This window comes from Citrobacter sp. EC_71, from assembly GCF_019584005.1.
GTDB lineage: Bacteria > Pseudomonadota > Gammaproteobacteria > Enterobacterales > Enterobacteriaceae > Citrobacter > Citrobacter werkmanii.
In genome coordinates this window covers 230,687-284,788 of sequence record NZ_VDAY01000006.1, presented here as the reverse complement: position 1 = coordinate 284,788, position 54,102 = coordinate 230,687, and the positions used below count along the sequence as shown (strand labels likewise).

Here is a 54,102-nt window from a genome sequence, read left to right as displayed (position 1 = left end):
TCGCGGGCAACACCGCGGACTCGGCGACCCTGAGCTTTACCGTCGACACCACGCTCTCAGTGCCGACGCTGGACCTGGCAGACGCCAGCGACAGCGGCAGCAGCGCGATGGACAATATCACGAATGACACCACCCCGGCGTTCACCATCGGTAATGTGGATGCGGACGCCGTCAGCGTGCAGGTGCTGATCAACGGCACGTCCTACCCGGTGACGCTGGCGGACGGCACCTGGACCTTCACCGCCCCGCAACTGGCAGACGGGGAGTACACCTTCACCGTGCAGGTGACGGATGATGCGGGAAACGTGCAGACCTCAGCGGCGCTGGCGGTCATTGTGGACACCACCGTGGCGGCCCCGGTCATTACGCTGAGCGATGACACCGGCACCACCGGGGATAACCAGACCCGCGACACCACGCCGGGCTTTGCCATCAGCACCGACCCGGATGCGGTCAGCGTGATGGTCTCCATTGACGGCGGCGCCCCGGTGGCGGCGACGAAGGACGCGGACGGGCAGTGGCAGATCACCGCCGGCGAGCTGGCCGACGGCGACCACAGCATTGTGGCGACGGTCACCGACGTGGCGGGCAACACGGCCACCTCCGATCCCCTGAACTTTAATGTCGACACTACGCTGTCCATCCCGACCCTCGATCTGGCAGACGCCAGCGACAGCGGCAGCAGCGCGACCGATAACATCACGAATGACACCACGCCGGCGTTCACGCTGGGCAATATCGATGCCGACGTGACGGAGGTGCAGGTGCTGATCAACGGCACGTCCTACCCGGCGACGCTGGCGGACGGCACCTGGACCTTTACCGCCCCGCAACTGGCGGACGGTGACTATACCGTGACGGTACAGGTGACGGATGACGCGGGGAACGTGCAGACCTCGAATGAACTGGCCATCACGGTGGACACCACCGTGGCGGCCCCGGTCATTACGCTGAGCGATGACACCGGCACGGCGGGGGATAACCAGACCCGCGACACCACCCCGGGCTTTGCCATCAGCACCGACCCGGATGCGGTCAGCGTGATGGTCTCCATCGACGGCAGCATCCCGGTGGCGGCGACGAAGGACGCGGACGGGCAGTGGTATATCACGTCCGGCGAGCTGGCCGACGGCGACCACACCATCGTGGCCACCGTGACCGACGTGGCGGGCAACACGGCCACCTCCGATCCCCTGAATTTCACCGTCGACACCACGCTCTCGGTGCCGACCCTCGATCTGGCAGACGCCAGCGACAGCGGCAGCAGCGCGACGGACAACATCACGAACGACACCACGCCAACGTTCACGCTGGGCAATATCGATGCCGACGTGACGGAGGTGCAGGTGATTATCAACGGCACGTCCTACCCGGCGACGCTGGCGGACGGGAAGTGGAGCTTTACCGCGCCGGAACTGGCGGACGGCGACTACAGCATCACCGTGCAGGTCACCGACGACGCGGGGAACACCGCGAACTCCACGGAACTGACCGTGACGGTGGATACAGAGGTTCTGCCTGTCAATATTGCGCTGGATAAAGCCTCAGACACAGGGGCTAAAGCAGATGATAACTATACAGCGGATACAACCCCAACGTTTACATTTAGCAATATTCCTGCCGATGTCGCCACGGTCACACTGACGTTGAACACTGGGCAGCATTACACGATTGATCTAAGTAAAGGAACCTCATTTACCCTGCCGGATGAATTAAAAGATGGCACATATACCGCAACAGTGACGGTGACTGACGTAGCAGGCAACAGTGCCGACAGCCAGATTAGTTTTACTATCGATACTCTTGTTGATAAACCGGCAGTCGAGCTCGCTACTGTCTCTGATTCGGGCGATAGCCAGACTGATGGCTTGACTAATGAGACGAAGCCGCAATTCCAGCTTAGCGGCGTGGATATTGATGACGCCAATACGATAACGATAGCGATCGTGAGCAACGACGGCAGCTACAAAGGTAGCTGGACGCTGGATAGTGAAACCTACGGAAACGGGACCTGGATCTGTCCAGTCGAGCTGGATGATGGGCAGTATACGATTACCGTCATGGTTGAAGATATGGCGGGTAATCAGAGTACCTCTGATGCAGCAGCGTTTGAAATCGATACGGTCACTTACATAGATTCAATTGTGTTGTTGGATGACACTGGCTCAAGCTCCACCGATAACCAGACCAACGTGAATACGCCTGAGTTCGCGATCGGCGTGCCGGATGATGTCACGCATGTCAGCATTGCAATTGATGGTAAAGCGGCTGGTGACGCATCCAAACAGAGTGATGGAACGTGGCATTTTTCTACCGCAGCGCTTGCTGACGGAGCGCATACCATTACGGTTACCGTAACGGATCAAGCGGGTAATAGCAGCCATAAGGATCTCAACTTTACGGTCGACACAACCCTTTCTCAACCAACGTTGCAACTTTCAAGTGAGAGCGACAGCGGGTATAGCGATTCCGATAACATTACGTCGGATGTCCGCCCAACCTTCGTGATCGGTAATCTTGATAGTGACGTTGTCAGCGTTTCACTGACGATTAACGGTCAGACATGGCCTATTACGGTTGAAAATGGCAGCGCTATCTTTACTCTTCCAGCCGATTTGCCTGATGGGGTCTGGCAGGCTGAACTGCGGGTTGTTGATGATGCGGGTAATGAAAAGACAACGTCACTCTCCGTGACTATTGATACCACCACCAGCGTGGACGGTATCACCCTGCAAAGTGATACAGGGGTGCAAAACGACTGGATGACCAACGATTCCACCCCAACGTTTGCTATTACGGCACCCGCCGATGCGCAAACTGTCACCGTCAGCGTTGGAACGACAACGCAGGATGCTATATTCCAGGACGGTAAATGGGTGGTGACGATGCCGTCTGTGCTGGCGGATGGGGAATACACGCTGGAGGTAACCGTCACAGATAAAGCCGGAAACACCGCTAACCGTGAGCAGAGTTTCACCGTCGATACCACGCTTGAGCCGCTTACCGTCAAAATGGCAACGGCAGATGACAGTGGTATTGCGGGCGATAACGTGACTAACATCACCAAACCGACGTTTGAACTGGGCAATATTCCGCAGGATGTGTACAGCGTTGACGTCACGCTGAATGGTATTACCACTAACGTCAAGAAGCAGACAGATGGTCGATGGATCTTTACCCCTGATACCGCACTGACGGAGGGTGAGTATACTCTGGAGGTACTGGTGACGGATAATGCCGGTAATCAAAGGACCTCAGATTATAGCTTTACCATCGACACGTCGGTGGAGATTAATTCTATCATTCTGACAACGGATACCGGGGATTCCTCCTCTGACGGCATCACCAATGCCAGTCAGCCGGTATTTAGCGTGACAACCTCTGAGGATGTGATCAGCCTTAAGGCGACAATTAACGGCCTTGAGTGCAGCGTGGTGCAAAACGCCGACGGTAACTGGACGGTGACTTCTCCGGTGCTTTCGACTTCTGGCGACTATACCCTTGTTGTCACGGTAGAGGATGCGGCGGGTAATGAAACCAGCGATAGCAAAACGATTACCTTTGATAACCAGCTTTCCGTGCCTACGATCGCGTTTGAGGCGGGGGATGATACTGGTTACGATGCCATGGACAATCTGACCACCAACAATAAACCGTCGTTTATCATTAGTGGCGTTGACGGCGATGTGACGCATGTGGTCATTACGCTGGATGGTCAGCAAACTTCGCTCGTGCAGGATGGTAGCGGTAACTGGATCTTTACGCCGTCATCCGCACTCGCGGATGGAGAGCACAAGCTGACGGTTGATATCCAGGACCGGGCCGGTAACACTCAGACGCAAACACTCTCCTTTACGGTTGATACCACGCTGAGTGCACCGGTGATTGATCTGATGACGGGCTCTGATTCTGGCGATAGCACTGAAGATAACCTGACGTCTGACACGCGCCCGCAATTTGTGATTAGTAATATCGACAGTGATATCTATCAGGTTGTCGTGACGCTAAACGGCAACGATTATCCGCTAACGAAAGACGCGCAGGGTAGTTGGGTATTCCAAACGCCGGAACTGGCCGATGGCGAATACACCATAGTGGTGACGGCAACGGATAAGGCCGGGAACGTGAGTTCGTCGGATCTGGATTTTGTTATTGATACGACTGTGGTAATTGACAGCATCGTCATGTCAGAAGATACCGGTTATTCCTCCGACGACCATTTAACCAACGATACGATCCCAACGTTCCAAATTAACGTCCCGGATGATGTCTCCCATGTCTCGGTGGCGCTGGACGGCGGTACAGCTGTCGATCTTGGTGCAAGCAACGGTAAGTGGACCTATACCGTCGCGTCAGCGTTGCCCGATGGCGAGCACACTATTGTGGTGAACGTCACCGATAAGGCCGGTAACACCACACAAGAGAGCTTTACCTTCACGGTTGATACCACGCTAAATCCGGTTACCGTTGATCTGCGCCCTGAGGATGATTCTGGTAGTAGTGATACCGATAATTATACCAGCAATACCCAGCCGACCTTCGATTTTAGCTCCATTGACAGCGATGCTTATAGCCTGGTCGTAACATTCAATGGTATCTCTTATCCTATTGATCTAACAGCGCAGCCGATCAGCTTTACGCCACCTCAGCCGCTGGGTGACGGTGACTATACCTTAACGGCGACGGTCACTGATAAGGCTGGCAATACCCAGGATACGAGTCTGGTCTTTACTGTCGATACGCAAACATCCGTGAGCGTCGATTTTATTGTTGGTGACGATACCGGCTATTCGGATACCGATAATATCACTAATAATAATGCTCCAACGTTTGAGGTCAGCGTTCCTGCTGATGTCGAATCGGTCAGCGTAACCCTGAATGGCGTCGCTTCGCCGCTGGCTAAAAATGAAACGGGACAGTGGCTGTACCAGACACCGTCGCTGGCGGACGGCAGCTATACGCTATACATCAACGTGGTGGATAAAGCAGGAAACACGGCAGAAACGTCGGTCTCATTTGTCATCGATACCACGCTGAATATTCCTGCTATCGATCTGGATACTGAGAGCGACACGGGGGTCTCGGCAGATGATAATCTGACCAAAGACACCACCCCGTATTTTGTCATCAGCAATGTGGACAGCGATGTTCATAGCCTTACCGTGACTATTAGCGGTAAAACGTATAATGCCACCCAGAAGGATGGCGTCTGGGGCGTTCAGATCCCGCAGGCCGATGCGTTGGCCGATGGTGTTTACGTTGTTAAAGTGACCGCAGAAGATAATGCGGGTAACAGCAAATCTTCGTCCATTTCTATTACGGTGGATACCTTCTGTCCACCACCGGTTGTCGGAATGGATGAGGCATCCAACAGTGGAGATACTGCAGATAGCATCACCTATAACACGGCACCGATGATTACTATCGGCGGTGAGCCGGAAGATATTGCCAGCATATCAGTGAAACTCGGGGACCAAACCTGGTCTCTGGAACCCGGTACTACCCAATGGCGGGTACCTGAGAATCTTACTGATGGTAACTACAGCGTAGTGGTGACGTTTACCGACAACGCAGGGAACAGTGCATCAACGACCTATGATTTTGTTATTGATACTGTGCTCACCGATCCTGCCATTATCCTCATTGACGATACTGGCAGTGATACCAACGATAACCTGACTAACGTAAATACCCCGAGCTTTGAAATCAGCGCCGGTGAAACGCTGTCCGCCGTAACGGTTACGCTGGATGGTAAGACGACGTCGCTTGAACAGAACGCGCAGGGGCAGTGGATCTATACTGCCGAGATGCTGGCAGACGGAACCTGGACCATCAGTGTGGAAATAGTTGATGTGGCAGGTAACCACCAGACTGAAACGCTAACATTCACTGTGGATACTCAGATACCGGTACCGTCCATTGATATGGATAGCGCCAGTGATTCCGGAGCCAGCGACAGCGACAATCTGACCAACGATACACAACCTGTGTTTATCCTTTCTGGCATCCCGGATGATGTGGATACCGTATATGTCGAGATTAATGGGATAAAATATGCAGCGGTACAAAGTGACGATGGGCAGTGGAGTGTCCAGCCTTCAAAACTGGCGGATGGCGATTACACGGCCACCGTGGTTGTTACTGACCTTGCGGGAAATACTGAAAACAGCAGTATAGATTTCACCGTGGATACGCAGATCTCCCTCTCCCTCGATTTGCTTGCCACGTCGGATACCGGTACTTCACAAAGCGATAAGCTAACGCGCGATACCTCACCGACGTTTGGCGGGCAGACCGATAAAGATGCCACGCTTACTATCCTTGTCACCGATGATAAAGGTGCCATCGTCCAGACGCAGGAAATCACGCCAGCAGCGGATGGCAGCTGGTCTGTTACGTTGGACGATCTGGTTGATGGATCGTATACCATTACCGTTTCCGCTATCGATCAGGCGGGCAACACCGCCACCACCAGTGTGAACTTTGAAATTGACACCGTGGTCAATGCTCCGGTAGTAGCGCTATCGGCGTCCGATCCTGAAAACTCACACGAGGCGTTAAATCTGGCGCCGGAATTCAGCGGTACGGCTGAACCGGGTTCGAGTCTCACCATTATCATCGATGGCGTTACCGTGGCCAGCGTGACGGTTGACAGCAATGGTTCTTGGGCATGGACGCCGCCGAGCGCTATCACCTCCGGCGATCATGTCATCGGTGTGATTGCGACCGATAAGGCCGGCAACGTTTCAGAAGAGACAGATTTCACCTTCATTATCCCGTTAGTGGATGTTGATCCGCCGACGCTGCAACTGCAGGCCGGGTCAGATAGCGGCTCTATTGGTGACTTTGTGACTAACGACACGACACCATCGATCACCGGGATTTCGCTACCGGGCAATACCATCACTGTTTATGTCAATGGTGAAGTGGTGGGTACCGCGACAACGGATTCCACAGGTCGCTACAACTTCAATTTGCCGGAAATGGAGGAAGGCACATATAGCGTTGAAGTGAGCATTATCAACCCCAATAACGGCGAAGAGGTGAAGTCGGATCCGGCAAGCCTGGTGATTGACACCCATGTCGTCCCATTGGTCTGGGAAATTGCCGGGCTGAACGACGAAGGGTATCTGAATTCGAATACACCGGTAGTCAGGGGAACATCTGAAGCTGGGGCCCATATTACGGTTATCATAGATGGTCGTACCGTCGTGGAAACGGTGGCTGCCAGCGACGGCAACTGGGTGGTTTCTATTCCGGGTATTGGTGTTGACGGTGAGCACGAGATCAGTTTCTCGGTAACGGATGTGGCGGGTAATACGGAAAACTTTGGTCCACAGGATTTTATTCTCGATACCTATATCACGCCGATCACCGTTGAACTACGGGATACCGATGATAGTGGTAGTAGCGCTACTGATAATATTACCAATAAAACACTGGTGCATCTGGACGGTACCGCAGAAGCGGGGGCGGTAATAACGATTGCCAACACCAGCGGAGAAATACTGGCGACGGTTACCGCAGATGATAAGGGCGACTGGAGCAGTGAAATAGCCCTTGAGGAAGGCTCACAAACCTTTGTGGTGACTGAAACTGATTCGGCGGGGAACACAGCGACTAAAAATATTGATATTGTCTGCGATACGCAAAATAGTATCACCGATATTGTCCTCGACAAGATGTCAAACAGCGCGGCAATTACGGATGCTATCACCAATGTCAATGTACCCACATTGACGGCGGTGACCGATGCTAATGCGACGGTCGAGATTTATGTTAACGATGTCAAAGTGGCTACCGTGACGGCTGATGCAGCGGGTACGATCTCCTGGACGATGCCAGAAAGCGAGGATGGCGAATATGACATCAGAATGGTTTCAACAGATACCGCAGGAAATACGGCCACCAGTAACACCACGACGATTACTATTGATACGGTGATTGATAGCTTTAGCGTTGATTCACTTCCCGCGCTGACTAATGACAAAGCGTTGGATGTTTCCGGTGTGGGGGAAGCGGGGTCAACCATTACTGTCTATCTCAATGGTAAAGCGGTGGGTCAGGGGACAGTGGCTGAAGACGGAAGCTGGACGGTACCGCTGATCCTTAAAGAGGATGGTGATTACAGCCTGACAGTGCAGATCACGGATGTGGCCGGAAACAGTCAGACCAGCGATCCGTTAGTCTTTACTCTGGACAGCCACACCGATTATCCAACCATCAATCTTGATGATGTGTCTAACTCAGGCTCATTGGACGATAATATTACCAACGTTAATACGCCGTCCTTCCATGGTACGGGAGAGCCGGGGGCGACGGTTTCTATTCTGGTGGATGAAAAGACTGTAGCAACGGTAACGGTGGATGCCCAGGGGAACTGGACGTGGCAATACCCAACTACGTTGGCGGACGGTGAATATTCTATCCGTGTGATAGCAGAAGATGCGGCGGGCAATACCGCAGAATCTGCACGTATTCTGGTGACCGTCGATACCAGCACCTGGATTGAGCTGGATAAAATGAATCCTGATGGTGGTCTCTACTCTAACGATTTTATTACCGCCCGAACGACGCCGACGTTCCAAATCAACGGTGAAACGGGCCAACCGGTTAAGGTTTATATTGACGGTAAGTATGTTGAAACCATTACGATCAGCGGACGGAACTATCAATATACCATCCCTGAAGCGCTGAACGACGGTAGCCATACTATCCGCTTTGATATCGCCGATGCGGCAGGGAATACGGCTACCACAGGGGATCAGAAATTCACGATAGATACGGTCAACAATACTTCCATCACGCTGGACAACATTAACGGAGAGAGCGTCGCTGACCACACCATTGATGGTACGATTTACATCAATGATATTTCTGCAGGTATTAAGCTGAGCGGTATGGCTGAGGCTAACAGCTATGTCACTGTTAAGATTAATGGGATGACTGTTAGCAATGTTTGGGCAGACGGTACGGGAACGTGGAGCGTAAACGTTAATCCGATGTTGCTTAGTGATGCGACCTGGACCGTTCAGGTGAGTTCAGAAGACCGTGCGGGGAACGATAGTACCGTCTCAACCTTCACGATAGTGATTGATACCTCAATTAGCCAGTTCACCGCCAACGTGCAGGACGACAAAGACAGTTCGGCCGATAAGTGGGTGGTTAACAGCCGCACGCCAACCTTTAATGGCATGGGAGAGGCTGGGGCGACCGTTACCCTGATGGTGGCAGGGATGGTGGTTGCTACCACCACAGTTGCCGCCGACGGCACATGGAGCATCAATGCCAGCGCGTTGCCTGAAGGGACAAGCAATTTAACCTTTACCATTGAAGATACGGCCGGCAATACCCAAACCATTAACCATGACATTCTGGTCGATAGCGTTGCGCCATTGGCGCCAACGGTAGAGATCTCTTCCTGGAGCGAAGAGGGGACTCTATGGATCCTCTCAGGTAAGGCGGAAGCGGGAACAACCATTGTCATCAAGGATGAGTCCGGCAACGTTATCACCACGGTTAATGTCAATAATTCTGGCAGTTGGAGTACCGCGATTAACTATCCTGATGGCGGTAAAATCAGCATTCAGGCGGAGGATTCAGCCACTAATGTCAGTGTTCCTGTCGACCTGGATGTGATGTTCACCACGCCAGCCGTAGCGCTGGACGTGGCCTCAGACGGTGGTGCTCAGGGCGATAACTTGACCAACGACTCAACGCCGACATTGGTACTTAGCAATATCGAGAAGGATGTCGTTGCGGTGAGCGTAACGATTGATGGAACGATGGTGCCGGCAACGAAGGTCAGTGATGGAGTCTGGACCATAACATGGGGCACCCCGCTGAGTGACGGCGTGTGTGACGTTCAGGTGAGCGCCACGGACGCGGCAGGAAATACGGCGACGCAGTCCTTTAGTTTTACCATTGATACCGTGCTTAGCGCACCGACCATTACCATGGACGCTGCTAGCGACACCGGTACGGCGGGCGACAATATCACGCAAACCGTTAAACCGACGTTTGTCGTGACTAACGTTGACGCTGATGTGACGAAGGTAGAGGTGACCTTAAACGGCAATACGCAAACCCTGACCAAAGACGCTTCGGGTAACTGGATCTATACGCCAGAAACCCCGCTGGCAGACGGTAACTGGACCGTTGAGGTGAAAGTAACCGATGCGGCAGGGAATACTAAGCAGTCCAGCCTGGATTTCACCGTCGACACTAGTATCAGTACGCCGACGGTGGCTCTTGATGCCAGCAGCGATACCGGTGATGTCGGTGACAACCTGACGAATGAGACGACGCCAACCTTTACCCTGAGCAATATTGACCCGGATGTCACTTCGGTGATGGTGACACTAAACGGCGAAACACACAGCGCAACCAAAGATGAGCAGGGTAACTGGACGTATACGCCGGAAACTGCGCTGTCAGACGGTAGTTGGACCCTGAAGGTGAAAGTCACGGATGGCGCAGGTAACACTGCGGAATCTTCACTGGATTTCACCATTGACAGTACGCTAAGCACACCAACAGTAATGATGGATACGGACAGTGACACCGCAACGGCAGGGGATAATATCACCAGGGATACGACGCCAACCTTTATCCTGAGCAATATCGACCCGGACGCCACGTCGGTGATGCTGACGCTGAACGGCGAAACGCACAGCGCAACCAAAGATGAACAGGGTAACTGGACCTATACGCCGGACACCCCGCTGGCGGACGGCAGCGGAACGCTGGTGGTGACCGTGACCGATGCGGCGGGCAATAGCGCGGATGCGTCCCTGGATTACACCATCGACACTACTACCAGCACGCCGACAGTTTCCCTGGATGCGGGCAGCGATAGCGGTACGGTGGGTGATAATCTGACGAGGGATACGACGCCGACCTTTATCCTGAGCAATATCGACCCGGATGCCACGTCGGTGATGGTGACGCTGAACGGCGAAACTCATGCGGCAACCAAAGACGAGTCTGGTCACTGGAGCTACACGCCGGAAACCCCGCTCGCGGACGGCAGCGGAACGCTGGTGGTTACCGTGACCGATGCGGCGGGTAATAGCGCGGATGTGTCCCTGGATTACACCATCGACACTACTATCAGCACGCCGATAGTTTCCCTGGATGCGGGCAGCGATAGCGGTGCCTCAGGGGACAACATTACTCAGGACGTCACGCCAACGTTTATCCTGAGTAACATCGATCCTGATGCAACTACCGTAACGGTGACCATAAACGGCGAAACCCACAGCGCCACGCAGGATGAATCAGGCCACTGGACCTGGACACCTGAAGAGGCGCTGGCTGAAGGCACTTGGACGTTGGTGGTGAATGTCAGCGATGCGGCAGGTAATACTGCCAGCCAGTCGGTTGAGTTCACTGTCGATACCCATGTCGATAATTTTGATGTGACTTTTGATGGTACGAGTAGCCAGGAACAAACCTGGCAGACCGATGAGTCAACCTTATCGTTTAGCGGGCATGGCGAAGCGGGAGCCCTGGTTAGCGTCTCACTGGATAATGGCGATGTGCTGACGGCAAACGTGGACAAAGACGGTAACTGGAATCTCCAGCTTGAGGATGTGGCGCAGGGCGAGCATCAGCTTACCTTCACCATTACCGACGTAGCGGGTAACACCAGCACTGTGACGCACGATGTGAATGTTGGAACCGATGACCCGGTGTCGCTACGCAGCAGTCTGTACAGTAGCGAGCAGGACACCAATGACACCATAGAAGTGGAGTCGTCGCATCCGGTCTTTGAGTTCAACCTGGACGCCAGCATTACCCATGCCAGCATTGAACTGGACGGTGTCACTCATCCGCTGGTGCCTTCGCCGTCTGGCCCTACTCAGTTCGACGTGCCTGTGGCGCTGGAGGATGGCCCACATTCTCTGGTGTTGCGCACGCAGGACAGTGCCGGGAATAGCGAACGTCAGGATATCGCCTTTACGGTGGATACCAGTAGCCGCAGCGTCGTTGCAGGCATGGACAACGCCCGCAGCGATGAGAGTGACGCGCCGCATTCTGCAGCGGATCAATCCTCTTCGCATGAAGCAGCCAGCTTCGCGGCACAAGTGATGAGCATTAGCCAGAGCGTCGAAGATAATCAGGACGATCAGCAACATCACCATCAATAAATAACCGTTTCCCCCGTACAGGACGTGCGGGGGAATGAGTGCAAATTCTATGAATGATTTTACGCTATATGATTTAGGCTTGGCTGGCGTTATGCAATACATCGCCAAAAACCACGATTCACGTATTGAAATAGATGAGGCAAAAATACCGGTCACGCTGTCGCAATATGATAAAAACGATCCGAACCATGAAGCACAGATTAAAAACTATTTTCTGTCATTAGGTCTGATGATTCACGAGGTGAAATTCTCGCGCCCCGACGATTTGCTGAATGAAAATATGCCGCTGATTATATTAACCTCCGACATGCAATGGATGGTGTGTGTCGGGTGCCAGGAAGGGGGGCTACAGCTGGTCAAGCGTAACAACGAGTTGGGTGTCGTTGCGTGCGCCAGAGAAAACATCCAGACGATTTCGGTCTTTCTGATCCAGCCTTTAAGCGGGATGACTGAATCGATAAAAATAAGTTCAATACTAAAATCCGGGCTGCAAAATAATAAATTTTTTTACAGTAAGTATTTTTTCACTTCGCTGTTTATGGCCCTGTTTGCGCTGACGATCCCGGTTTTCAGTAATCTTTACTACGATAAGCTCGTGCCCGGATCATCGACCGCTTCTCTGTTTGGGGTGGTCGGTATCGTGCTGGTATTCATCGTTTTTGAGTTTTTACTGCGATCCTCGAAAGATATCTATCAGTCGATTGTCTCGCGTCAGGAGGATGTCAATATTGATGTTTCTTTTGTCGAGGCGCTGATCTACAACACCACCAAAAGCAGTTCTATGTCCTCAGTTTTTGTTCTCTGGACAGAATTCCAAAAAATTAAGCCGGTATTGTTAAACTCTGTTTTCCAGCGCGTGTCGGATATTCCGGTATTTATTATTTTTTGTGTGATTATTTACATTAATCTCGGCGCCCTGGTGTTAGTACCCGTGATGATGATGGTGGTGTCGCTACTGTTGGCCTGGGGATATTTCAGGTATACGGAAGTGCTGATGGATAAAATGAAGGAGAGCCAGTCAAACCGTAACGTTTTCATTACTGAATTACTCTATTCCTTACGTACCATTCATACCCTAAACAATAAAAACCTGATGCTTGATTGGGTTAATAGCAGTAACAATCAGTCATGGCTGAGCTTAAAACTGCGCAAGGCTGGAGTCTATTATCAGTCTGCGCTCAGCGCGATGTCGAGTCTGAATCAGATCCTGTTGATGGTTTTCGCTTTTTTTCTGGTCATTAAAGGAGAAATCACCACGGGGGCAATTGTCTCTTCCGTTATAGTCTCCGGACGGATGTCAGGGATCATCTCGGGATTATCATCAACGCTCTCTACTATTTTCACAACCAATAAAACCATTACGGATTTAATGAAAATGTTTATGCCGGCAGGGCAGGAACATGAGCAAAAATTGCTGCAATCGATCGTGAACGTGCGAGGTGATATCTCTCTACGCGCTCTGAGCTATCAGTACGATCCGCAATTACCAAAAGCGCTGGATACGCTGACGCTGGATATTCCTCATGGGCAGCGGGTGGCAATTATTGGCGAATGTGGTTCCGGGAAAAGCTCGCTGATTTCCCTGCTCTCTGGCTACTGTCCACCTACTGAGGGCAGTATTATGTACGATGGCTACAATACCCGACATCTGGCGCAGAACTTTTTCAGCCGCTTTATCAGTATGGTGACCAATAACGACACGCTGTTTACCGGCAGCATTGAAAGTAACTTTGCCCTTAAAGATTGCGACAACCGCAAGAAGGTGATCGAGGCGCTTAATCTGGCGAACTGTACCTTTGTGCTCCAGCATCCAATGGGGCTGCGTTACCCGGTGATGTTTATGGCGCGTAACTTATCCTCAGGGCAAAACCAGCAGCTGTTATTGGCGCGTAGTTTGAGTAGCGATGCTCAGATTTACTTATGGGATGAGCCAACCTCGAATATGGATGAAATAACCGAACAGCGTATCTTCGATCATCTCGATCACTTTATCAGCGGTAAGACACTGATCATGGTGACGCACCGTCGCTATTTGCTGAAGTATTTCGATCGTGTGCTGGTCATGAAAGGGGGCAAAATCATTCGTGACTGCACGCCGGATAAACTATTAGGGCCAGCAAACGTCGAGCAGACAAAGCAACCTGTTCGCGTAACGGTTGCGTCAGCGAACGAAAAACAACCGCGGTGACGATATTTTTTCATTGACCGGACTGATTAGTGAGCCGTTTCGCAGCACCGATTTATTATTGCTGTATCTTCTGCGTGAATGAAGCGAAGGCTTCATATTCAAAAGGAGAATATTGAAATGGGAAAACTCACGGGCAAAACAGCATTGATTACGGGCGCATCTCAGGGTATTGGCGAGGGGATCGCCAGAACGTTTGCCCGCCATGGCGCGAACTTAATCCTGCTGGATATCTCCGATGAGATTGAAAAACTGGCGGATGAGCTGGCAGGACGCGGTCACCGCTGCACTGCGGTTCACGCGGATGTTAGAGATTTTGCTTCGGTCACGGAAGCGGTGAAACGCGCGAAGAAGGTTGAAGGAAAAATCGATATTCTGGTCAACAATGCCGGCGTATGTCGCCTCGGCAACTTCCTTGAGATGAGCGATGAAGATCGCGACTTCCATATTGATATCAATATCAAAGGCGTCTGGAACGTAACGAAAGCCGTGCTGCCGGAGATGATTGATCGCAAAGACGGGCGTATCGTGATGATGTCCTCAGTGACTGGCGATATGGTGGCCGATCCGGGCGAAACGGCCTATGCAATGTCAAAAGCGGCGATTATCGGCTTAACCAAATCGCTGGCGGTGGAATATGCGCAGTCCGGTATTCGCGTGAATGCCATTTGCCCTGGCTATGTTCGCACGCCGATGGCGGAAAATATTGCGCGTCAGTCCAATCCGGACGATCCGGAATCTGTATTAACCGAAATGGCGAAAGCGATCCCGATGCGTCGTCTGGCCTGCCCGCTAGAAGTCGGTGAGCTGGCTGCGTTCCTGGCCTCGGATGAGTCCAGTTATTTAACTGGCACGCAAAACGTGATTGATGGCGGTAGTACCTTGCCTGAAAGCGTTAGCGTCGGCGTCTGATTGATGCCGGTCTCCTCCCCGCGCGATGGGGAGGAGGTACCCCTTATTCTCTTTTCAACTTTCAAATCATCAAACGGTATATAAAACCGTTACTCCTTTAGCACTGGTTATAAATATGATGACCATAAGAAAGTCATTAAATTTATAAGGGTGCGCAATGGCCGTTAACTTACTGAAAAAAAGAACCCTGACGCTGGCAGCAATGCTGTTGCTGGTGGGGCAGGCGCAGGCAACGGAACTGCTGAACAGTTCATACGATGTCTCTCGTGAGCTGTTTGCCGCCCTTAACCCGCCATTTGAACAGCAATGGGTAAAGGATAACGGCGGCGACAAACTGACGATAAAACAATCTCATGCCGGGTCATCAAAACAGGCGCTGGCGATTTTGCAAGGGTTGAAGGCCGATGTAGTGACCTATAACCAGGTGACAGACGTGCAGATCCTGCATGACAAAGGCAAGCTGATCCCCGCCGACTGGCAAAGCCGACTGCCGAATAACAGCTCGCCATTCTATTCCACCATGGCGTTTTTGGTGCGTAAGGGTAACCCGAAGAATATCCACGAATGGAACGATCTGGTTCGCCCGGACGTGAAGCTAATTTTCCCCAACCCGAAGACTTCCGGTAACGCGCGTTATACCTATCTGGCTGCGTGGGGCGCGGCAGATAAAGCTGACGGTGGTGATAAAGCCAAAACCGAACAGTTTATGACCCAGTTTCTGAAAAACGTGGAAGTGTTTGATACCGGCGGTCGCGGTGCAACAACCACCTTTGTTGAACGCGGTCTGGGTGATGTGCTGATCACCTTTGAATCGGAAGTGAACAACATCCGTAAACAGTATGAAGATCAGGGTTTCGAAGTGGTGGTGCCGAAGGTCAACATTCTGGCGGAATTCCCGGTAGCCTGGGTAGATAAAAATGTGCAGGCCAACGGTACTGAAAAAGCGGCGAAAGCGTACCTGAACTGGCTGTACAGCCCACAGGCGCAAACCATCATTACCGATTTCTACTACCGCGTGAACAACCCGCAGGTGATGGACAAGCTGAAAGATAAATTCCCGCAAACCGAACTGTTCCGCGTCGAAGACAAGTTTGGCGCGTGGCCTGAGGTGATGAAAACGCACTTTGTCAGCGGCGGCGAGCTGGACAAACTGTTGGCGGCGGGGCGTAAGTAAATGTTTGCTGTTTCCTCCCGACGCGTGCTGCCCGGCTTCACTTTAAGCCTCGGGACCAGCTTATTGTTCGTTTGCCTGATATTGCTGCTGCCGCTTAGTGCGCTGGTCATGCAACTGGCGCAAATGAGCTGGGCGCAGTATTGGGAAGTGATTACCAATCCGCAGGTGGTAGCGGCTTATAAAGTGACACTGCTGTCGGCGTTTGTGGCATCAATTTTTAACGGCGTGTTCGGTTTGCTGATGGCGTGGATCTTAACCCGCTATCGCTTTCCGGGCCGTACGCTGTTGGATGCGCTGATGGACCTGCCGTTTGCGTTGCCTACGGCGGTAGCTGGCCTGACGCTGGCGTCGCTGTTTTCGGTCAATGGCTTCTACGGCGAGTGGCTGGCGAAGCTGGACATTAAGGTGACCTACACCTGGCTTGGCATCGCGGTGGCGATGGCCTTTACCAGCATTCCGTTCGTGGTGCGCACCGTACAGCCAGTGCTGGAAGAGTTAGGCCCGGAGTATGAAGAAGCGGCGGAAACGCTCGGTGCCACGCGCTGGCAGAGCTTTCGTAAAGTGGTGCTGCCAGAGCTGTCTCCCGCGCTGGTGGCGGGCGTAGCGCTTTCGTTTACCCGCAGTCTCGGTGAGTTTGGCGCGGTTATTTTTATCGCCGGGAACATCGCATGGAAAACCGAAGTGACCTCGCTGATGATTTTTGTTCGCTTGCAGGAGTTTGACTACCCGGCCGCCAGCGCGATTGCTTCTGTGATCCTCGGGGCGTCGTTGTTGCTGCTGTTTTCAATTAACACCCTGCAAAGTCGCTTCGGTCGACGCGTGGTAGGTCACTGATGGCAGACATTACTCAATTGAAACGCTATGACGCACCCCGTATTAACTGGGGTAAATGGTTTCTGATCGGCACGGGCATGCTGGTATCGACCTTTATTTTACTGGTACCGATGATTTATATCTTCGTGCAGGCGTTCAGCAAGGGATTAATGCCGGTACTACAGAACCTGGCTGACCCGGATATGCTGCATGCCATTTGGCTCACGGTGCTAATTGCGCTGATTGCGGTGCCGGTGAATCTGGTGTTTGGCGTATTGCTGGCCTGGCTGGTGACTCGCTTCAACTTCCCCGGACGCCAACTGCTGCTGACGCTGCTGGATATTCCGTTTGCCGTCTCGCCGGTGGTCGCAGGTCTGATCTATCTGTTGTTTTACGGTTCTAACGGCCCGCTGGGTGATTGGCTGGATGAACACAACCTGCAAATTATGTTCTCCTGGCCGGGGATGGTGCTGGTGACAGTGTTTGTGACCTGTCCGTTTGTGGTGCGCGAACTGGTGCCGGTAATGTTAAGTCAGGGCAGCAATGAAGACGAAGCGGCGATTTTGCTTGGTGCCTCCGGCTGGCAGATGTTCCGCCGCGTCACGCTGCCAAATATCCGTTGGGCGTTGCTGTATGGCGTGGTGCTGACCAATGCCCGTGCGATAGGCGAATTCGGCGCGGTGTCGGTGGTTTCCGGCTCGATTCGCGGCGAAACCTTGTCTCTACCACTACAGATTGAATTACTGGAGCAGGACTATAACGCCGTCGGCTCCTTTACCGCCGCCGCGCTGTTGACGCTGATGGCGATTATTACCCTGTTTTTGAAGAGCATGTTGCAATGGCGTCTGGAGAACCAGGAGAAACGCGCGCAGCAGGAGGAAAATCATGAGCATTGAGATTGCCAATATTAAGAAGTCTTTTGGTCGCACCCAGGTGCTGAACGATATCTCGCTGGATATTCCTTCAGGTCAAATGGTGGCTCTGTTGGGGCCATCCGGTTCGGGCAAAACCACGCTGCTGCGTATCATCGCCGGGCTGGAGCATCAGTCCAGCGGGCATATTCGTTTTCACGGCACCGACGTCAGTCGTTTGCACGCCCGCGACCGTAAGGTGGGGTTTGTGTTTCAGCACTATGCGCTGTTTCGCCATATGACCGTTTTCGACAACATCGCTTTTGGTCTGACAGTTCTGCCACGGCGTGAGCGTCCGAACGCGGCGGCGATCAAAGCCAAAGTGACCAAACTGCTGGAGATGGTGCAATTGGCTCATCTGGCAGATCGTTTCCCGGCGCAGCTTTCCGGCGGCCAGAAACAGCGTGTGGCGTTGGCGCGTGCGTTGGCGGTCGAGCCGCAGATCCTGCTGCTCGACGAGCCGTTTGGCGCGCTCGACGCTCAGGTGCGTAAAGAACTTCGCCGCTGGCTGCGTCAGCTGCACGAGGAACTGAAGTTCACCAGCGTGTTTGTCACCCACGATCAGGAAGAAGCGACGGAAGTTGCGGATCGCGTGGTGGTGATGAGCCAGGGCCATATTGAACAGGCCGATGCGCCGGATCAGGTCTGGCGCGAACCGGCCACCCGTTTTGTGCTGGAGTTTATGGGCGAGGTTAACCGCCTGCAGGGGACGATTCGTGGCGGACAGTTCCACGTGGGCGCACACCGCTGGCCGTTGGGCTATACACCTGGCTATCAGGGACCGGTCGATCTGTTCCTGCGTCCATGGGAAGTGGATGTGAGCCGCCGTACCAGCCTGGATTCGCCGCTGCCGGTGCAGGTGCTGGAAGCCAGTCCGAAGGGGCACTACACCCAATTAGTTGTACAACCCCTCGGGTGGTACAACGAACCGCTGACGGTCATCATGCAAGGCGATGATTCCCCGAGCCGCGGTGAACGGCTGTTTGTTGGACTGCAAAATGCACGTTTGTATAACGGCGACCAGCGTATTGAAACGCGTGAAGAGGAACTTGCCCTGGCGCAATCAGCCTGATAGGTTAATTTGCATAGTTATCGCCCGGTGGCGCTACGCTTACCGGGCTTTTTTACGAGCTGAAAACGTGAACACATTAGAAAAAACAATTGGCAATACGCCTCTGGTGAAATTACAACGCCTGGCGCCGGATAACGGCAGCGAAATTTGGGTCAAGCTGGAAGGGAATAATCCTGCGGGTTCGGTGAAAGACCGGGCGGCGCTGTCGATGATTGTTGAAGCGGAAAAGCGTGGGGAAATTAAGCCGGGTGACGTATTGATTGAGGCTACCAGCGGCAATACTGGTATTGCGCTGGCGATGATCGCTGCGCTGAAGGGCTACCGCATGAAGCTGCTGATGCCGGACAACATGAGCCAGGAACGCCGGGCGGCAATGCGTGCCTATGGCGCGGAACTGATTCTGGTCACTAAAGAGCAGGGGATGGAAGGGGCACGCGATTTAGCCCTCGCTATGTCTGAACGCGGAGAAGGTAAACTGCTCGATCAGTTTAATAATCCCGATAACCCGTACGCGCACTACACCACCACCGGACCCGAAATCTGGCAGCAGACATCAGGTCGCATCACCCATTTTGTCTCCAGTATGGGGACGACCGGTACCATTACCGGCGTGTCGCGTTTTCTGCGCGAGCAGGAAAAACCGGTCACTATCGTTGGCCTGCAGCCGGAAGAGGGCAGCAGTATTCCGGGAATTCGCCGCTGGCCTGCGGAATATATGCCGGGCATTTTTAACGCCTCGCTGGTGGATGAGGTGCTGGATATTCCTCAGAATGATGCCGAAAATACCATGCGTGAACTGGCCGTGCGTGAAGGAATTTTCTGCGGTGTCAGCTCTGGCGGCGCGGTCGCGGGCGCGTTACGCGTTGCACGTGCCACGCCCGGCGCGGTAGTTGTGGCGATCATCTGCGATCGCGGCGATCGCTACCTTTCGACCGGCGTCTTTGGTGAAGAGCACTTTAACCAGGGGCTGGGAATTTAACTTGTTGGCCTGATAAGCGCAGCGCCATCAGGTAACTGCCTGGCACGATGGCCGGATAATGTTTTATCCGGCCAGGGATGATTAATCGTTACGTTTTTCCACCAGCTTATCAAGGAATTGCCACAGCTTCTCATTCATCTGCTGGTAATCCCAGGCGCGCATCTCTTCAACCGGGCGGATGAAGCGTTGCCCTTCGGCTTCAGCCAACTCTTGCTCTGAGTGCTGAATTAATCCTTCAATCGCGTCAGCTGTGAACTCCATATGGCACTGAAAACCATAGACGAAATTACCGTATTGTACGATTTGTCGCGGGCAGCCCTCACTGGTAGCAAGAATTATCGCCTGGTCGGTTAACCCCGGCATGTCGTTGTGCCAGTGACCGACGATAAGCGGTGAGCCGAAATGGCTGAACAACGGGTGCTGTTGGCCTGCCTCGGTCAGGACGATTGGGTAGTGCCCAATCTCTTTTTCCGGGCTTTGACACACCTTCGCGCCCAGCGCTTCTCCAATTAACTGCGAACCCAAACAGATCCCCACCACGATTTTTCTTGCCGAAATCGCCTGGTTAATCAGATGCTGCTCAGCCTGAGAGTCAAAGTATGGGCACTCTTCCTGCGTGGTGCGGGGCGACTGCGGGCCACCAAAGACGACCAGCATATCGAAACCATCGGCATTGGCGGGAACTGTTTCTCCAGCGTATACGCGTGACCAGGTGATGGTATAGCCGCGCGATTCGGCCCACGGCAGGTACGCGCCAGCAGATTCAAAAGACTCATGAATAACAAAATGAACTCGCACTTTTTGTCTCCTGTTAGCGCTTTAGCGCCTGATGAATATCAAACGCCAGCTTATCAATGTCGCTGTCTTCTAATGTTGACAGCGTAATGCGTAAACCGTGTGCAGGCGTATTGACGCCGAACACTTCGCCTTCGCGAACCAGCCAGCCAGACTTTGCCAGCGCAAAAGCGATCTCCTGACTGTGATCTGCCAGCGATAACCACAGATTCAGACCGTCACCGACGGGCAGTTCAATGCCATGTTGGCGCAGAGCCGTATTCAGCTTTTGCTGCTGGACGGCGTAAAACTGCTGCGTTTGTGCCAGCGTGTGTTGATATGTCTCGTCACTCAGGCACGCGCAGGCTAAATCCTGCAGCAGATGGCTGACCCACTGACTGCCGGAGTTGAGCCGTAAACGCAGTTTCCCGGATGTGACGGGATCGCTGGCTACGATAGCCAGGCGTAAATCCGGGCCTAAGGTTTTCGACATCGAACGGACAATCGCCCAGTGTACAGTTTCCTGCGCAATCACCGGATACCAGCGGCAAGCGGACAGCAGCGCAAAGTGGTCGTCGACGATCACCAGCGTTTGCGGATAGCGAGCCAGGATTTCCTGTAATTGCGCCGCGCGGGATGCGCTCAGACTGCATCCTGTCGGGTTATGAGCGCGCGGGGTCAGAATCACCGCCCGCGCGCCTTTCTGTAATGCGCATTCCAGCATGGCGGGTTGCATGCCTTTACTGTCGACGTTAACTGGACTGGCGGTAAATCCGGCATAGCGCAGCATGTTGATGCTACTCAAAAAGCACGGATCTTCTACAGCCACGCTATCGCCGGGCAGTAAATGGGCACATAGCAGCCGCTCAATGGCATCGATGGCGCCGCTGGTGATATCAATTTCCCCCTGATCCGGTATCGCATCCTGCATCCATTGCGTGGCCCAGCTCTTGAGTCCTGGGGAGACGGCTGCATCACCATACAAACGCGGGTTCTTATTTATCTTCGCGAAATAACTACTCAGGTCAGGAAGCCGTGAGGGCGCTGGATTACCGCCGGAAAGATCGATTAGTGGAGTATCTGGGTTACCACCTTCCAGCGCAACGGGGGCTGTAATCCCCTTAATCACCGTGCCGTTGCGTCCCAGACTCTGTGCCAACCCGGAGGTGACCAGACGTTTGTAAGCCGCCGCGACAGTATTGCGGTTCACGTTTAATTCCGTTGCCAGTTCCCGCACTGGCGGCAACGTTTCTCCTGCTGCCAGCGTGCCTGTAGAAACATGTTGACGGATACTGTCAAAAATTTCGTTAGCGGTTTTTCCGTCGATCATTATTGACCTATGACAAAATGGATTTTAGCATATGACGATAATAATGAGGCGTAAGCGCGCTGTCCAGCGAGAGGAGAAATTTATGGAGCAGGAGAGTGATATTCAGTCAGTGCTCTTCGACGACAAGCATCGGGCATTACAGACCGATATCGTCGCCGTCCAGTCACAGGTGGTATATGGCAGCGTAGGCAACAGCATCGCTGTGCCGGCCATTAAAGCGCAGGGATTACGCGTGACGGCAGTACCCACGGTACTGTTCAGTAACACCCCGCATTATGAAACCTTTTATGGCGGCGTTATTCCGCCCGAATGGTTTAGCGGCTATCTGCGCGCCTTAAGCGAACGTGATGCCTTGCGCGAGCTAAAGGCGGTGACGACAGGGTACATGGGCAGCGCGGAGCAAATCGCCTTGCTGGCACAATGGCTGGAAACCGTTCGGGCCACGCATCCGGACCTGTGCATTTTGGTTGACCCCGTGATTGGCGATACGGATAGCGGTATGTATGTTAAAGCCGAAATCCCGGAGGCTTATCGTCAGCGCCTGCTGCCGCTGGCGCAGGGGCTGACGCCGAACGTATTCGAGCTGCAAATGCTGAGCGGCAAGCCGTGTCGTACGCTTGATGAAGCAATCGCAGCGGCAAAATCTCTGCTTAGCGACACGCTGAAATGGGTGGTGATCACCAGCGCGCCGGGCGATAGCGAAGAGAATATTAATGTGGCGGTAGTGACGGCTGAAACGGTTGAGGTGTTCGCTCACCTGCGGGTGAAGACGGATTTAAAAGGCACCGGCGATCTGTTCTGTGCTGAACTGGTGAGCGGCATTGTGCTGGGGAAAGTGCTGACTACGGCGGCATACGATGCCGCGCAGCGCGTGCTGGACGTCATGAGCTGGACGCATCAGTGCGGTTGTGATGAATTAATTCTGCCACCGGCAGGGGAGGCACGATGAAGAGTTATCGGCTGGTAGTACGCCAGCATGGACGTTTAGTCGGGCATTTTGATACCAGTGGGACAGAGGCGCTGGAAGATATTTGCGTAGCGCGGGCGATGTTTGGTATTGCGGGTGGGTATGATTGTGAACTGCTGGTGTCTGATTCCGAAAGGAGGATGCTGGAAAGCGGGCCGGAAGGGATGAAAATTCTGATGCGCGAGGCGTGTTACCGGCCGATGACCTCACAAATTTAACGCCGCCATCCGTTAGATAAAAAAAATGGCGCCATCTGGCGCCATTCTTCTCTGCGGCAAGAATTACTTCTTGATGCGGATAACCGGAGTTTCACCCACGGTCACGCTACCGGACAGTTTGATCAGCTCTTTGATTTCGTCCATGTTGGAGATAACAACCGGAGTCAGGGTAGACTTGGCTTTTTCTTCCAGCAGCGGCAGATCGAATTCAATAACCGGGTCGCCCACTTTAACGCGCTGACCTTCTTCAGCGATACGCTTGAAGCCTTCGCCTTTCAGTTCAACGGTATCAATACCGAAGTGAACAAACAGCTCAATGCCGCTGTCGGATTCGATAGAGAAAGCGTGGTTGGTTTCAAAGATTTTGCCGATGGTGCCATCAACAGGGGCGACCATTTTATTACCGGTTGGTTTGATAGCGATGCCATCACCAACGATTTTTTCAGCAAAAACTACATCCGGCACGTCTTCGATGTTGACGATCTCGCCAGAGAGCGGAGCAACAATCTCAATAGTTCCGGTGTCTTTCTTATCATCAGAAACCAGAGATTTCAGTTTATCGAACAAACCCATGATCTTCTCCTAAGCAGTAAATTGGGCCGCATCTCGTGGATTAGCAGATTGTTTTTTCTTCAATGAACTTGTTAACCAGCGTCATTAACTCGTCCGTTGTCGGTTGAGCAAGAGCCTGCTCTGCTAACACCTTCGCATCTTCGAAGTTCGTGTTACGGATAATCTTCTTAATGCGCGGGATAGAAATGGCGCTCATAGAGAATTCGTCCAGACCCATCCCCAGCAACAGAAGTGTAGCACGTTCGTCGCCTGCAAGCTCACCACACATGCCAGTCCATTTGCCTTCAGCATGAGAAGCATCAATAACTTGCTTGATCAGCGTCAGCACAGATGGCGACATCGGTTGGTAAAGGTGTGAAATCATATCATTACCACGGTCAACTGCCAGGGTGTACTGCGTTAAATCATTGGTGCCGATACTAAAGAAATCAACTTCTTTGGCTAAATGACGCGCAATTGTTGCCGCTGCTGGTGTTTCCACCATCACGCCAATCTCAATGCTTTCGTCAAATGCTTTACCTTCGTCGCGCAGTTCCTGTTTGTAGATTTCAATCTCTTTGCGCAGTGCACGCACTTCTTCAACAGAGATGATCATTGGGAACATGATGCGCAGTTTACCGAAAGCAGAGGCGCGCAGGATAGCGCGAACCTGGTCACGCAGGATCTCTTTACGATCCATGGCGATACGCACGGCGCGCCAGCCCAGGAACGGGTTCTCTTCTTTCGGGAAGTTCATGTACGGCAGCTCTTTATCGCCGCCGATGTCCATGGTACGGACGATGACCGCCTGAGAGCCACAGGCTTCAGCCACGGCTTTATACGCAGCGAACTGTTCTTCTTCAGTCGGCAGCGATTCACGGTCCATGAACAGGAATTCGGTGCGGTACAGACCCACACCTTCAGCGCCGTTACGCTCAGCGCCTTCAACGTCACGAACGGTACCGATGTTGGCGCAAACTTCAACCTGATGTCCGTCCAGCGTGATAGCCGGCAGATCTTTCAGCTTTGCGAGTTCCGCTTTCTCGGTCGCAACCTGCTCCTGAACGGCACGCAGTTGCTCAATAACGTCGTTGGTCGGATTGACGTAAACCTGGTTGTTTACGGCATCCAGAATCAGATAATCATCGTTTTTCACCTGAGAGGTGACGCTACCCGTACCAACGATGGCAGGTAGTTCCAGAGAACGCGCCATGATGGAGGTGTGGGAAGTACGTCCACCCGCGTCAGTGATGAAACCCAGCACCTTGTTCAGGTTCAGCTGTGCGGTTTCAGACGGGGTCAGGTCTGCGGCAACCAGGATAACTTCTTCCTGGATAGCGCTCAGGTCAATAATTGCCAGACCCAGAATGTTACGCAGCAGGCGTTTACCGATGTCACGTACGTCAGCCGCACGTTCTTTCAGGTATTCATCATCCAGCTCTTCCAGGGCTGTGGCCTGACCTTCGATAACTTCATGCGCAGCTGCATCAGCCGTCATGTGCTTATCTTTAATCAGGGCTATGATTTCCTGCTCCAGCTCCTCATCTTCGAGCAGCATGATATGCCCTTCAAAGATGGCTTCTTTTTCTTCACCGAACGTTTCACCAGCTTTGGTTTTGATCGCTTCCAGTTGCGCAGATGCCTTGGCACGACCGCTCAGAAAACGTTCAACTTCCTGATCAACCTTGTCGGCAGAAATTTTTTTCCGGTCAATGACGATTTCGTCTTCTTTCAGCAGCAATGCTTTGCCGAAAGCGATACCCGGGGATGCTAAAATGCCTGAAATCATAACCCTACCTTACTTGTGACTGATATTTAAAAGAACTCGTTGAACTTACTCGAGTTCAGCCATCAGTTTTACCAGATGCTCAACTGCTTTCTGCTCGTCTTCACCTTCTGCGGACAGGGTTACAACGGTACCCTGAGTCAGGCCCAGAGTCTGCAGTTTAAACAGGCTTTTGGCGCTAGCGCTTTTGCCGTTGGAAGTCACAGTAATTTCAGAAGTAAAACCTTTTGCTTCTTTAACAAACTGAGCAGCAGGGCGAGTATGCAGACCGTTCGGAGCGGTAATGGTAACTTCTTGCTGGAACATTATATTTCCCCAACTTATAGGTTTAGTGTTGTGGAACTAAAGTCTAGCCTGGCGGTTCAACTTTAGCCTGTATTGTTAGCATCGGCGTAAACTGGACGCGACACAAAAGGAGTTCGGTACAATCCGTTGTTGGCAACTTCTTGCCGCTGACGTTTCGTTCGTCATTAAACATTATGCAGCGAAAGGAAGAGTTGAACCAAATCATAAAATCGATTCAGCTAACGCTTTTCCTGTAACGATTAATTTCGCGCATCAAAATAATTAGCTTGGTTAAATACCAGTTCCGGCGGGTTGAATCAATGCCAGGAGAGTTGAAACTTTGAAGTAGGCCACAAAAAAGCACCCAAAAGGGTGCTTTTTTACGCGTTTTTAACATGCTGGCATTACTGTTGCAGTTCTTTCTCAGTGAAGAGATCGGCAAACAGTGCAGTGCTCAGATAACGCTCACCCGATGACGGTAGAATAACCACTATATTCTTATTGGTAAAGGTTTCATCTTCCTGGAGCTTGAGCGCGGCAGCAACCGCAGCACCGGAAGAGATCCCCGCCAGAATACCTTCTTCTTCCATCAGGCGACGTGCGGTAGAGATAGCTTCATCATTGGTGATGGTAACGACTTTATCGATAAGCTTCAGATCAAGGTTACCTGGAATGAAGCCTGCCCCGATACCCTGAATTTTATGCGGACCCGGTTTGAGTTCTTCACCCGCCAGGGCTTGGGTGATGACAGGGGAGTCGGTCGGTTCTACCGCGACGGTGATCAGGTCCGTTTTACCTTTGGTGCCTTTAATGTAACGGGTCACGCCAGTCAGCGTACCGCCGGTGCCGACGCCGGAAATAAAGACATCAACCTGGCCATCGGTATCTTCCCAGATTTCCGGCCCGGTGGTTTTTTCGTGGATTTCCGGGTTGGCCGGGTTGCTGAACTGCTGCAGCAGCAGGAATTTTTCCGGATCGCTGGCCACAATTTCTTCCGCTTTTTGGATCGCGCCCTTCATCCCTTTTGCGCCTTCGGTCAGCACCAGATTCGCGCCCAGCGCTTTTAACAGCTTGCGGCGCTCAATGCTCATGGTTTCCGGCATGGTCAGAGTCAGTTTGTAACCACGGGCGGCGGCAACGTAGGCCAGGGCAATCCCGGTATTACCGCTGGTCGGTTCAACCAGCTCAACGCCCGGTTTCAGCACCCCACGTTTTTCGGCATCCCAAATCATATTGGCACCGATACGGCATTTAACGCTAAAGCTCGGGTTACGTGATTCCACCTTCGCCAGAATGCGTCCGTTACCGATACGGTTCAGTCGAACCAGCGGCGTATGACCGATAGTCAGCGAGTTGTCTTCAAAAATCTTACTCATGGCCTGTCCTTAACTGTATGAAATTGGGATACCGCTTCAGCATACCTGTTGAGAAAGTATGGGGAAGTAAGGAAATCGCATATCTATATGCTGATGGGAAATAATGCCTTGCAGTATGGAATAAGAGCGGGCATAAGCCAGCCCGCTTTTACACATTTTTGCATTACTTCCATAACGCGTGCTTAGCACGATAGCAGTCTACCCACATCGCCGTGGCGCCACAAACCGCAACCGGCATAATGAACAGATTGAGTACCGGGATCATGGTGAACAGACTGGTCAACGCACCAAACTGCATATTGGTCACCTTACGCGTGCGCAGCGCGACGCGCATCTCCTTAAAAGGCACCTTGTGGTTATCAAACGGATAATCACAGTACTGAATGGCCAGCATCCACGCGCTGAACAGGAACCACAGCACCGGGGCGACGGTCTGTCCAATGCCGGGAATAAAATAGAGGATCAGCAATACAAAAGCGCGCGGGAGATACCACGCCAGCTTTTGCCATTCACGCTTCATAATGCGTGGAACGTCTTTCATGATGCCGAGAACGCCAGTGTCGGGTGGCGTTGCGCCCGTTAAGCGCGCTTCAAGTTGTTCTGCCAGTAAACCGTTAAACGGTGCGGCAATCCAGTTGGCAACGGTGGAGAACAGGTAGCCGAACACTAACAGTACGGAAATAGTGACAATTGGCCACAGCAAATAGCTGAGCCACTGCAGCCAGTCTGGAACGTGGCTCATCAATGCGGGGATCCAGCTATCGAGTTGGCTAAATAACCACCAGAATGCGCCGCCCATCAACAGGATATTCACCAGCAAAGGCAGAATAACAAAACGACGAATGCCCGGTTGGGAGATGAGCTTCCATCCCTGAGAAAAGTAATAAAGGCCGCTGCGAGGTACAACTGCAGATGATGAAACCATGGTAAGGACATACTCCTTGTTATATAAGCTCTGGTAAACCTGGCGTATCTTACCGGGTTGTTGAGCGTTAAGCTGTTCGGAAATGTTCGAAAAAACAGCAAAAAGCACAATTTTGTTCATCTTTATGCCGTGAAAGCCAAGAGTGCACTTGCACTTGGCGTAATCGACAAATACTCTTAGTGAGTAAATGTTTGCCGTGGTGGCAAGGTGTTAGAACAACAGAGAATATAATGATGCAGGATTTGCGTCTGATATTAATCATTGTTGGCGCGATCGCCATAATCGCTTTACTGGTACATGGTTTTTGGACTAGCCGTAAAGAGCGGTCTTCTATATTCCGCGATCGCCCACTGAAACGCATGAAGTCTAAACGTGAAGACGAGGATTCGTTCGACGACAACGTCGAGGAAGACGAAGGCGTGGGCGAAGTTCGCGTTCATCGTGTGAATCATGCTCCCGGTAACGCGCAGGAACATGGTGTTCCTCCTCAGTCGCCGCAACACCAGTACCAGCCGCCTTATGCGTCTGCTCAGCCGCGTCCAACCGCGCAGCAGCCTGCACAAGCGCCGGTACCGCCGCCGCATGTTCAGCAGCCGCCTCAGCCTGTTCAACCGCAACAGCCGGTGCAACATCAGCCTGTTCAGCCGCAACCGGTGCAACAGCCGGTGCAGCATCAGCCCGTTGCCCCTCAGGTGCAACAGCCGGTGCAGCAGGCTCCGCAACCTGCGCCACAAACCTTCCAGCCAGCAGAGCCTGTCGTTGAACATCAACCGCAGCCTGAGCCGGTCGTTGAAGAAGCGCCTGTTGCAGAAAAACCGCAGCGTAAAGAAGCCGTCATCATTATGAACGTCGCGGCACACCATGGTAGCGAGCTCAACGGTGATGTGCTGCTTAACAGCATTCAGCAAGCCGGTTTTAAATTTGGCGATATGAATATTTTCCATCGTCATTTGAGCCCGGATGGCAGCGGCCCGTCTCTGTTTAGTCTTGCCAACATGGTTAATCCTGGGACGTTTGACCCGGAGATGACGGGCGACTTCAGCACGCCTGGCGTGACTATTTTTATGCAGGTTCCGTCCTATGGCGACGAGCTGCAAAACTTTAAGCTGATGCTGCAGTCCGCGCAGCACATTGCTGATGAAGTTGGCGGTGTGGTGCTCGACGATCAACGTCGTATGATGACGCCGCAGAAACTGCGCGAATATCAGGACCGCATCCGCGAAGTTAAAGAATCTCACGCCTGATTTACTTCTGGCGTGACATCTCCTTGCTAAACCCCCGCCTGTCGGGGGTTTTTTATCATTGATGGTGCGATATGGAATCAATCGAACAACAACTGACAGAACTGCGAACCACGCTTCGCCATCATGAGTATCTCTACCATGTGATGGACGCGCCGGAAATTCCCGATGCGGAATATGATCGCCTGATGCGCGAACTGCGCGAGCTGGAAGCGCTGCATCCGGACCTTGTTACCCCCGACTCGCCAACCCAACGCGTTGGCGCCGCTCCGTTGTCGGCGTTCAGCCAGATTCGCCATGAAGTACCGATGCTGTCGCTGGATAACGTGTTTGATGAGGAGAGTTTTCTCGCCTTCAACAAGCGCGTGCAGGACCGACTGAAGAGCACCGATAAGCTGACCTGGTGCTGTGAACTGAAACTGGACGGCCTGGCGGTCAGTATCCTGTATGAAAACGGCGTGCTGGTCAGCGCCGCAACGCGCGGTGATGGCACCACGGGGGAGGACATTACCTCTAACGTGCGCACTATCCGCGCGATCCCGTTAAAACTGCGTGGCGAAAATATTCCCGCACGTCTGGAAGTGCGCGGGGAAGTGTTCCTGCCACAGGCCGGATTTGAAAAAATTAATGAAGAAGCCCGCCGCACTGGCAATAAAGTGTTTGCTAACCCGCGCAACGCGGCAGCCGGGTCATTACGTCAGCTTGATCCACGTATCACGGCGAAGCGACCGCTTACTTTCTTCTGCTATGGCGTTGGTGTGCTGGAAGGCGGCGTGCTGCCTGATACTCACCTCGGCCGTCTGCTGCAATTTAAAGAGTGGGGGCTGCCGGTAAGCGACAGGGTAGCGCTGTGTGACTCGCCGGAGGAAGTACTCGCTTACTATCACAAGGTTGAAGAAGACCGACCGATGTTGGGCTTCGATATTGACGGTGTGGTGATTAAAGTCAACTCCATGGCGTTGCAGGAGCAACTGGGCTTTGTCGCTCGCGCGCCGCGCTGGGCGGTGGCCTTTAAGTTCCCGGCGCAGGAGCAGATGACCTTTGTACGCGATGTGGAGTTCCAGGTCGGACGTACCGGGGCGATTACGCCCGTCGCTCGTCTTGAGCCGGTTCAGGTTGCCGGGGTTCTGGTCAGTAACGCCACTCTGCATAATGCCGATGAAATCGATCGTCTGGGGTTGCGTATTGGCGATAAAGTCGTTATTCGCCGGGCGGGCGATGTGATCCCGCAGGTCGTCAACGTGGTGCTTTCCGAGCGCCCGGAAGATACGCGTGAAATCGTGTTTCCACAGCATTGTCCGGTGTGTGGGTCGGATGTTGAACGTGTGGAAGGCGAAGCGGTCGCTCGCTGTACCGGCGGCCTGATTTGCGGGGCACAGCGTAAGGAGTCATTGAAACACTTTGTTTCCCGCCGCGCGCTCGATGTTGACGGTATGGGCGACAAAATTATCGATCAACTGGTCGAGAAAGAGTATGTCCATACGCCAGCAGATCTCTTCACCTTGACGGCAGGCAAGCTGACCGGACTCGATCGGATGGGGCCGAAGTCGGCGCAAAACGTGGTGAATGCGCTGGAAAAAGCGAAAGAAACGACGTTTGCCCGTTTCCTCTACGCGCTGGGCATTCGTGAAGTCGGCGAGGCCACAGCCGCAGGTCTGGCGGCGTATTTCGGCACGCTTGAAGCGCTGGAAGCGGCCTCTATTGACGAGCTGCAAAAAGTGCCGGATGTCGGCATTGTGGTGGCGACGCACGTGTTTAATTTCTTTGCCGAAGAGAGCAACCGCGAGGTGATAGGCCAGTTACTGGCGCAGGGCATTCACTGGCCCGCGCCAGTGGTTATCAACGCTGAGGAAATCGACAGCCCCTTCGCGGGCAAAACGGTGGTACTGACCGGAAGCCTGAGCCTGATGTCGCGTGATGACGCCAAAGCACGGTTGACCGAACTGGGCGCGAAAGTGGCCGGTAGCGTGTCGAAGAAAACCGATCTGGTTATTGCCGGCGAAGCGGCGGGTTCGAAACTGGCAAAAGCGCAGGAACTCGGTATTAGCGTGATTGATGAAGCTGAAATGATCCGCTTACTGGGTGCCTGAGATGGAAAAAGAGCAACTGGTTGAAATCGCCAACACCGTGATGCCCTTTGGCAAATATAAGGGGCGTCGGCTGATTGATGTCCCGGAAGAGTATCTGCTGTGGTTTGCCCGTAAGGATGAATTCCCGCCGGGTAAACTGGGCGAGCTGATGCAAATCACGCTGCTGATTAAAACTGAGGGGCTGACGCAACTGGTGCAGCCCCTGAAACGCCCGCTTTAAGCTTTTGCGGCGGGGCTTTTTTGCTGCGCCTGCAATGCGTCCGTCTGTTGCTTGTAGCGCCGGGCCAATACGGCGCAGACCATCAGCTGAATTTGATGGAAGATCATCAACGGCAGCACCATCATGCCAATCACCGAAGTCGGGAACAGAATATTTGCCATTGGGATCCCATTCGCCAGGCTCTTTTTCGAACCGCAGAAGACAATGGTGATTTCATCGGCTTTATTGAAGCCGCATTTCCGGGCAACAAAGACGTTTATGCCAATCACAATTGCCAGCAGAACGATGCTGACCACGCTGATAAAAAGCAGTGAGCCAATTCCTACTTTGTGCCAGATCCCGTTAACGACGGCTTCGCTAAAGGCGGAGTACACCACCAGTAAAATGGAGGATTGGTCCGTTTTGGCGATCCATTTTTTATGTCGTGATACCCAGTCACCAATCCATGGACGCGAAAGATGTCCCAGCACGAATGGCAGCAGCAGTTGCAGCATAATTTTCCCCACCTGCTCCAGGCTGCCTTCTGCGCCGTGCATGTTCATCACCAGGCCTACCAGCAGCGGTGAAAGGAAAATACCCAGCAGGCTGGAGGCCGAAGCGGAGCACACGGCGGCGGCGACGTTACCTCCGGCCAGCGATGTAAAGGCGATGGCCGACTGCACCGTGGCCGGCAAAATACACAGATACAGGAAACCGGAATACAGCATCGGGTCAACATTGACCGGTGCCCACCACGCGAACAGAACACCCAATACCGGGAAGACGACGAAAGTGCTGCACATGACCCACAGATGCAAACGCCAGTGGCTACCGCCAGCAATAATGGCCTCACGCGACAGCTTTGCCCCGTGCATAAAAAACAGCAGGGCAATGGCGGCGGTGGTTAAGCCTTCAAAAAAAGGGACAAAACCGCCCTCAGCCGGGAAAAAGGAGGCCAGTAAAACGACGGTAATTAACGTTATCGTGAACGGATCAAGAATACGAAAAAGTTTCATAAAAGCTCCTGAAATTCGGTATGAACATTTTGCGTTTTTCCGTTTGAGAAATAAAATTGATTTATTGCATCCATATATGAATCGAATAGATGAATTACTCTCTGCGTCAGCTCCGTATCTTTGTTACCGTCGCTCAGGCCAAAAGTTTTAGCCGGGCGGGGGATATCATTGGCTTAAGCCAGTCGGCAGTCAGCCATAGCGTTAAAGAGCTGGAAGGGCAGACGGGCGTCCGATTATTAGATAGAACAACGCGAGAAGTGGTACTGACAGAAGCCGGGCATCAGTTGGCGGCACGACTGGAGCGTATTCTGGATGAACTGCACAGCACCCTGCGTGAAGCAGGCCAGGTGGGGACGCAGTTAACCGGAACGGTGCGCGTTGCCGCCAGCCAGACGATCTCCGCGCACCTGATTCCACAGTGTATTGCCCAGAGTAATCAGCTTTATCCTGCGATCGATTTTGTGCTGCACGACAGGCCACAGCAGTGGGTGCTGGAAAGCATTCGCCAGGGAGAAGTCGATTTTGGCATTGTGATTGATCCTGGTGCTGTGACCGATCTGCAGTGTGAAGCCGTACTGTCCGAACCTTTCCTGTTGCTGTGTCGGCAGGATCATCCGTTAGCCCAGCGGGAATGGGTAAACTGGCAGGATCTCTATCATGAACGTTTGGTGCTCCAGGATTACGCTTCCGGCAGTCGACCGCTGATCGATGCGGCGCTGGCCCACTTTTCGATTGATGCCAATATTGTTCAGGAGATTGGTCACCCGGCTACGTTGTTTCCGATGGTAGAGGCGGGCATTGGTATCAGCGTACTGCCCGCGCTGGCGCTTCCTCTGCCACAGGGCAGCCATTTGCAGGTAAAACGCCTGACGCCGGTTGTGGAACGACAATTGATGCTGGCACGACGTAAAAATCGTTCTTTATCGACCGCAGCCCAGGCGCTGTGGGACGTAGTGCGGATGCAGGCCAGTGAATTAACCGCCGGTCGTGCCCGAGATCCGTTGTATCAGATATAAATATCGACCTGATGTTGGCCGGTAGCATTGTTGACGCCCTCAGCTTTTCTTTGATCGGCGCTTTGCTTTTGCTGTGACTCCTCGGCCTGCTGGCGCAACAATTGAGCCAGCTGTGCTTGTAACATCTTGATTTGAGTCTGAATAAGCTCTTGCTGCTCGCGTTTCTGCTCAACACTGCCACTGCTATTGGGGATATCTTTGAGCTGCTGGGTTAGCTTGGTTATCTTTTGGGTGATTTGTGCAATCTGTGCGGAGATGTCATTCCCGGCTGATGCTTTTCCACCGCCGCTACTGCTTTGAACAGTTGGGGTGGAAACGTTGATAGTTGTCATACGGATTCCTCGTGCCATAAAACATGAGTATCGGCATCAGCGAACAGAACTTCAGCGACAATACGGCAGAGTGGAGTTTAATCATTAAAATCCCAAACCTTCATGTATCTGTATTCCTATGCCATTTCTGGCTCGAAAATAATGTGATTTCAAGCTGATTTAGCGCACCTCATCGATACTGATTTGCTATCGCTTGTCGGGATAAACGGTATTGGTAATCGATTGCGTAGTCTCGCTATAACAGTGCAGTACGCTACGTCATTTTCGATTACTCAGTATTAAGGACATCTCATGAGCCACTCCCTTTTCTCGCAAAACCCATGGTACAGCGCCGATATTATTCGTGGTTACAAGCCGGATTTCACGCCGCGTGTCGCCTTTATCCTTGGTTCTGGTCTGGGCGCGTTGGCGGATCAAATTGAGGATGCGGTGGCTATCTCCTACGAGAAACTTCCCGGATTCCCGGTGAGTACCGTTCATGGTCATGCCGGTGAACTTGTGCTGGGAAATCTGGCGGGCGTACCGGTGGCCTGTATGAAAGGTCGCGGGCATTTTTATGAAGGGCGCGGTATGACGGTGATGACCGATGCCATTCGCACACTGAAGCTGCTGGGCTGTGAACTGTTATTTTGTACTAATGCCGCAGGTTCCCTCCGCCCTGAAGTTGGGCCGGGTAGTCTGGTTGCGCTTAGCGATCACATCAATACGATGCCTGGTACACCGATGGTGGGACTTAACGATGAGCGTTTTGGCGAGCGATTCTTTTCGCTGGCGAATGCCTATGATGCTGACTATCGTGCAATCCTGCAAACCGTGGCCGCAGAAGAAGGTTTCCCGCTGAGCGAAGGCGTATTTGTCTCTTATCCGGGACCAAACTTTGAAACCGCGGCAGAAATCCGCATGATGCAAATCATTGGTGGCGATGTGGTGGGGATGTCGGTGGTGCCTGAAGTTATCTCTGCCCGCCACTGCGGCCTGAAAGTGGTTGCGGTTGCAGCTATTACTAACCTGGCTGAAGGGTTGGGTGATGTGAAATTATCTCACGCGCAGACGCTGGCGGCAGCGGAACTCTCACGGCAGAATTTTATCAATCTGATCTGCGGCTTTTTGCGCAAACTGGCCTGAATAATTAAAAAATGACCCCGCTTGCGGGGTCTTACTTTTTGGCAAGGAACGGGAAAATGGGTATCGCATCTCGCTTAAAGCTCATGTCGTTTTTGCAATATTTCATCTGGGGAAGCTGGCTGGTCACCCTGGGTTCTTACATGATTAATACCCTTGATTTTACCGGCGCGAATGTGGGTATGGTCTACAGTTCGAAAGGGCTGGCAGCGATAATCATGCCGGGCATTATGGGGATCATCGCCGATAAATGGCTGCGTGCCGAACGCGCCTATATGCTTTGTCATCTGGTCTGCGCGGGGGTGTTGCTATACGCCACCACCGTTACCGATCCGCAGACGATGTTTTGGGTGATGTTGGTTAACGCGATGGCATATATGCCGACGATTGCGTTATCGAACAGCGTCTCATACTCATGCCTCGCACAATCGGGTCAGGATCCGGTCACCGCTTTCCCCCCCATTCGCGTGTTTGGCACTATAGGGTTTATTGTGGCCATGTGGACGGTGAGCCTGATGGGACTGGAGCTGAGCAGTGCGCAACTGTATATCGCGTCTGGCGCATCGTTATTGCTGGCGCTGTATGCGTTGACGTTGCCGAAAATACCGGTTGCAGAGAAGAAAGCGAACACAACGCTTGCCAGCAAGCTTGGGCTGGATGCTTTTGTTTTGTTTAAAAATCCACGCATGGCTATCTTCTTTTTGTTTGCGATGATGTTGGGGGCGGTACTGCAAATCACTAATGTTTTTGGCAATCCGTTCCTGCATGATTTTGCCCGTAATCCTGAGTTTGCCGACAGTTTTGTGGTGAAGTATCCCTCTATCCTGCTTTCAGTTTCGCAGATGGCGGAAGTGGGCTTTATCCTCACCATCCCGTTCTTCCTCAAACGCTTTGGTATTAAAACGGTAATGCTAATGAGCATGCTGGCGTGGACGCTGCGCTTTGGTTTTTTTGCCTTTGGCGATCCGTCCCCGCTCGGCTTTGTTATGCTGCTGATGTCGATGATTGTCTACGGTTGCGCGTTTGATTTCTTCAATATTTCAGGATCGGTGTTTGTAGAGCAGGAAGTGAGTTCTAACATTCGCGCCAGTGCGCAGGGGCTATTTATGACGATGGTCAACGGCGTGGGCGCTTGGGTGGGTTCGATCCTGAGCGGGATGGCGGTAGATTACTTCTCTGTCGATGGCATTAAGGATTGGCAAACTATCTGGCTGGTGTTTGCCGCGTATGCGTTAGCGCTTGCGGTTATCTTTGCGTTGTTCTTCAAATATAAACATGACCCTGAAAGACGGGTGCAGAAATCACTGGCACATTAACGTGACATTAGCGGCGGGGTCCTGACCCCCGCTGTTTCATGTTCGGCGCTGCGATGTGGTAACTTTGCGCATTATCCTTTGTCCTCAGGAGCGCATTATCCATGGAACGCACGCACCGTATCGATCTGAAGTTACTGCGTTATTTTCTTGCTGTCGCAGAAGAACTGCATTTTGGACGCGCTGCTGCTCGCCTGAATATGTCGCAACCACCGCTCAGTACGCATATTAAAGAGCTGGAACAACAGCTCGGCACTTTGCTATTTATCCGACATTCTCGCAGTGTAGCCTTAACTCACGCTGGAAAAATTTTCATGGAAGAGTCGCGCCGATTGCTATCCAGTGCGAATCAGGCGCTGGCGAGAGTAGAGCAAATTGGTCGCGGCGACGCAGGGCGGATTGAGCTCGGTGTTATCGGTACGGCGATGTGGGGAAAAATGCGCCCCGTGATGCGGCGTTTCTTAAAAGATAACCCTAATGTTGAAGTGCTGTTTCGCGAGAATATGCCTGCCATGCAGATGACGATGCTGGAACGACGTGAGCTGGATGCGGGAATTTGGCGGATGGCGACAGAACCTTCGCCTGGATTCACCAGCTTGCGTTTGCATGAATCCTCTTTCCTGGTGGCGATGCCAGAAGAGCATCCCCTGGCTGAACTTGCCGCGATACCCTTGGAAGCATTGCGGAACGAATATTTTGTCACGATGCCGTCCATTCATACCGACTGGGCATTTTTACAGCGCGTTTGCCAAAGCGCCGGATTTTCGCCAATGATTATTCGCGAGGTGAAGGAGCCGCAAACGGTGTTGGCGATGATCAGTATGGGGGTTGGAATTACGTTGATTGCAGACAGTTATGCGCAAATGAGCTGGCCGGGTGTGGTGTTCCGTCCGTTAGAGGAACGTATTCCGGCAGATTTGTATATTGTGTATGACCAGCAGCAGGCGACGCCAGCACTGGAGAAACTGGTGGCAGCGTTAACGGTATGATGACTGTGCCGGATGGCGACTAACGTCTTATCCGGCCTACGCGTGCGGTGTTGCCTGTAGGCCTGATAAGCGAAGCGCATCAGGCAAGCAGATTCTGAATCGTTGAATTTTGCGCATAGCAAAAAGGCGCCTTTAGGGCGCCTTTTTACATTGGTGGGTCGTGCAGGATTCGAACCTGCGACCAATTGATTAAAAGTCAACTGCTCTACCAACTGAGCTAACGACCCGAAGTGGTGGGTGATGACGGGATCGAACCGCCGACCCCCTCCTTGTAAGGGAGGTGCTCTCCCAGCTGAGCTAATCACCCACTTCGGTACTTCACATTTTAACAAGAAATCCAGCTGGCGAGAAAGTGGTGGGTGATGACGGGATCGAACCGCCGACCCCCTCCTTGTAAGGGAGGTGCTCTCCCAGCTGAGCTAATCACCCACTTCTCAATTTCTTGTTTTACACGGCGGAGACTACATAAAGTAGTTGGTGGGTGATGACGGGTTCGAACCGCCGACCCCCTCCTTGTAAGGGAGGTGCTCTCCCAGCTGAGCTAATCACCCCCGCTGTGTGGAGTCGCATTATAGGGAGAGTTGAAAATGAGTCAACGCATTTTCTAAAGAAATTGTTCGTTCGTCGTAAATTTAAACAAAACGATCGCAAAACAATCCATGCAGCATGATTTGTATACGAAAATGGCAAAGCGTGATGTTCCAACCCGATCAACATTGAGGAATCAGACCACAGTGATAGAATACGAGCCTGATAATCTTCCCTGGATTTGCCGGTTGTCGGCATCTTTATAAACGTAAGGCCATTTCATGAAAATCAAAACTCGCTTCGCGCCAAGCCCGACAGGTTACCTGCACGTCGGCGGTGCGCGTACTGCTCTTTATTCCTGGCTTTTTGCACGTAACCATGGCGGTGAGTTTGTGCTGCGTATTGAAGACACCGATCTCGAACGCTCCACGCCGGAAGCTATTGAAGCCATTATGGATGGTATGAACTGGCTGAATCTGGAATGGGATGAAGGCCCGTACTTCCAGACCAAACGTTTTGATCGCTACAACGCTGTTATTGATGAAATGCTGGAAGCAGGCACCGCATATAAGTGCTACTGCTCCAAAGAGCGCCTGGATGCGCTGCGCGAAGAGCAGATGGCGAACGGTGAGAAGCCGCGTTACGACGGCCGCTGCCGCCATGGTCATGAGCACCATGCCGCCGACGAGCCGTGCGTGGTGCGTTTTGCCAACCCGCAGGACGGTTCCGTTATTTTTGACGATCAGATCCGTGGCCCGATCGAATTCAGCAACCAGGAGCTGGACGATCTGATCATCCGCCGTACCGACGGTTCCCCGACCTACAACTTCTGTGTGGTGGTCGACGACTGGGATATGGAAATTACCCACGTTATTCGTGGCGAAGACCATATCAATAACACCCCGCGTCAGATCAACATCCTGAAAGCGCTGAACGCGCCGGTGCCGGTTTACGCGCACGTGTCGATGATCAACGGCGACGACGGTAAAAAACTCTCTAAACGTCACGGTGCGGTCAGCGTGATGCAGTACCGCGATGACGGCTACCTGCCGGAAGCGCTGCTGAACTATCTGGTACGCCTGGGCTGGTCCAGCGGCGATCAGGAAATCTTCACCCGTGAAGAGATGATTAAACTGTTCTCCCTCGGTGCGGTGAGCAAGTCTGCGAGCGCGTTCAACACTGAAAAACTGCAGTGGTTGAACCATCACTACATTAATGCGCTGGCGCCGGAATATGTGGCAACGCATCTGCAATGGCACATTGAGCAGGAAAATATCGATACCCGCGTTGGGCCTCAACTGTCTGAGCTGGTGAAACTGCTGGGCGAGCGTTGTAAGACTCTGAAAGAGATGGCGCAGAGCTGCCGCTACTTCTACGAAGACTTTGCTGAGTTCGATGCCGACGCGGCGAAGAAACACCTGCGTCCGGTTGCGCGTCAGCCTCTGGAAGTGGTTCGCGACAAACTGGCCGCCATTACCGAGTGGACGGCAGAAAACGTCCACCACGCGATTCAGGCAACCGCTGATGAGCTGGAAGTGGGCATGGGTAAAGTTGGGATGCCGCTGCGTGTCGCGGTAACCGGCGCGGGTCAGTCCCCGGCGTTAGACGTCACGGTGCATGCGATTGGCAAATCCCGCAGCGTTGAGCGTATTAACAAAGCGCTGGCGTTTATTGCAGAGCGTGAAAGTCAGCAGTAATTCAGGCTGATTGATGACACAACGGCAGGATGCACTCCTGCCGTTTTTTTATCCGTTATTCAGACTCATCAATCCCCAGACGGATAAGGAAATTACGAATCCCTTCGCGCGAGATATACATCGCCAGCTTTTCTTGTTCCGTTGGAGACATATTGTCCAGCGCGCTGATTATCTGGCGGCAGGCATGGCTGCGCACTACATGGGTGTATTCTGCCAGCGGCTCTTCAGCCTGATAAACCTCAGGAACTTTGCGAAAAGCGGGAATGTTGAGCAGAAACGTGCGGACGCCGGAGTCGATAAGAATAAGTCTTGCACGACCACCTTTAACACCGGGAAATTTTTCGGTGGTCCAGTTTTGTTCTCTGATCCAACGATTGACGGTTTGTTTGGCGACCCCGAGACATTCCGCCAGCTCTTCGGTCGTCATTTTGCTGCGTAATTTTTTCATATTATTTGTTATCGCGGATCCCTAAGCGTTGTAATAAACCCGTAATGCCTTCACGCAGGATCAGTGACGTAAACATTTTCTGTTCTGACGGTGTCATCTCTTTGGCGAGCCTAATCAGCAGAGCTTCAATAGAGTTATCGCCGGATAACGATAAGTTATCTGATAAACCTTCGGCTGAACGCTCGGCGCTGCGAATGTATTCACGAACTTGTTCGGTGACGTGAACCAGACGGGCTTTACCGCCCTGAACGCCTGGTTTTGGTGATGTAGCCCAACCTTCCTTGCGCACCCATTTATTGATGGTCTGTCGGCTGTATCCGGTCAGATTAGCAAGCTCTTCTGGCGTCATCCGTTCCTTGAACATAACGATTCCCTGAATAGTCGTGGGGTTAATTAGTGGTTCATTTTATAGCACCATTTTAGTAGAAACCGTGACGCGTTTAACTACTGAATGCGAGTTGTTACGCAATGTTCTTCATTTGACTGCTTTTTCAGCGATTGAATTCTATGAGTTAATTTTGCCGTTGACACACGCGAAGGGAATTCATATGATGCCGCCCGTCAACTCGACAAGCTTTACGTGACGGGGCTATAGCTCAGCTGGGAGAGCGCTTGCATGGCATGCAAGAGGTCAGCGGTTCGATCCCGCTTAGCTCCACCAAATTTAATCCCAATAAATTTGGTATGTACGTAAAAGCATCGTGGGGCTATAGCTCAGCTGGGAGAGCGCTTGCATGGCATGCAAGAGGTCAGCGGTTCGATCCCGCTTAGCTCCACCAAAATTTAAACCCTCGCTGTAAAGCGGGGGTTTTTTGTTTCTGCATCCTGCCAGTTCTCACCTCGTAACTCTTCGGTTTGCTGAATAGCAGGCATAAAAAAGCCGGGGAAATCCCCGGCATTTTTACAACGATATTGTCTTAGGCTTACAGCACCAGTGCTGCGATGGATGCAGACAGTACGCTCACCAGCGTAGAGCCGTACACCAGCTTCAGACCAAAGCGGGAAACCACGTTACCTTGTTCTTCGTTCAGGCCTTTAATCGCGCCGGCGATAATCCCGATAGAAGAGAAGTTAGCGAAGGAGACCAGGAACACAGAGATGATGCCTTCGGCGCGTGGAGAGAGCGTAGAGGCGATTTTCTGCAGATCCATCATCGCGACGAATTCGTTAGAAACCAGTTTGGTTGCCATGATACTGCCCACCTGCAGCGCTTCGCTGGACGGCACACCCATCACCCATGCAACCGGGTAGAAGATGTAGCCCAGGATGCCCTGGAAGGAGATGCTGTAGCCAAACCAACCGGTTACGGTAGCGAACAGGGCGTTCAGGGCGGCGATCAGCGCGATGAAACCAATCAGCATGGCTGCAACGATAATGGCTACTTTGAAACCTGCCAGGATGTATTCACCCAGCATTTCGAAGAAGCTCTGACCTTCGTGCAGGTTAGACATCTGAATATTTTCTTCGCTGGCATCAACGGTGTAGGGGTTGATCAGCGACAGCACGATGAAGGTGCTGAACATGTTCAGAACCAGCGCAGCAACCACGTACTTCGGCTCCAGCATGGTCATATACGCGCCGACGATAGACATGGAAACGGTCGACATCGCCGTTGCAGCCATGGTGTACATACGGTTGCGGGACATTTTGCCGAGAATATCTTTATAGGCGATAAAGTTCTCGGACTGACCCAGGATCAGGGAGCTGACGGCGTTGAAGGATTCCAGCTTGCCCATACCGTTGACTTTAGATAACAGGAAACCAATCGCGCGAATAACAATTGGCAGAACGCGGATGTGCTGCAAAATACCGATCAGCGCGGAAATGAAGACGATCGGGCAAAGCACTTTCAGGAAGAAGAATGCCAGGCCTTTGTCGTTCATGCTGCCGAAGACAAAGTTTGTCCCTTCGTTAGCGAATCCGAGCAGTTTTTCAAACATCTCGGAGAAGCCTCTCACGAAGCCCAGACCGACATCAGAGTTCAGGAAGAACCATGCCAGTAACACTTCAATAACAAGCAGTTGAATAACATAACGAATGCGGATTTTTTTACGGTCACTGCTTGCCAGCAGTGCGAGTACCGCAACCACGGCAAGGGCCAGGACAAAATGAAGAACGCGGTCCATATTTGCTCCAAATATGAGGCAGGTTTAGTTTTCGTGCACATTCTATGTAACAACCATAAAGAAAACGAGATCAAACACACACTATAATAAGGACCTGTGACGAGATTCAAAATTAGTGATCGGTGATACACTTCCGTTATGTTGAGTAGGGAAGTGAAAAGTTATGTCATTGTGCTAATCTCATAACAATAATCAAACATCTCACCGGTATTTCCAGAATCCTTATCGATCCATAGACAAACGCTATCAGAGAAATCAACTTCACCCATTAAAATGAATTTGATAATCATTCTCAATAAGCGTAGCTTGAAACATAGCAAAGGCTATGTTTCTGAGGCACTAAAATGACTAACGATCGCGTTGAGAGTAGCAGTGGACGGGCAGCGCGCAAGTTGAAGCTCGCATTAATGGGACCTGCGTTCATCGCGGCGATCGGCTATATCGATCCGGGTAACTTTGCCACCAATATCCAGGCAGGGGCCAGCTTTGGTTATAAATTGCTGTGGGTGGTGGTCTGGGCAAACCTGATGGCGATGCTGATTCAGGTGCTGTCGGCAAAACTGGGTATTGCCACGGGTAAAAACCTGGCGGAGCAAATTCGCGATCATTACCCTCGTCCGGTGGTGTGGTTTTACTGGGTGCAGGCTGAAATTATCGCCATGGCGACCGACCTTGCTGAGTTTATTGGCGCTGCGATTGGTTTCAAACTGATCCTGGGTGTTTCATTATTGCAGGGGGCCGTGCTTACCGGTATCGCGACGTTTTTAATTCTGATGCTGCAGCGCCGCGGGCAAAAACCGCTGGAAAAAGTCATTGGCGGCTTGCTGTTGTTTGTGGCAGCGGCTTACATCGTGGAACTGGTCTTTTCCCAACCCAATCTGGCGCAGCTTAGCAAAGGGATGATTATTCCCAACCTGCCCAATTCTGAGGCTGTGTTCCTGGCTGCTGGCGTGCTTGGCGCGACCATCATGCCGCATGTGATCTATTTGCATTCTTCTTTAACCCAGCATCTGCACGGCGGAACGCGGCAACAACGCTATGCGGCCACGAAATGGGATGTGGCTATCGCCATGACGATTGCCGGATTTGTGAATCTGGCGATGATGGCGACAGCTGCCGCCGCATTTCATTTTAGCGGGCATACCGGTATCGCCGATCTCGATCAGGCGTACCTGACCCTTGAACCGCTGTTGAGCCACGCGGCGGCGACGGTGTTTGGTTTAAGCCTGGTGGCAGCGGGACTGTCTTCTACTGTGGTCGGCACGTTGGCGGGGCAGGTGGTGATGCAGGGGTTTATCCGCTTCCACATTCCGCTGTGGGTACGCCGTACTGTCACCATGATGCCATCATTTATTGTGATTCTGATGGGGCTGGATCCCACCCGTATTCTGGTGATGAGCCAGGTGTTGCTCAGTTTCGGGATTGCATTAGCTCTGGTGCCGCTACTGGTCTTCACCAGCAACGGTGAACTGATGGGCGATCTGGTGAATACCCGGTGGGTGAAACATCTTGGCTGGATGATTGTTGTGTTGGTGGTCGCACTCAATATCTGGCTTCTGGTGGGAACCGCGCTCGGTTTGTAAAAACAAAAGAGCCCGTAGGCTCTTTTGTTACATTAATGATGATGTTTGTGGCCGCGCCCGCGACCGCGATGGTCGTCACGGTCATTCCAGCCTTCACGATAGCCGCGCTCATAAGCTTTACGTTTATCCCAGCCACGATGATAGCCATTGTCATGACGCCACCAGCGGTTTTTGCGCCACTCATAGTTATGATGCCAGTAATCCCGGTCGCGCCAGCGGCCGCCATCCCAGTAGTTACCGTAATTATCGCGATCGCCAATTTGCAATTTTATTGATGGCAGCAGGGTGATTTCGCCAGCGTTCGCGGCCAGCGGGGTAAAAGCCAATAAGACTGCCGCCAGAATCAGTGACCTGAACATTTTTACTCTCCTTCACGATCGAGCCGTAGCCGGCCTGTTAACGTAATATTACGGGGCAGTAAAGCCCCGTTTCATCGCCTTAACTCTTAAATCGCGAGCGAGAGCACTTTTTGTTAATAAATGTGTCTTTATTTCAATCAGCTCAGAATGGCATCAATTTCCGCGCACTCTTCGGCAGAGAAATGACGGTTTGCCAGCATGCCAACGGCGTCTTCAATTTGCGCGGGTTTACTGGCGCCAATCAACACCGAGGTGACCTTGTCTTCCCGTAATACCCACGCGAGCGCCATCTGAGAAAGTTTTTGTCCCCGACGTTCTGCCAGCGCGTTCAGCGCACGGACCTTTTCCAGTTTTTGTGGCGTTAACTGGTCCGGGTTAAGAAAACGGCTGGAGCTTGCCGCGCGCGAGTCCGCAGGAATACCGTTCAGGTAGCGGTCGGTTAATTGCCCACCCGCCAGTGGCGAGAAGGCGATACTGCCAACCCCCTTTTCCTGTAATAGCGACAGCAGGCCACTTTCGACCCAACGTTCAAACAGGGAATATTTAGGCTGGTGGATAAGGCAGGGCGTGCCTAAATCGTCGAGTATTTCAATCGCCTGCCTGGCAAGCTCCGCCGGATAATTAGACAGTCCGACATATAGCGCTTTACCCTGACGGACAATATGATCCAGCGCGCGCATGGTTTCTCTGAGCGGCGTTTCAGGATCGGGCCGGTGGTGATAGAAGATATCAACATACTCCAGCCCCAGGCGTTTGAGGCTTTGATCGAGGCTGGCAATCAGGTATTTGCGCGAACCCCAGTCACCGTAAGGACCTTCCCACATGGTGTAGCCAGCTTTGGTAGAGATGACCAGCTCGTCCCGCCACGGTAAAAAATCTTCCTGCAGAATGCGGCCAAAATTTCGCTCCGCTGAGCCCGGCGGTGGGCCATAGTTATTCGCCAGGTCAAAATGATTAATTCCCAGATCGAATGCGCGCTGTAACAGAGCCCGACTGTTCTCTACCTGCGTGGCATCACCAAAGTTATGCCACAAACCCAAAGAGACAATCGGGAGTTTGAGGCCGCTCTGGCCGCAGCGGCGATACTCCATTGTTTGATAGCGATTTTCATCAGCCTGATAAACCATGTAGCCTCCTGTCGGATAACGTGTGTCATTGAGTGTATACGTTTACATAAAGCAGGCGGCAATGAATTTTTAATCGTCAAAACTGTACATCTTGCTTTCCACCCCCTTCACAACAACTCCCCTGGACAGTCATCACAGTTCTTCGATACTCAACATTGAGGTTACCGTCAGAAGGATAGCTGTCATGCAAACCCAATATTCCGTTGCTGATTATCTGCTGGACAGGCTGGCAGGCTGTGGCGTCGGCCACCTCTTTGGTGTGCCTGGTGATTATAATTTGCAGTTTCTTGACCACGTGATTGAACATCCCGGCATACGTTGGGTTGGGTGTGCGAACGAATTAAATGCGGCTTATGCCGCGGATGGCTATGCCAGGGTGGCAGGGGCAGGAGCATTGCTCACCACGTTTGGCGTGGGAGAGTTAAGTGCAATCAACGGTATCGCCGGAAGCTATGCGGAATATGTTCCTGTCTTACATGTTGTCGGCGCGCCCTGTCGCGGTGCGCAGCGTCGCGGGGAACTGATGCATCACACCCTTGGCGACGGTGACTTTCAGCATTTTTACCGTATGCAGCAGGCGGTGACGACGGCCAGCGCAGTGCTGGATGAACAAAACGCCTGTTATGAAATTGACCGTGTGCTGCGTGCGATGTTAACAGAGCGCAGGCCAGGCTACCTGATGTTGCCTGCTGATGTGGCCAAACAGCCCGCTACGCCGCCGAATGACATTCTGATTGTTCCTCTGAGCGAACCGGAAAGCAGCGTGGCAGAAGCGTTTCGCTATTATGCCCGCGAGCGGCTGTTGGACAGTCCGCGCTTAGCGCTGTTGGCCGACTTTCTCGCGCAGCGCTTTGGTTTACAGCCTGTTTTGCAGCGTTGGATGGCGGAAACGCCGATGGCCCACGCCACGCTGTTGATGGGGAAAGGGTTATTTGATGAGCGTCACCCGGCGTTTGTCGGTACGTACAGCGCCGGAGCCAGTAGCGATTATGTGCGCCAGGCGATTGAAGATGCCGATACGATTATTTGCGTCGGTACACAATTTGTCGACACCCTGACCGCTGGGTTTACGCAACGGTTACCAGCGGAGCGTACTATTGAAGTTCAGCCCCATGCGTCACGTGTTGGTACCCAATGGTTTAACGTTCCGATGGAACAGGCCGTCACTACGTTACGCGAGTTGTGTCTGGAGATGTCGTTTTCACTGCCGCCCGAACGCCCGCCAGTTAGGCGTATCCAGGTTGAGAAGGGGCTGCTGACCCAGGAAAATTTCTGGCCAACGGTGCAGCATTATCTGGCGCCGGATGACATCATCCTCGTCGACCAGGGAACGGCGGCATTTGGTGCGGCTGCGCTCTCGCTACCCAGCGGTGCGGAAGTTCTGGTCCAACCGCTGTGGGGTTCCATCGGCTACGCGCTCCCGGCGGCATTTGGCGCGCAAACAGCCTGCCCGGACCGCCGGGTGATCCTGATTATTGGCGATGGCGCAGCGCAGCTCACTATCCAGGAACTGGGCTCTATGCTCAGAGATGGGCAATCACCGGTGATTTTACTTCTTAACAATGACGGCTATACCGTGGAGAGGGCTATTCACGGGGCAAATCAGCGCTATAACGACATCGCCGGATGGAATTGGACGCAGGTGCCGCAGGCGTTAAGTCATGAATGTCAGGCGGAATGCTGGCGAGTGAAGCAGGCGGTACAACTGGAGGAAGTGCTGGCCCGGCTGTCCCGTCCGCAACGGTTGTCATTAATTGAAGTGGTGCTACCGAAAGCCGATCTTCCTGAGTTATTGCGCACGGTGACCCGTGCGCTGGAATCTCGCAACGGAGGATAGCTACTCCTCGGGGCGGCTGGCGATCATCATTGGTTTTCCGGCCAATAACAGCCACGCAGGGAGCATAACGACGCAAAGCAGCGGTAGCAGAGTGGTGTCTGGCACCACGACTGCCGCCATAAACAGGCTCAGCCACGCGTCGCGGGTAACGACCAGCACCAGCCCGAGAATTGCGCAGGAGACCGTGATGGCTGCCGGAACGGCTTCAACATGGGCGTGCAGCATCAGACCCAGCGCGACGCCCACGAAGACCGCCGGAAAAATTCGCCCGCCGCGAAAACCGCTCGCTGCGGCGACCACCAATGCCGCCAGTTTGATCACGGCAAGCAACAAATAATCTGATGTCCCCAGCGTCTGGCTAAACGCCATTTGCTGCATTTCATCCAGTCCCTTAAATAAGGTAAGCGGCCCGCCAATTACACCCAAAATACCGAGAATAAAACCACCAACTCCAAGGATCAGTACCGGGTGTTTAAGCTGATGCATTAAATGATGCAAGCGCGGTAGACACCAGACGGCCACCATGCCCGCGGCAATGGCGATAGCAGCAACGACCGCACCGCTGAGGATATCGATCAGATGCATTTGCGTATAGTGCGCGATGGGCAATGAAAAATGGGGATGAAAGAACAGGCTGGTGGTCAGTGAACCTGCGGCGGCGGCCATTAATGGCGCAAACAGGCGATCCCACAAAGGAACATCGTTCGAGCTATTCAGCGTTTGCGAAAACACCAACGCGGCGGCAACGGGAGTACCAAATAACGCCCCGATGGTGCCGGCAGAGGCGAGAATGGTCCAGTCCAGCTTAGCAATGCGCGGAAAGAGGCGACTGCCAAGCGCCACTGCGAGGGCGATATTCACGGTCATGATGGGATGTTCCGGCCCTAAACTGACGCCGCCCGCCAGACCGAGGATTAACGCCGCCAGCAGGCCTGGCAGTGCCGAAACGGCCACCGGCATTCCGATTAACGGTTCACAAGCAGGATCCGGGCCTGCATGACCCCGGCTGTAGCGGATGACAAGCCCGACCATCAGTCCGGTTAACGTGAGCATACCGATGATCCACAGCGGAGAGTCCTGGGCAATTCCGATGCTAATCGGCAGACGCTCCCACAAAAATTGCTGTAACACGGAAGCGACTTTCATCACAACGATCAACACCAGGCTGGACGCTATGCCAATGATTATCGCGGGAGTTGATAGCAAGAGCATCGTTCTGGCTCGCGGATGGAGCATTTTCAATTCCTTCAAACAGAGTCATAGATATAGTTTGCACAGCCTGCGCGGCCGCATCGCTGCAAATGGTGCTGAAACGATAAAGTAATTGTGTGATCTGGATCGATTTTCTACGGGCATCAGCCTTCAGGCCGTTGTTGTTATGCCCCCATGAATTTACAGTGTGGCAAAGATTTATTCTGACTTTAGCGGAGCAGTGGAAGAATGACAAAATATGCTTTAGTAGGTGATGTTGGCGGCACCAACGCACGTCTTGCTCTGTGCGACATTGCCAGCGGCGAGATTTCGCAGGCAAAAACGTATTCTGGGCTGGATTACCCCAGTCTGGAGGCCGTGGTGCGCGTGTACCTGGATGAGCATAGCGTCAGCGTCGAAGATGGTTGCATTGCCATTGCCTGTCCGATCACCGGCGACTGGGTGGCAATGACCAACCATACCTGGGCATTCTCTATTGCGGAGATGAAAAAAAATCTGGGCTTTAGCCATCTGGAAATCATCAATGATTTCACCGCCGTGTCGATGGCAATCCCCATGCTGAAAAAAGAGCATTTGATCCAGTTTGGTGGCGCGGAACCTGTTGAAGGTAAACCGATAGCCGTCTATGGCGCAGGAACCGGACTCGGCGTGGCGCACCTGGTGCACGTTGATAAACGCTGGGTAAGCCTGCCCGGTGAAGGCGGGCACGTGGATTTTGCGCCTAACAGCGAAGAAGAGGGGATTATCCTCGAGGTCCTGCGAGCGGAAATCGGTCATGTTTCTGCTGAGCGAGTGCTCTCAGGACCCGGACTGGTGAACCTGTATCGCGCCATCGTCAAATCAGACGGTCGCCTGCCGGAAAATCTGCAGCCGAAGGATATCACCGCCCGTGCGCTGGAAGATTCCTGTATCGACTGCCGCCGCGCGCTGTCGCTGTTCTGCGTGATTATGGGACGCTTTGGCGGCGATTTGGCGTTAACGCTGGGCACGTTTGGTGGCGTGTATATCGCTGGCGGGATCGTGCCGCGCTTCCTTGAATTCTTTAAAGCTTCCGGTTTCCGCGGTGGGTTTGAAGATAAAGGACGTTTTAAAGCCTATGTTCAGGATATTCCGGTGTATCTGATTGTGCATGATAATCCGGGTCTGCTTGGCTCCGGCGCACATCTGCGCCAGACGCTGGGGCATATTCTTTAATTCCTCAATCACTCCCCCGCATAACCGCGTAAATCACGCGGTTTTTTTATGCCTGCCGACCAGCTTTCCGACCTTCGTCACACTTCCTGATTACTGGATTATATGTCCAGTAAAAGCATTATTTGTCTGATAACGGTCCCTACTCGCCTCGGACCATAATTTCTCTCGTTAACTATTACGAGGAAATGAATATGAGCAAAAAATTAATTGCTGTCTGTGCGTGTCCGATGGGGCTGGCTCACACCTTTATGGCGGCGCAGGCGCTGGAAGAAGCGGCGGTTGAAGCCGGTTATGAAGTGAAAATCGAAACTCAGGGCGCTGACGGAATTCAAAATCGTCTGACGGCGCAGGATATTGCTGAGGCGACGTTAATCATCCATTCAGTTGCCGTAACTCCGGAAGATAACGAGCGTTTTGAGTCGCGTGATGTCTACGAAATTACGCTACAGGACGCGATAAAAAATGCGGCCGGCATCATTAAAGAGATCGAAGAGATGGTTGCCGCTGAACAACAATAATCATCGACAGGGAACTACGTATGGCCATTAAAAAACGCAGTGCAACCGTTGTGCCTGGCGCATCTGGTGCGGCAGCGGCAATAAAAAATCCACCGGCCTCCCGCAACAGCTTCTGGGGCGAACTTCCGCAACATGTGATGTCGGGTATTTCACGCATGGTGCCGACGTTAATTATGGGCGGGGTAATTCTCGCCTTCTCGCAACTGATCGCTTATAGCTGGCTCGATATTCCTGCTGACACTGGCATCATGGATGCGCTGAACAGCGGAAAATTTACCGGTTTTAATCTCTCATTATTGAAGTTTGCCTGGCTGTCGCAATCTTTTGGCGGCGTGCTGTTTGGTTTTGCTATTCCGATGTTTGCCGCGTTCGTTGCCAACTCCATCGGCGGCAAGCTGGCGTTTCCGGCGGGGTTCATCGGTGGGCTGATGTCTACTCAGCCTACGCAGCTGCTGAATTTTGACACATCAACGCTGCAATGGGTAACCAGTGCACCCGTACCCTCCACCTTTATTGGCGCGCTAATTATCTCGATTGTTGCCGGGTATCTGGTGAAATGGATGAACCAAAAAATCCAGCTCCCTGATTTCCTGCTGGCGTTTAAGACCACCTTTTTGCTGCCCATTCTCTCTGCCATTTTCGTCATGCTGGCGATGTATTACGTGATCACGCCGTTTGGCGGCTGGATCAACGGCGGCATCCGTACTCTGCTGACCGCAGCAGGAGAGAAAGGCACGCTGATGTATGCGATGGGGATTTCCGCGGCCACAGCGATTGACCTCGGCGGGCCGATTAATAAAGCCGCTGGATTTGTCGCCTTCAGCTTTACCACCGATCACGTTCTGCCGGTCACCGCGCGCTCTATTGCGATTGTTATTCCGCCGATTGGCCTCGGGCTGGCAACGCTGCTTGACCGCCGCTTAACGGGTAAGCGTCTGTTCAGCGCCCAGCTCTACCCGCAGGGAAAAACGGCAATGTTCCTCGCATTTATGGGCATCAGCGAAGGGGCTATCCCGTTTGCGCTGGAAAGCCCCATCACGGCAATTCCCTCCTACATGGTTGGCGCCATTGTCGGATCGACGGCTGCCGTCTGGCTGGGTGCGGTGCAATGGTTCCCTGAGTCGGCGATCTGGGCATGGCCGCTGGTGACCAATCTCGGTGTCTATATGGCAGGGATCCTGTTAGGTGCGGTGATTACCGCGCTGATGGTGGTGTTTCTGCGTCATCTGATGTACCGCAAAGGCAAATTGCTGATTGAAAGCCTCTGATCAAAAGGATTGTAAACATGAGCTTACTTGCCTCGCTGCGTGACTGGCTGACGGCGCAACATCTTGATGCGATGCTGCTGTCATCGCGACAGAATAAACAGCCGCATATGGGGATCTCCAGCAGTTCAGGGTATGTGTTTATCAGCCATGAAAGCGCGCATATCCTGGTCGATGCCCGTTACTACACCGATGTCACTACGCGTACCCAGGACTACCAGATCCATCTCCTCGATGGCACGCAGACGCTGTATTCACGGGTGAATCACATCATTGCTGACGAAAAGCTGCAAACGGTGGGGTTCGAAGGCGAGCAGGTAAGCTGGGAAACGGCACAGGCCTGGGCAGACAAACTGCATGGAAGGCTGGTGAGCGCCGTGCCGGACGTGCTTCGGCAGGTGAAAACGGCCCAGGAAATAGCCTGTATCCGAGAAGCCTGTCGGATTGCCGACCTCAGCGCTGAACACATACGGCGTTTTATTAAACCTGGTTTGCGTGAGCGCGAGATTGCCGCCGAGCTGGAGTGGTATATGCGTACGCTCGGCGCAGATAAAGCCTCTTTTGACACCATTGTCGCCAGCGGCTGGCGCGGGGCGCTGCCGCACGGCAAAGCCAGCGACAAGCGTGTCGAGGCGGGTGAGTTCATTACGCTGGATTTTGGCGCACAGTATCAGGGGTATTGTTCAGATATGACGCGAACGTTTCGCATACCCGACGCCAACCAACCTGCAGAAGAAAGCGCGCTATTTTCGATTTATCAGGTTGTACTGGAAGCGCAACTGGCGGCGGTGGCGGCAATTCGACCCGGTGTACGTTGCCATGAGGTGGACGCCGCAGCCAGGCAAGTTATTACGCAGGCGGGCTATGGTAATGAGTTTGGTCACAATACCGGACACGCTATCGGCATTGAGGTCCATGAAAATCCACGTTTTTCACCCACCGATGCGACGCCTCTGGCGGCGGGAATGCTGCTCACCGTTGAGCCAGGTATTTATCTGCCGGGGCAGGGTGGAGTGCGTATTGAGGACGTGGTACTGGTTACGCCAGACGGCGGCGAGGTGCTCTACACCATGGCGAAAACATTGTTACACACGGGAGAGGTGTGATGGACTTATCGCTACTGAAGGCGCTGAGCGAGGCTGATGCGATCGCCTCCTCAGAACAGGAGGTGCGACAGATCTTGCTCGAAGAAGCAGATCGTCTGCACAAAGAAGTGCGTTTCGATGGGTTAGGATCGGTGTTGATCCGCCTGAATGAATCAACTGGTCCGAAGGTAATGATCTGTGCGCATATGGATGAAGTGGGATTTATTGTGCGCAGTATTTCCAATGAAGGGGCGATCGATGTCTTGCCGGTGGGAAATGTGCGTATGGCGGCCAGACAGTTGCAGCCGGTGCGAATTACCACTCGCGAAGAGAGCAAAATCCCGGGTCTGCTCGACGGAGAGCGCAGTGGCAATGAGGTGAATGCGCTACGGGTAGATATTGGCGCTCGATCTTATGACGAAGTACTTCAGGCCGGCGTGCACCCAGGCGATCGCGTTACCTTTGACACGACTTTTCAGGTTTTGCCGCACCAACGCGTCATGGGCAAAGCCTTTGATGACCGGCTTGGATGTTATTTGCTGGTCGCGCTGCTGCGCGAATGGCATGGCGCCGATCTCCCTTGTGAGGTGTGGCTGGTAGCCAGTTCCAGTGAGGAAGTTGGACTGCGCGGAGGGCAAACGGCCGCGCGTGCAGTTGCCCCCGATGTAGCGATCGTGCTGGACACCGCCTGCTGGGCGAAAAATTATGATTATGGCGCGGCCAACCACCGACAGCTCGGCAAAGGCCCGATGCTGGTGCTGAGCGATAAATCGCTGATTGCGCCGCCAAAGCTGACGGCATGGATTGAAAGTGTGGCCGCTGACGCGGGTATACCGTTACAGCTCGATATGTTCAGTAATGGCGGCACCGATGGCGGGGCTGTGCACGTCAGCGGAACGGGGATCCCAACGGTTGTTATGGGGCCAGCCACGCGGCATGGGCACTGTGCGGCATCGATTTCCGACTGTCGTGACATCATCCAGACGCAGCAGTTGCTGTCGGCGCTTATTTCACATCTTACGTGCGAAACCGTGGCTCATCTGACGGACTTCAGGTGCTGATTTCGCGCTAATCAGGAGTTGTTATGCTAACGATTCAATTTCTTTGCCCGTTACCCAATGGCCTGCATGCGCGTCCAGCATGGGAGCTGAAAGAGCAGTGCAGCCAGTGGCAAAGTGAGGTGATGTTTTTCAACCATCGTCAAAACGCCAAAGCGGATGCGAAAAGCTCGCTGGCGCTGATTGGCACCGGGACGCTGTTTAACGACAGCTGTAGCTTAACCATCACCGGTCATGATGAAGAACAGGCCAGACGGGCGCTGGAGGAGTACATTCAGCAGCGGTTTATCGACAGCGACAGCGTTCAGCCTGGGGCGGCGGAACTGGCGGCGCATC

At 53.0% G+C, this 54,102-nt stretch carries 41 protein-coding genes and 6 tRNA genes (1 of these 47 running past the window's edge); 28 read left to right on the top strand and 19 right to left on the bottom strand.

Annotation, left to right across the window (positions count from 1 at the left end):
* Window positions 1-29: 29 nt before the first annotated feature.
* From FHD02_RS09115 to cysM, 8 genes are all read left to right on the top strand, one after another.
* The gene (locus tag FHD02_RS09115) at window positions 30-12,152 is read left to right on the top strand and encodes an Ig-like domain-containing protein (protein ID WP_255597151.1); all 12,123 of its coding nucleotides are present in this window, start codon (window positions 30-32) and stop codon (window positions 12,150-12,152) included.
* Window positions 12,153-12,186: 34 nt separating this feature from the next.
* Window positions 12,187-14,340, top strand: coding sequence for a peptidase domain-containing ABC transporter (locus tag FHD02_RS09110; protein WP_371415435.1), 2,154 nt, complete (start codon window positions 12,187-12,189; stop codon window positions 14,338-14,340).
* 117 nt (window positions 14,341-14,457) lie between these two features.
* Complete coding sequence (gene ucpA, locus FHD02_RS09105; RefSeq protein ID WP_042306926.1) at window positions 14,458-15,249, top strand: SDR family oxidoreductase UcpA; 792 nt, start codon at window positions 14,458-14,460, stop codon at window positions 15,247-15,249.
* 157 nt (window positions 15,250-15,406) lie between these two features.
* Window positions 15,407-16,423 (top strand): sulfate ABC transporter substrate-binding protein, encoded by a 1,017-nt coding sequence (locus FHD02_RS09100; RefSeq protein ID WP_220393817.1) that lies wholly within the window; start codon window positions 15,407-15,409, stop codon window positions 16,421-16,423.
* Window positions 16,424-17,257, top strand: coding sequence for a sulfate/thiosulfate ABC transporter permease CysT (gene cysT / locus FHD02_RS09095; RefSeq protein WP_038642497.1), 834 nt, complete (start codon window positions 16,424-16,426; stop codon window positions 17,255-17,257).
* A complete protein-coding gene (cysW, locus tag FHD02_RS09090; protein ID WP_042306930.1) occupies window positions 17,257-18,132 on the top strand; it encodes a sulfate/thiosulfate ABC transporter permease CysW in 876 nt (291 codons plus the stop codon). Before cysT ends, cysW begins: the two co-directional genes overlap by 1 nt.
* A complete protein-coding gene (gene cysA / locus FHD02_RS09085) occupies window positions 18,122-19,219 on the top strand; it encodes a sulfate/thiosulfate ABC transporter ATP-binding protein CysA (protein ID WP_003038066.1) in 1,098 nt (365 codons plus the stop codon). The genes cysW and cysA overlap by 11 nt, the downstream gene beginning before the upstream one ends.
* A gap of 67 nt (window positions 19,220-19,286) precedes the next feature.
* A complete protein-coding gene (gene cysM / locus FHD02_RS09080) occupies window positions 19,287-20,198 on the top strand; it encodes a cysteine synthase CysM (protein WP_220393816.1) in 912 nt (303 codons plus the stop codon).
* Between the two features lie 81 nt (window positions 20,199-20,279).
* On the opposite strand, the gene FHD02_RS09075 is transcribed toward cysM, so the two are convergent.
* Both FHD02_RS09075 and ptsJ read right to left on the bottom strand, forming a co-directional pair.
* Window positions 20,280-20,996 (bottom strand): type 1 glutamine amidotransferase, encoded by a 717-nt coding sequence (locus tag FHD02_RS09075; protein ID WP_137360904.1) that lies wholly within the window; start codon window positions 20,994-20,996, stop codon window positions 20,280-20,282.
* A 13-nt stretch (window positions 20,997-21,009) separates the two neighbouring features.
* Window positions 21,010-22,302, bottom strand: coding sequence for a transcriptional regulator PtsJ (ptsJ, locus tag FHD02_RS09070; protein WP_137360905.1), 1,293 nt, complete (start codon window positions 22,300-22,302; stop codon window positions 21,010-21,012).
* Between the two features lie 82 nt (window positions 22,303-22,384).
* On the opposite strand from ptsJ, the gene pdxK reads away from it, so the two are divergent.
* Together pdxK and FHD02_RS09060 are read left to right on the top strand one after the other, a co-directional pair.
* The gene (gene pdxK / locus FHD02_RS09065) at window positions 22,385-23,251 is read left to right on the top strand and encodes a pyridoxine/pyridoxal/pyridoxamine kinase (RefSeq protein WP_137360906.1); all 867 of its coding nucleotides are present in this window, start codon (window positions 22,385-22,387) and stop codon (window positions 23,249-23,251) included.
* Entirely contained in the window at window positions 23,248-23,487 is a 240-nt protein-coding gene (locus FHD02_RS09060; RefSeq protein ID WP_038642483.1) for a hypothetical protein, read from the top strand. Before pdxK ends, FHD02_RS09060 begins: the two co-directional genes overlap by 4 nt.
* 63 nt (window positions 23,488-23,550) lie before the next feature.
* Here FHD02_RS09060 and crr read toward each other — a convergent pair whose 3' ends face one another.
* The 5 genes from crr to cysZ form a co-directional block, all read right to left on the bottom strand.
* Window positions 23,551-24,060: a PTS glucose transporter subunit IIA gene (crr, locus tag FHD02_RS09055; RefSeq protein ID WP_000522253.1), complete on the bottom strand. Its 510-nt coding sequence runs from the start codon at window positions 24,058-24,060 to the stop codon at window positions 23,551-23,553.
* Window positions 24,061-24,100: 40 nt separating this feature from the next.
* The gene (ptsI, locus tag FHD02_RS09050) at window positions 24,101-25,828 is read right to left on the bottom strand and encodes a phosphoenolpyruvate-protein phosphotransferase PtsI (RefSeq protein WP_003038080.1); all 1,728 of its coding nucleotides are present in this window, start codon (window positions 25,826-25,828) and stop codon (window positions 24,101-24,103) included.
* 45 nt (window positions 25,829-25,873) lie between these two features.
* Complete coding sequence (ptsH, locus tag FHD02_RS09045) at window positions 25,874-26,131, bottom strand: phosphocarrier protein Hpr (protein WP_002913505.1); 258 nt, start codon at window positions 26,129-26,131, stop codon at window positions 25,874-25,876.
* A gap of 383 nt (window positions 26,132-26,514) precedes the next feature.
* The gene (cysK, locus tag FHD02_RS09040; RefSeq protein WP_038642476.1) at window positions 26,515-27,486 is read right to left on the bottom strand and encodes a cysteine synthase A; all 972 of its coding nucleotides are present in this window, start codon (window positions 27,484-27,486) and stop codon (window positions 26,515-26,517) included.
* A gap of 163 nt (window positions 27,487-27,649) precedes the next feature.
* On the bottom strand, window positions 27,650-28,411 hold the full coding sequence (gene cysZ / locus FHD02_RS09035; protein ID WP_069324501.1) for a sulfate transporter CysZ: 762 nt from the start codon (window positions 28,409-28,411) through the stop codon (window positions 27,650-27,652).
* A gap of 230 nt (window positions 28,412-28,641) precedes the next feature.
* Here cysZ and zipA point away from each other — a divergent pair, with 230 nt between their 5' ends.
* From zipA to FHD02_RS09020, 3 genes are all read left to right on the top strand, one after another.
* Complete coding sequence (zipA, locus tag FHD02_RS09030; RefSeq protein ID WP_061382159.1) at window positions 28,642-29,655, top strand: cell division protein ZipA; 1,014 nt, start codon at window positions 28,642-28,644, stop codon at window positions 29,653-29,655.
* Between the two features lie 71 nt (window positions 29,656-29,726).
* Window positions 29,727-31,742 carry an NAD-dependent DNA ligase LigA gene (gene ligA / locus FHD02_RS09025; protein WP_137360907.1) on the top strand — a complete coding sequence of 672 codons (2,016 nt, stop codon included), beginning with the start codon at window positions 29,727-29,729 and terminating at the stop codon, window positions 31,740-31,742.
* Window position 31,743: 1 nt separating this feature from the next.
* Window positions 31,744-31,962, top strand: a complete 219-nt coding sequence (locus FHD02_RS09020; RefSeq protein ID WP_003038102.1) for a DUF3820 family protein — start codon at window positions 31,744-31,746, stop codon at window positions 31,960-31,962.
* Here the strand turns inward: FHD02_RS09020 and FHD02_RS09015 are convergent.
* A complete protein-coding gene (locus tag FHD02_RS09015; RefSeq protein WP_137360908.1) occupies window positions 31,959-32,957 on the bottom strand; it encodes a bile acid:sodium symporter family protein in 999 nt (332 codons plus the stop codon). The two genes, FHD02_RS09020 and FHD02_RS09015, sit on opposite strands and share 4 nt — an antisense overlap.
* An 89-nt stretch (window positions 32,958-33,046) precedes the next feature.
* Here FHD02_RS09015 and FHD02_RS09010 point away from each other — a divergent pair, with 89 nt between their 5' ends.
* On the top strand, window positions 33,047-33,973 hold the full coding sequence (locus FHD02_RS09010) for a LysR family transcriptional regulator (RefSeq protein ID WP_042306952.1): 927 nt from the start codon (window positions 33,047-33,049) through the stop codon (window positions 33,971-33,973).
* Here the strand turns inward: FHD02_RS09010 and FHD02_RS09005 are convergent.
* Entirely contained in the window at window positions 33,964-34,305 is a 342-nt protein-coding gene (locus FHD02_RS09005; protein WP_137360909.1) for a FlxA-like family protein, read from the bottom strand. The genes FHD02_RS09010 and FHD02_RS09005 overlap by 10 nt on opposite strands.
* 291 nt (window positions 34,306-34,596) lie before the next feature.
* On the opposite strand from FHD02_RS09005, the gene xapA reads away from it, so the two are divergent.
* The 3 genes from xapA to FHD02_RS08990 all read left to right on the top strand — a co-directional run bounded on the left by xapA (window position 34,597) and on the right by FHD02_RS08990 (window position 37,729).
* The gene (xapA, locus tag FHD02_RS09000) at window positions 34,597-35,430 is read left to right on the top strand and encodes a xanthosine phosphorylase (protein ID WP_137360910.1); all 834 of its coding nucleotides are present in this window, start codon (window positions 34,597-34,599) and stop codon (window positions 35,428-35,430) included.
* A gap of 56 nt (window positions 35,431-35,486) precedes the next feature.
* Complete coding sequence (locus FHD02_RS08995) at window positions 35,487-36,743, top strand: nucleoside permease (protein ID WP_220393815.1); 1,257 nt, start codon at window positions 35,487-35,489, stop codon at window positions 36,741-36,743.
* Window positions 36,744-36,844: 101 nt separating this feature from the next.
* Window positions 36,845-37,729 carry a LysR family transcriptional regulator gene (locus FHD02_RS08990; RefSeq protein WP_220393814.1) on the top strand — a complete coding sequence of 295 codons (885 nt, stop codon included), beginning with the start codon at window positions 36,845-36,847 and terminating at the stop codon, window positions 37,727-37,729.
* Between the two features lie 151 nt (window positions 37,730-37,880).
* Here FHD02_RS08990 and FHD02_RS08985 read toward each other — a convergent pair.
* The 4 genes from FHD02_RS08985 to FHD02_RS08970 form a co-directional block, all read right to left on the bottom strand.
* Window positions 37,881-37,956, bottom strand: a tRNA-Lys gene (locus FHD02_RS08985).
* Between the two features lie 4 nt (window positions 37,957-37,960).
* A tRNA-Val gene (locus FHD02_RS08980) sits at window positions 37,961-38,036 on the bottom strand.
* A gap of 46 nt (window positions 38,037-38,082) precedes the next feature.
* Window positions 38,083-38,158: transfer RNA gene (locus FHD02_RS08975), tRNA-Val, on the bottom strand.
* A gap of 46 nt (window positions 38,159-38,204) precedes the next feature.
* A tRNA-Val gene (locus FHD02_RS08970) sits at window positions 38,205-38,280 on the bottom strand.
* Window positions 38,281-38,538: 258 nt separating this feature from the next.
* On the opposite strand from FHD02_RS08970, the gene gltX reads away from it, so the two are divergent.
* Window positions 38,539-39,954, top strand: coding sequence for a glutamate--tRNA ligase (gene gltX, locus FHD02_RS08965; protein ID WP_038642458.1), 1,416 nt, complete (start codon window positions 38,539-38,541; stop codon window positions 39,952-39,954).
* A gap of 55 nt (window positions 39,955-40,009) precedes the next feature.
* Here gltX and FHD02_RS08960 read toward each other — a convergent pair whose 3' ends face one another.
* Window positions 40,010-40,402 (bottom strand): YfeC-like transcriptional regulator, encoded by a 393-nt coding sequence (locus FHD02_RS08960; RefSeq protein ID WP_137371049.1) that lies wholly within the window; start codon window positions 40,400-40,402, stop codon window positions 40,010-40,012.
* Window position 40,403: 1 nt separating this feature from the next.
* Window positions 40,404-40,766 carry a YfeC-like transcriptional regulator gene (locus tag FHD02_RS08955; protein ID WP_137360995.1) on the bottom strand — a complete coding sequence of 121 codons (363 nt, stop codon included), beginning with the start codon at window positions 40,764-40,766 and terminating at the stop codon, window positions 40,404-40,406.
* 221 nt (window positions 40,767-40,987) lie between these two features.
* On the opposite strand from FHD02_RS08955, the gene FHD02_RS08950 reads away from it, so the two are divergent.
* A tRNA-Ala gene (locus FHD02_RS08950) sits at window positions 40,988-41,063 on the top strand.
* A 42-nt stretch (window positions 41,064-41,105) separates the two neighbouring features.
* Window positions 41,106-41,181 (top strand) — tRNA-Ala (locus tag FHD02_RS08945).
* Window positions 41,182-41,325: 144 nt separating this feature from the next.
* Here FHD02_RS08945 and nupC read toward each other — a convergent pair.
* Window positions 41,326-42,528: a nucleoside permease NupC gene (gene nupC / locus FHD02_RS08940; protein ID WP_137360994.1), complete on the bottom strand. Its 1,203-nt coding sequence runs from the start codon at window positions 42,526-42,528 to the stop codon at window positions 41,326-41,328.
* A gap of 344 nt (window positions 42,529-42,872) precedes the next feature.
* Between nupC and FHD02_RS08935 the strand changes: the two genes are divergently transcribed.
* Complete coding sequence (locus tag FHD02_RS08935) at window positions 42,873-44,111, top strand: Nramp family divalent metal transporter (RefSeq protein ID WP_137360993.1); 1,239 nt, start codon at window positions 42,873-42,875, stop codon at window positions 44,109-44,111.
* 32 nt (window positions 44,112-44,143) lie between these two features.
* Here FHD02_RS08935 and ypeC read toward each other — a convergent pair whose 3' ends face one another.
* The gene (ypeC, locus tag FHD02_RS08930) at window positions 44,144-44,470 is read right to left on the bottom strand and encodes a DUF2502 domain-containing protein YpeC (protein ID WP_003834889.1); all 327 of its coding nucleotides are present in this window, start codon (window positions 44,468-44,470) and stop codon (window positions 44,144-44,146) included.
* A 137-nt stretch (window positions 44,471-44,607) separates the two neighbouring features.
* A complete protein-coding gene (gene mgrA / locus FHD02_RS08925; RefSeq protein ID WP_042306968.1) occupies window positions 44,608-45,597 on the bottom strand; it encodes an L-glyceraldehyde 3-phosphate reductase in 990 nt (329 codons plus the stop codon).
* A 184-nt stretch (window positions 45,598-45,781) separates the two neighbouring features.
* Here mgrA and FHD02_RS08920 point away from each other — a divergent pair, with 184 nt between their 5' ends.
* Window positions 45,782-47,434, top strand: a complete 1,653-nt coding sequence (locus FHD02_RS08920; RefSeq protein ID WP_220393813.1) for an alpha-keto acid decarboxylase family protein — start codon at window positions 45,782-45,784, stop codon at window positions 47,432-47,434.
* Here FHD02_RS08920 and FHD02_RS08915 read toward each other — a convergent pair whose 3' ends face one another.
* Entirely contained in the window at window positions 47,435-48,670 is a 1,236-nt protein-coding gene (locus tag FHD02_RS08915; protein ID WP_061382152.1) for an ion channel protein, read from the bottom strand.
* A 204-nt stretch (window positions 48,671-48,874) separates the two neighbouring features.
* Here FHD02_RS08915 and glk point away from each other — a divergent pair, with 204 nt between their 5' ends.
* From glk to ptsP, 6 genes are all read left to right on the top strand, one after another.
* Window positions 48,875-49,840: a glucokinase gene (glk, locus tag FHD02_RS08910; RefSeq protein ID WP_038642435.1), complete on the top strand. Its 966-nt coding sequence runs from the start codon at window positions 48,875-48,877 to the stop codon at window positions 49,838-49,840.
* A gap of 191 nt (window positions 49,841-50,031) precedes the next feature.
* Window positions 50,032-50,358, top strand: a complete 327-nt coding sequence (locus FHD02_RS08905; protein ID WP_003028254.1) for a PTS fructose transporter subunit IIB — start codon at window positions 50,032-50,034, stop codon at window positions 50,356-50,358.
* 20 nt (window positions 50,359-50,378) lie between these two features.
* The gene (locus tag FHD02_RS08900) at window positions 50,379-51,626 is read left to right on the top strand and encodes a PTS fructose transporter subunit IIC (protein WP_137360991.1); all 1,248 of its coding nucleotides are present in this window, start codon (window positions 50,379-50,381) and stop codon (window positions 51,624-51,626) included.
* A gap of 17 nt (window positions 51,627-51,643) precedes the next feature.
* A complete protein-coding gene (gene ypdF, locus FHD02_RS08895; RefSeq protein WP_137360990.1) occupies window positions 51,644-52,729 on the top strand; it encodes an aminopeptidase in 1,086 nt (361 codons plus the stop codon).
* Complete coding sequence (gene ypdE / locus FHD02_RS08890; RefSeq protein WP_137360989.1) at window positions 52,729-53,769, top strand: aminopeptidase; 1,041 nt, start codon at window positions 52,729-52,731, stop codon at window positions 53,767-53,769. The genes ypdF and ypdE overlap by 1 nt, the downstream gene beginning before the upstream one ends.
* A gap of 23 nt (window positions 53,770-53,792) precedes the next feature.
* Window positions 53,793-54,102, top strand: partial view of a phosphoenolpyruvate--protein phosphotransferase gene (ptsP, locus tag FHD02_RS08885; protein WP_137360988.1) — the beginning only. The gene runs 2,186 nt beyond the window's last position; only the first 310 of its 2,496 coding nucleotides appear in the window; the start codon lies at window positions 53,793-53,795; its stop codon lies beyond the right edge, outside the window.

What these genes read in the sequence shown, in the direction of transcription:
- FHD02_RS09110 (WP_371415435.1), top strand. Translation starts at nt 12,187, where the DNA reads ATGAGTGCAAATTCTATGAATGATTTTACGCTATATGATTTAGGCTTG.
- ucpA (WP_042306926.1), top strand. Translation starts at nt 14,458, where the DNA reads ATGGGAAAACTCACGGGCAAAACAGCATTGATTACGGGCGCATCTCAG.
- FHD02_RS09100 (WP_220393817.1), top strand. Translation starts at nt 15,407, where the DNA reads ATGGCCGTTAACTTACTGAAAAAAAGAACCCTGACGCTGGCAGCAATG.
- cysT (WP_038642497.1), top strand. Translation starts at nt 16,424, where the DNA reads ATGTTTGCTGTTTCCTCCCGACGCGTGCTGCCCGGCTTCACTTTAAGC.
- cysW (WP_042306930.1), top strand. Translation starts at nt 17,257, where the DNA reads ATGGCAGACATTACTCAATTGAAACGCTATGACGCACCCCGTATTAAC.
- cysA (WP_003038066.1), top strand. Translation starts at nt 18,122, where the DNA reads ATGAGCATTGAGATTGCCAATATTAAGAAGTCTTTTGGTCGCACCCAG.
- ptsJ (WP_137360905.1), bottom strand. Translation starts at nt 22,302, where the DNA reads ATGATCGACGGAAAAACCGCTAACGAAATTTTTGACAGTATCCGTCAA.
- pdxK (WP_137360906.1), top strand. Translation starts at nt 22,385, where the DNA reads ATGGAGCAGGAGAGTGATATTCAGTCAGTGCTCTTCGACGACAAGCAT.
- FHD02_RS09060 (WP_038642483.1), top strand. Translation starts at nt 23,248, where the DNA reads ATGAAGAGTTATCGGCTGGTAGTACGCCAGCATGGACGTTTAGTCGGG.
- crr (WP_000522253.1), bottom strand. Translation starts at nt 24,060, where the DNA reads ATGGGTTTGTTCGATAAACTGAAATCTCTGGTTTCTGATGATAAGAAA.
- ptsI (WP_003038080.1), bottom strand. Translation starts at nt 25,828, where the DNA reads ATGATTTCAGGCATTTTAGCATCCCCGGGTATCGCTTTCGGCAAAGCA.
- ptsH (WP_002913505.1), bottom strand. Translation starts at nt 26,131, where the DNA reads ATGTTCCAGCAAGAAGTTACCATTACCGCTCCGAACGGTCTGCATACT.
- cysK (WP_038642476.1), bottom strand. Translation starts at nt 27,486, where the DNA reads ATGAGTAAGATTTTTGAAGACAACTCGCTGACTATCGGTCATACGCCG.
- cysZ (WP_069324501.1), bottom strand. Translation starts at nt 28,411, where the DNA reads ATGGTTTCATCATCTGCAGTTGTACCTCGCAGCGGCCTTTATTACTTT.
- zipA (WP_061382159.1), top strand. Translation starts at nt 28,642, where the DNA reads ATGATGCAGGATTTGCGTCTGATATTAATCATTGTTGGCGCGATCGCC.
- ligA (WP_137360907.1), top strand. Translation starts at nt 29,727, where the DNA reads ATGGAATCAATCGAACAACAACTGACAGAACTGCGAACCACGCTTCGC.
- FHD02_RS09020 (WP_003038102.1), top strand. Translation starts at nt 31,744, where the DNA reads ATGGAAAAAGAGCAACTGGTTGAAATCGCCAACACCGTGATGCCCTTT.
- FHD02_RS09015 (WP_137360908.1), bottom strand. Translation starts at nt 32,957, where the DNA reads ATGAAACTTTTTCGTATTCTTGATCCGTTCACGATAACGTTAATTACC.
- FHD02_RS09010 (WP_042306952.1), top strand. Translation starts at nt 33,047, where the DNA reads ATGAATTACTCTCTGCGTCAGCTCCGTATCTTTGTTACCGTCGCTCAG.
- FHD02_RS09005 (WP_137360909.1), bottom strand. Translation starts at nt 34,305, where the DNA reads ATGACAACTATCAACGTTTCCACCCCAACTGTTCAAAGCAGTAGCGGC.
- xapA (WP_137360910.1), top strand. Translation starts at nt 34,597, where the DNA reads ATGAGCCACTCCCTTTTCTCGCAAAACCCATGGTACAGCGCCGATATT.
- FHD02_RS08995 (WP_220393815.1), top strand. Translation starts at nt 35,487, where the DNA reads ATGGGTATCGCATCTCGCTTAAAGCTCATGTCGTTTTTGCAATATTTC.
- FHD02_RS08990 (WP_220393814.1), top strand. Translation starts at nt 36,845, where the DNA reads ATGGAACGCACGCACCGTATCGATCTGAAGTTACTGCGTTATTTTCTT.
- gltX (WP_038642458.1), top strand. Translation starts at nt 38,539, where the DNA reads ATGAAAATCAAAACTCGCTTCGCGCCAAGCCCGACAGGTTACCTGCAC.
- FHD02_RS08960 (WP_137371049.1), bottom strand. Translation starts at nt 40,402, where the DNA reads ATGAAAAAATTACGCAGCAAAATGACGACCGAAGAGCTGGCGGAATGT.
- FHD02_RS08955 (WP_137360995.1), bottom strand. Translation starts at nt 40,766, where the DNA reads ATGTTCAAGGAACGGATGACGCCAGAAGAGCTTGCTAATCTGACCGGA.
- nupC (WP_137360994.1), bottom strand. Translation starts at nt 42,528, where the DNA reads ATGGACCGCGTTCTTCATTTTGTCCTGGCCCTTGCCGTGGTTGCGGTA.
- FHD02_RS08935 (WP_137360993.1), top strand. Translation starts at nt 42,873, where the DNA reads ATGACTAACGATCGCGTTGAGAGTAGCAGTGGACGGGCAGCGCGCAAG.
- ypeC (WP_003834889.1), bottom strand. Translation starts at nt 44,470, where the DNA reads ATGTTCAGGTCACTGATTCTGGCGGCAGTCTTATTGGCTTTTACCCCG.
- mgrA (WP_042306968.1), bottom strand. Translation starts at nt 45,597, where the DNA reads ATGGTTTATCAGGCTGATGAAAATCGCTATCAAACAATGGAGTATCGC.
- FHD02_RS08920 (WP_220393813.1), top strand. Translation starts at nt 45,782, where the DNA reads ATGCAAACCCAATATTCCGTTGCTGATTATCTGCTGGACAGGCTGGCA.
- FHD02_RS08915 (WP_061382152.1), bottom strand. Translation starts at nt 48,670, where the DNA reads ATGCTCCATCCGCGAGCCAGAACGATGCTCTTGCTATCAACTCCCGCG.
- glk (WP_038642435.1), top strand. Translation starts at nt 48,875, where the DNA reads ATGACAAAATATGCTTTAGTAGGTGATGTTGGCGGCACCAACGCACGT.
- FHD02_RS08905 (WP_003028254.1), top strand. Translation starts at nt 50,032, where the DNA reads ATGAGCAAAAAATTAATTGCTGTCTGTGCGTGTCCGATGGGGCTGGCT.
- FHD02_RS08900 (WP_137360991.1), top strand. Translation starts at nt 50,379, where the DNA reads ATGGCCATTAAAAAACGCAGTGCAACCGTTGTGCCTGGCGCATCTGGT.
- ypdF (WP_137360990.1), top strand. Translation starts at nt 51,644, where the DNA reads ATGAGCTTACTTGCCTCGCTGCGTGACTGGCTGACGGCGCAACATCTT.
- ypdE (WP_137360989.1), top strand. Translation starts at nt 52,729, where the DNA reads ATGGACTTATCGCTACTGAAGGCGCTGAGCGAGGCTGATGCGATCGCC.